This is a genomic window from Streptomyces sp. SA15 (genome assembly GCF_002291145.1).
Classification (GTDB): Bacteria; Actinomycetota; Actinomycetes; order Streptomycetales; family Streptomycetaceae; genus Streptomyces.
On record NZ_NTGE01000126.1, the window covers coordinates 114,768 to 172,438 of the forward strand.

46 protein-coding genes and 2 pseudogenes (1 of these 48 only partly in view) are annotated in these 57,671 nt (G+C 70.3%); 26 read left to right on the forward strand and 22 right to left on the reverse strand.

The window, feature by feature from the left end:
• Positions 1-687, forward strand: partial view of a tripartite tricarboxylate transporter permease gene (locus CLM62_RS29560; protein WP_095752955.1) — the end only. Its footprint begins 930 nt before the window's first position; only the last 687 of its 1,617 coding nucleotides appear in the window; its start codon lies beyond the left edge, outside the window; the stop codon is at positions 685-687.
• A gap of 512 nt (positions 688-1,199) precedes the next feature.
• Here CLM62_RS29560 and CLM62_RS29565 read toward each other — a convergent pair.
• Genes CLM62_RS29565 through CLM62_RS29575 form a run of 4 tightly spaced genes read right to left on the reverse strand, consistent with a single transcriptional unit; the run spans position 1,200 to position 4,589 of the window.
• Positions 1,200-1,883, reverse strand: coding sequence for a hypothetical protein (locus tag CLM62_RS29565; protein ID WP_095752956.1), 684 nt, complete (start codon positions 1,881-1,883; stop codon positions 1,200-1,202).
• A 29-nt stretch (positions 1,884-1,912) separates the two neighbouring features.
• Positions 1,913-3,025 carry an MFS transporter gene (locus CLM62_RS29570; protein WP_179382273.1) on the reverse strand — a complete coding sequence of 371 codons (1,113 nt, stop codon included), beginning with the start codon at positions 3,023-3,025 and terminating at the stop codon, positions 1,913-1,915.
• Positions 3,022-3,192 carry a hypothetical protein gene (locus CLM62_RS50285; RefSeq protein WP_179382274.1) on the reverse strand — a complete coding sequence of 57 codons (171 nt, stop codon included), beginning with the start codon at positions 3,190-3,192 and terminating at the stop codon, positions 3,022-3,024. The genes CLM62_RS29570 and CLM62_RS50285 overlap by 4 nt, the downstream gene beginning before the upstream one ends.
• Complete coding sequence (locus CLM62_RS29575) at positions 3,186-4,589, reverse strand: hypothetical protein (protein WP_095752958.1); 1,404 nt, start codon at positions 4,587-4,589, stop codon at positions 3,186-3,188. The genes CLM62_RS50285 and CLM62_RS29575 overlap by 7 nt, the downstream gene beginning before the upstream one ends.
• 403 nt (positions 4,590-4,992) lie before the next feature.
• On the opposite strand from CLM62_RS29575, the gene CLM62_RS29580 reads away from it, so the two are divergent.
• The 3 genes and pseudogenes from CLM62_RS29580 (at position 4,993) to CLM62_RS29590 (ending at position 10,318) form a co-directional block, all read left to right on the forward strand.
• A complete protein-coding gene (locus CLM62_RS29580) occupies positions 4,993-7,767 on the forward strand; it encodes a non-ribosomal peptide synthetase (RefSeq protein ID WP_095752959.1) in 2,775 nt (924 codons plus the stop codon).
• A gap of 111 nt (positions 7,768-7,878) precedes the next feature.
• The gene (locus CLM62_RS29585) at positions 7,879-8,238 is read left to right on the forward strand and encodes a hypothetical protein (protein ID WP_143659169.1); all 360 of its coding nucleotides are present in this window, start codon (positions 7,879-7,881) and stop codon (positions 8,236-8,238) included.
• An 89-nt stretch (positions 8,239-8,327) separates the two neighbouring features.
• Positions 8,328-10,318 (forward strand): annotated as a pseudogene (locus tag CLM62_RS29590) (prolyl oligopeptidase family serine peptidase).
• A gap of 425 nt (positions 10,319-10,743) precedes the next feature.
• Here CLM62_RS29590 and CLM62_RS29595 read toward each other — a convergent pair.
• On the reverse strand, positions 10,744-13,713 hold the full coding sequence (locus CLM62_RS29595; RefSeq protein WP_095752961.1) for a GH59 galactosidase: 2,970 nt from the start codon (positions 13,711-13,713) through the stop codon (positions 10,744-10,746).
• 278 nt (positions 13,714-13,991) lie between these two features.
• Here CLM62_RS29595 and CLM62_RS29600 point away from each other — a divergent pair, with 278 nt between their 5' ends.
• Both CLM62_RS29600 and CLM62_RS29605 read left to right on the forward strand, forming a co-directional pair.
• Positions 13,992-15,761, forward strand: coding sequence for an ABC transporter ATP-binding protein (locus CLM62_RS29600; protein ID WP_257004159.1), 1,770 nt, complete (start codon positions 13,992-13,994; stop codon positions 15,759-15,761).
• Between the two features lie 379 nt (positions 15,762-16,140).
• Complete coding sequence (locus CLM62_RS29605) at positions 16,141-17,292, forward strand: acyl-CoA dehydrogenase family protein (RefSeq protein ID WP_095752963.1); 1,152 nt, start codon at positions 16,141-16,143, stop codon at positions 17,290-17,292.
• Here CLM62_RS29605 and CLM62_RS29610 read toward each other — a convergent pair.
• From CLM62_RS29610 to CLM62_RS29620, 4 genes are read right to left on the reverse strand one after another with little or no spacing between them, the layout of a single operon-like run.
• A complete protein-coding gene (locus CLM62_RS29610) occupies positions 17,286-17,822 on the reverse strand; it encodes a PaaI family thioesterase (RefSeq protein ID WP_257004160.1) in 537 nt (178 codons plus the stop codon). The two genes, CLM62_RS29605 and CLM62_RS29610, sit on opposite strands and share 7 nt — an antisense overlap.
• A gap of 34 nt (positions 17,823-17,856) precedes the next feature.
• The gene (locus CLM62_RS29615; protein ID WP_257004161.1) at positions 17,857-18,825 is read right to left on the reverse strand and encodes an LLM class flavin-dependent oxidoreductase; all 969 of its coding nucleotides are present in this window, start codon (positions 18,823-18,825) and stop codon (positions 17,857-17,859) included.
• Between the two features lie 2 nt (positions 18,826-18,827).
• Positions 18,828-19,259: an acetate--CoA ligase family protein gene (locus CLM62_RS52000; RefSeq protein ID WP_306457941.1), complete on the reverse strand. Its 432-nt coding sequence runs from the start codon at positions 19,257-19,259 to the stop codon at positions 18,828-18,830.
• 3 nt (positions 19,260-19,262) lie between these two features.
• Positions 19,263-20,591, reverse strand: a complete 1,329-nt coding sequence (locus CLM62_RS29620; protein ID WP_373559200.1) for an acetate--CoA ligase family protein — start codon at positions 20,589-20,591, stop codon at positions 19,263-19,265.
• A gap of 108 nt (positions 20,592-20,699) precedes the next feature.
• Here CLM62_RS29620 and CLM62_RS29625 point away from each other — a divergent pair, with 108 nt between their 5' ends.
• The 5 genes from CLM62_RS29625 to CLM62_RS29645 are packed head-to-tail and all read left to right on the forward strand — an operon-like array spanning position 20,700 to position 25,547.
• Positions 20,700-21,611, forward strand: coding sequence for an SDR family oxidoreductase (locus CLM62_RS29625; RefSeq protein ID WP_095752965.1), 912 nt, complete (start codon positions 20,700-20,702; stop codon positions 21,609-21,611).
• Between the two features lies 1 nt (position 21,612).
• The gene (locus CLM62_RS29630; protein ID WP_095752966.1) at positions 21,613-22,050 is read left to right on the forward strand and encodes a Zn-ribbon domain-containing OB-fold protein; all 438 of its coding nucleotides are present in this window, start codon (positions 21,613-21,615) and stop codon (positions 22,048-22,050) included.
• Entirely contained in the window at positions 22,047-23,195 is a 1,149-nt protein-coding gene (locus tag CLM62_RS29635; protein WP_095753000.1) for a thiolase family protein, read from the forward strand. The genes CLM62_RS29630 and CLM62_RS29635 overlap by 4 nt, the downstream gene beginning before the upstream one ends.
• Positions 23,196-23,211: 16 nt before the next feature.
• The gene (locus CLM62_RS29640) at positions 23,212-24,435 is read left to right on the forward strand and encodes an acyl-CoA dehydrogenase family protein (RefSeq protein ID WP_095752967.1); all 1,224 of its coding nucleotides are present in this window, start codon (positions 23,212-23,214) and stop codon (positions 24,433-24,435) included.
• Positions 24,432-25,547, forward strand: coding sequence for an acyl-CoA dehydrogenase family protein (locus CLM62_RS29645; RefSeq protein WP_095752968.1), 1,116 nt, complete (start codon positions 24,432-24,434; stop codon positions 25,545-25,547). The genes CLM62_RS29640 and CLM62_RS29645 overlap by 4 nt, the downstream gene beginning before the upstream one ends.
• 12 nt (positions 25,548-25,559) lie before the next feature.
• Here CLM62_RS29645 and CLM62_RS29650 read toward each other — a convergent pair whose 3' ends face one another.
• Both CLM62_RS29650 and CLM62_RS29655 read right to left on the reverse strand, forming a co-directional pair.
• Positions 25,560-26,414: a class I SAM-dependent methyltransferase gene (locus tag CLM62_RS29650; protein ID WP_095752969.1), complete on the reverse strand. Its 855-nt coding sequence runs from the start codon at positions 26,412-26,414 to the stop codon at positions 25,560-25,562.
• Positions 26,415-26,454: 40 nt separating this feature from the next.
• Positions 26,455-27,177: an acyl-CoA dehydrogenase gene (locus CLM62_RS29655; RefSeq protein WP_257004164.1), complete on the reverse strand. Its 723-nt coding sequence runs from the start codon at positions 27,175-27,177 to the stop codon at positions 26,455-26,457.
• Positions 27,178-27,218: 41 nt separating this feature from the next.
• Between CLM62_RS29655 and CLM62_RS29660 the strand changes: the two genes are divergently transcribed.
• Positions 27,219-28,118, forward strand: a complete 900-nt coding sequence (locus CLM62_RS29660; protein WP_257004165.1) for a serine hydrolase domain-containing protein — start codon at positions 27,219-27,221, stop codon at positions 28,116-28,118.
• 47 nt (positions 28,119-28,165) lie between these two features.
• Here the strand turns inward: CLM62_RS29660 and CLM62_RS29665 are convergent, their stop codons facing one another.
• On the reverse strand, positions 28,166-29,347 hold the full coding sequence (locus CLM62_RS29665; protein WP_095752970.1) for an amidohydrolase family protein: 1,182 nt from the start codon (positions 29,345-29,347) through the stop codon (positions 28,166-28,168).
• Positions 29,348-29,518: 171 nt separating this feature from the next.
• Positions 29,519-30,322, reverse strand: coding sequence for a FadR/GntR family transcriptional regulator (locus CLM62_RS29670; protein WP_095752971.1), 804 nt, complete (start codon positions 30,320-30,322; stop codon positions 29,519-29,521).
• A 183-nt stretch (positions 30,323-30,505) separates the two neighbouring features.
• Here CLM62_RS29670 and CLM62_RS29675 point away from each other — a divergent pair, with 183 nt between their 5' ends.
• Positions 30,506-31,333 (forward strand): enoyl-CoA hydratase-related protein, encoded by an 828-nt coding sequence (locus CLM62_RS29675; RefSeq protein WP_095753001.1) that lies wholly within the window; start codon positions 30,506-30,508, stop codon positions 31,331-31,333.
• A complete protein-coding gene (locus CLM62_RS29680) occupies positions 31,330-31,953 on the forward strand; it encodes a DUF2889 domain-containing protein (protein ID WP_095752972.1) in 624 nt (207 codons plus the stop codon). Before CLM62_RS29675 ends, CLM62_RS29680 begins: the two co-directional genes overlap by 4 nt.
• Here CLM62_RS29680 and CLM62_RS29685 read toward each other — a convergent pair.
• Together CLM62_RS29685 and CLM62_RS29690 are read right to left on the reverse strand one after the other, a co-directional pair.
• Entirely contained in the window at positions 31,941-33,359 is a 1,419-nt protein-coding gene (locus tag CLM62_RS29685; RefSeq protein ID WP_095752973.1) for a 6-phospho-beta-glucosidase, read from the reverse strand. The genes CLM62_RS29680 and CLM62_RS29685 overlap by 13 nt on opposite strands.
• Positions 33,356-34,108: a DeoR/GlpR family DNA-binding transcription regulator gene (locus CLM62_RS29690; protein WP_095753002.1), complete on the reverse strand. Its 753-nt coding sequence runs from the start codon at positions 34,106-34,108 to the stop codon at positions 33,356-33,358. The genes CLM62_RS29685 and CLM62_RS29690 overlap by 4 nt, the downstream gene beginning before the upstream one ends.
• A 329-nt stretch (positions 34,109-34,437) precedes the next feature.
• Between CLM62_RS29690 and CLM62_RS29695 the strand changes: the two genes are divergently transcribed.
• From CLM62_RS29695 to CLM62_RS29705, 3 genes are all read left to right on the forward strand, one after another.
• Complete coding sequence (locus CLM62_RS29695; RefSeq protein ID WP_095752974.1) at positions 34,438-35,715, forward strand: extracellular solute-binding protein; 1,278 nt, start codon at positions 34,438-34,440, stop codon at positions 35,713-35,715.
• Between the two features lie 166 nt (positions 35,716-35,881).
• Positions 35,882-36,772, forward strand: coding sequence for a carbohydrate ABC transporter permease (locus CLM62_RS29700; RefSeq protein WP_095753003.1), 891 nt, complete (start codon positions 35,882-35,884; stop codon positions 36,770-36,772).
• A 50-nt stretch (positions 36,773-36,822) separates the two neighbouring features.
• The gene (locus CLM62_RS29705; protein WP_095753004.1) at positions 36,823-37,602 is read left to right on the forward strand and encodes a carbohydrate ABC transporter permease; all 780 of its coding nucleotides are present in this window, start codon (positions 36,823-36,825) and stop codon (positions 37,600-37,602) included.
• A gap of 13 nt (positions 37,603-37,615) precedes the next feature.
• Here CLM62_RS29705 and CLM62_RS29710 read toward each other — a convergent pair whose 3' ends face one another.
• Positions 37,616-38,833, reverse strand: a complete 1,218-nt coding sequence (locus CLM62_RS29710) for an acyl-CoA dehydrogenase family protein (protein WP_095752975.1) — start codon at positions 38,831-38,833, stop codon at positions 37,616-37,618.
• 110 nt (positions 38,834-38,943) lie between these two features.
• Between CLM62_RS29710 and fabG the strand changes: the two genes are divergently transcribed.
• From fabG to CLM62_RS29735, 6 genes are read left to right on the forward strand one after another with little or no spacing between them, the layout of a single operon-like run.
• Positions 38,944-39,690: a 3-oxoacyl-ACP reductase FabG gene (fabG, locus tag CLM62_RS29715; protein WP_095752976.1), complete on the forward strand. Its 747-nt coding sequence runs from the start codon at positions 38,944-38,946 to the stop codon at positions 39,688-39,690.
• A gap of 20 nt (positions 39,691-39,710) precedes the next feature.
• Positions 39,711-40,961 (forward strand): acetyl-CoA C-acetyltransferase, encoded by a 1,251-nt coding sequence (locus tag CLM62_RS29720; protein ID WP_218835636.1) that lies wholly within the window; start codon positions 39,711-39,713, stop codon positions 40,959-40,961.
• Positions 40,961-42,400: an OB-fold domain-containing protein gene (locus tag CLM62_RS29725; RefSeq protein ID WP_095752977.1), complete on the forward strand. Its 1,440-nt coding sequence runs from the start codon at positions 40,961-40,963 to the stop codon at positions 42,398-42,400. The genes CLM62_RS29720 and CLM62_RS29725 overlap by 1 nt, the downstream gene beginning before the upstream one ends.
• Complete coding sequence (locus tag CLM62_RS29730; RefSeq protein WP_257004166.1) at positions 42,397-43,401, forward strand: acetyl-CoA acetyltransferase; 1,005 nt, start codon at positions 42,397-42,399, stop codon at positions 43,399-43,401. The genes CLM62_RS29725 and CLM62_RS29730 overlap by 4 nt, the downstream gene beginning before the upstream one ends.
• Complete coding sequence (locus CLM62_RS52005; protein WP_373559201.1) at positions 43,362-43,604, forward strand: hypothetical protein; 243 nt, start codon at positions 43,362-43,364, stop codon at positions 43,602-43,604. The genes CLM62_RS29730 and CLM62_RS52005 overlap by 40 nt, the downstream gene beginning before the upstream one ends.
• A gap of 16 nt (positions 43,605-43,620) precedes the next feature.
• Positions 43,621-44,415 (forward strand): SDR family NAD(P)-dependent oxidoreductase, encoded by a 795-nt coding sequence (locus CLM62_RS29735; RefSeq protein WP_095752978.1) that lies wholly within the window; start codon positions 43,621-43,623, stop codon positions 44,413-44,415.
• A 51-nt stretch (positions 44,416-44,466) separates the two neighbouring features.
• On the opposite strand, the gene CLM62_RS29740 is transcribed toward CLM62_RS29735, so the two are convergent.
• The gene (locus CLM62_RS29740; protein WP_095752979.1) at positions 44,467-47,163 is read right to left on the reverse strand and encodes an ATP-binding cassette domain-containing protein; all 2,697 of its coding nucleotides are present in this window, start codon (positions 47,161-47,163) and stop codon (positions 44,467-44,469) included.
• Positions 47,164-47,495: 332 nt separating this feature from the next.
• Here CLM62_RS29740 and CLM62_RS29745 point away from each other — a divergent pair, with 332 nt between their 5' ends.
• Both CLM62_RS29745 and CLM62_RS29750 read left to right on the forward strand, forming a co-directional pair.
• Positions 47,496-48,533 (forward strand): ABC transporter substrate-binding protein, encoded by a 1,038-nt coding sequence (locus CLM62_RS29745; RefSeq protein ID WP_257004167.1) that lies wholly within the window; start codon positions 47,496-47,498, stop codon positions 48,531-48,533.
• A gap of 17 nt (positions 48,534-48,550) precedes the next feature.
• Positions 48,551-49,300 carry an ABC transporter ATP-binding protein gene (locus CLM62_RS29750; protein ID WP_095752980.1) on the forward strand — a complete coding sequence of 250 codons (750 nt, stop codon included), beginning with the start codon at positions 48,551-48,553 and terminating at the stop codon, positions 49,298-49,300.
• Between the two features lie 164 nt (positions 49,301-49,464).
• Here the strand turns inward: CLM62_RS29750 and CLM62_RS29755 are convergent, their stop codons facing one another.
• Positions 49,465-50,496 (reverse strand): zinc-binding dehydrogenase, encoded by a 1,032-nt coding sequence (locus CLM62_RS29755; protein WP_095752981.1) that lies wholly within the window; start codon positions 50,494-50,496, stop codon positions 49,465-49,467.
• 158 nt (positions 50,497-50,654) lie between these two features.
• Between CLM62_RS29755 and CLM62_RS29760 the strand changes: the two genes are divergently transcribed.
• A complete protein-coding gene (locus CLM62_RS29760) occupies positions 50,655-52,367 on the forward strand; it encodes an IlvD/Edd family dehydratase (RefSeq protein WP_095752982.1) in 1,713 nt (570 codons plus the stop codon).
• 74 nt (positions 52,368-52,441) lie between these two features.
• Here CLM62_RS29760 and CLM62_RS29765 read toward each other — a convergent pair whose 3' ends face one another.
• From CLM62_RS29765 to CLM62_RS29780, 4 genes and pseudogenes are all read right to left on the reverse strand, one after another.
• Positions 52,442-53,998 (reverse strand): carbohydrate-binding protein, encoded by a 1,557-nt coding sequence (locus CLM62_RS29765; RefSeq protein ID WP_095752983.1) that lies wholly within the window; start codon positions 53,996-53,998, stop codon positions 52,442-52,444.
• Between the two features lie 315 nt (positions 53,999-54,313).
• Positions 54,314-54,514: pseudogene (locus tag CLM62_RS29770) on the reverse strand (AbgT family transporter); the annotation flags it as partial.
• Positions 54,515-54,523: 9 nt separating this feature from the next.
• Positions 54,524-56,527: a 2-oxo acid dehydrogenase subunit E2 gene (locus CLM62_RS53215; RefSeq protein WP_095752984.1), complete on the reverse strand. Its 2,004-nt coding sequence runs from the start codon at positions 56,525-56,527 to the stop codon at positions 54,524-54,526.
• 1 nt (position 56,528) lies between these two features.
• The gene (locus CLM62_RS29780) at positions 56,529-57,668 is read right to left on the reverse strand and encodes a thiamine pyrophosphate-dependent enzyme (protein ID WP_373559198.1); all 1,140 of its coding nucleotides are present in this window, start codon (positions 57,666-57,668) and stop codon (positions 56,529-56,531) included.
• Positions 57,669-57,671 lie beyond the last annotated feature (3 nt).

The following is a 57,671-nucleotide window of genomic DNA, read 5'->3' on the forward strand; positions in this document are numbered from 1 at the left end:
GCCACCTCCTCGTTCATTCCACTGCTCACCCTCGGCATCCCGGCCAACGCGACCATGGCCGTCATGTTCGGCGCCCTGCTGCTGGCGGGCGTGACCCCGGGCCCGCAGATGATCGACGAACATCCCGAGGTGTTCTGGGGCGTCATCGACTCCATGTACATCGGGAACCTGTTCCTGATCATCCTCAGCATGCCGCTGATCGGGCTGTTCGTCCGCGTGCTGCGCGTCCGGGCCAGCGTCCTGGCGCCGCTGACCGTGCTCATCACCATGATCGGCGTCTACACGATCCGCTCCAGCATGTTCGACATGCTCGCCGTGGTCGTGCTCGGCGTCGTCGGCTACCTGATGAAGAAGGTCGGATTGCCACCCGGCCCGCTCGTCCTCGCCTTCGTGCTCGGCAACCTGCTGGAGACAGACTTCCGGCGCTCGATGCGGATGTTCGACGGCGACGTGACCGGCTTCCTGGGCCGCCCCGTCTCCGCCACGCTGCTCGCCTTCGTGGTCGTCTTCACGGTCGCCGTGCCCCTCCTCAGCCTCCGCAAGAAACGTCGGCAGCCCGGACCTCCCGACACCCCCGAGCCCGTCCCCCACCCCGACACCAAGACCACCCAGGAGCGAACCCCGGACCACCCCCGTACGGCGGCCGAACCCGGCGGCCCCAGCGAGGAGCCACAGCATCCGGGCTGAGCCCTGGACCGGGCCGTGAGGACGGCGCAGCTCGGCAAGCCAGGCGGGCTGTCACCCAGCCCGGCAGGGGTCCCGGTCATGTGCTGCTCGTGCGCGCCGGGACGTCGGGCGGTCACGCCGACGCGTTCTCAGCGCGGGCCCTGGTCGTCATCCTTCTGGCGGCGGCGGTTCTGCTCGAGTCGTTCCTGTAGTTCGGCGGCGTACGTCAGCGCGGTGTGGTGCCGGTTGACGGATTCGTACCCGCCGGTGCGGCGCCCTCTCAGGTCCTGGCCGAGGTGTGCGGCGAGCGTGCCGGGCCCGAACGGTGAGGAGACGGCCTCGATGTACTCAAGAAGGTGCTCGAGCGCCGCTACCTCGCTGGCGCATCGGCAGGTCGATGACCGGATCGGGGCCCTGGACCGCCAGGGCGCCGAGCACGCGGTCCTGGTAGGTCCGTGCCTGGGCCTGGGTGAATCGCGGACCGGGCGCATGGGCCGGGGAGGTGGTGGGCGGTACGAACGGAGCCAGACGCTTCAGCAGATCCGGGAAGTCGCCGCCCTCCTGGCGGTAGTACGGGCGTTCCGTGCTGCCGGCCTGGGCTGGATCAAGGCGAACTGCGCAGAGGAATACTGCCCTCGGCGGGGTTCGGGGAGCAAACTCCAGACAGCGGACGCGACCGCTCCCGGCGAACCATGAAACGCGACAGACGCCTCTGCCACCGCACGTGCCCGCAACGGGAGTGGCTCGGGTATCCGCGCCGGCGGAAGAAGGGCAGCGGTTGCGGTGGGTCCGAGCAGGTGCTCGCGGTAGAGCCGGTTCAGGGCGGCCACCTGCTCCGGACCGGCGATCGCCGAGTTGATGTTGAACTCGACGACCTTGGGCGTACGACCGCTCAGCACGATGTCCGGGCGCACGGAGTCGAGCGCGAAGCGGTTCTGTCGATGACTGTCGGTCAGCAGCGACTCCCCAGGGCGCTCGTAGTTCAGCAGCTGTTCGAGCTCGAAGGTGCTGCACCCGCGCGCCATGCAGCTTCTGACCAGCAATCGGCGCAGGCGACGGCTGATCCGTGCGAGACCGGTGAGGTCTCGCTGCGGGAGGTAGAGGGGGCGAACCGGGATCGGAGCCGCAGGATGCCGGTAGGGGCCGATCTTCATGGACTCGTCAACGCTCTCGGCTATGTGCCGCCCGGTGGCGGTGCCTTCCTGGCCGTCCAGCACATATGCGTCAAAGGAACCAGGTGTAATCGTCATGTCGTCCTGGGCTGCTGGGCATCGAGCATGACTCGACGGCGGTGGACTGCGGGGAGGAAGAACAGGGCGAGGGCGCTCACCCCGCTCATGGACAGCAGCGCCACCGCGGGGCCCGTGCCCTGGCTGACCAGCCCCGCCACAACCGGCCCCAGCGGCAGCAGCCCCCAGGCGACGGTCCGGTACGAGGCGTTGGCGCGCCCCAGCACGGCGGGTGGCAGGCGGCGCTGCCGGTAGGACACCGTCACCACGTTCCAGATGATGACGGCCATGCTGTATCCCGTGACTGCGACGGCACAGCCCAGGAAGCTGGGAAGGAAGAACGGCAGCGCCAGACTCCCGGCTGCCAGGAAACGGGCTGTGAACACCAGCGTGGTCCTGGAGACCCGGTCGGAGACGATCGGCATGGCAGCGGCCGCGAGTACTCCGCCGAGGGAGCCGATCGTGTAGACGAGGCCGAACTCGAAGCTGTTGAGGTGTACCGGCCCACCGCCCAGCGCGAACAGGCTGAGCATCGCCTGCCAGCCGGCGAACGAGACCGCTCCGAAGCCGGTCATCACGAGGAAGACCCGCAGCAGCGGCTCGGACCAGACGGCGCGGATTCCGCTGAGGAACTCCGTCCGCATCGTCCCGTTGGTGGTCCTCTCGGGGCTCAACCGGGGTAGCCGCAGGCCCAGCAGGCCGGCGCCGAGGTAGCACCCGGCCGCGCCTGCCAGTGCCAGACCGGGGCCGATGCCGGCGACCAGACCGCCCAGAGCTGGACCGGCCATGCCGTGGAGCGTCTCGGCGATCATCGTCTGGCCTGAGTTCGCCTTCTCCAGCTCGTCACTCGCCACCAGCCGAGGCAGAGCTGTCTGCGCCGCGATGTCGTAGTACACCTCGCAGACGCCGACGACAGCAGCCGCGACGACGATCGCCAACAGCGGCAGGAGCCCGGAGACGAACACCACGGCGAGCGCCGCCATCACGACGGAGCGCGTTATGTTGGCCGCGACGAGCAGCGAACGCAGCGCGCTGCGGTCCGCCAGTACGCCGATCGGCGTCGAAAGCAACGACCAGGGCAGAGTGCGGGCCAGCACCACCGCGCTCAGCGCGAGCGCGGACCGGGTCACGACAGTGTGATCACCGGAAAGAGCACGAGGCTCACACCGTCGGCGACGTTCGCGAAGCTGAAGGCGAGGAGCAGCCGGTTCAGCTGCGATCCAAGGCCTGTGGCCGACCCCACCGGTCGGGCGTCCGGACGGCGCCGCGCCGCCCACTTCTCGAGAACATTCACCACCCAGGCTCGACCGTCGGCGTGCCTGCCTGCTCGGCGGTCACGACGCAGCCGAACGACAGGCCGTCACGGCTGCGCATCAGCCTGGCCGGTTCGTTCACGCCGGGTTGCTTCGTGTAGCAGCCGCCGCTCCGCTCGCCCACGCGGAATGGGCCGAGCAGCACCGGCGCCGTGACGTCGGTGAGCTCCTCGCGCTGGCGGTCCCAGTAGACCAGCGGCCAGGGATCGGGGGCGACGGCCTCCTGTACCACGTAGTCATCGCTTCGGACGACTTCCCGCAACAGTTGCTCCCAGTCGCCGGTCGACGTAGCGGAGCCGAGGATCACCCCCCGCGAGCCGAATGCGTTGCACGGCTTCAATACCGCGCTCTCCTGGTGCGTCGTTGCCCACTCGGCTGCGTCGACAACAGCGCCGCCGCGCCGGGCCGGCCCTTCCCGGAGCCGCGCGGTCCACGGGACGAAGTCGAGCAGGCGCTGCTGCGTCGGTGACAGGTCGCCGCGCTGGAACAGGTCGGCCATCAGGGCCTTGCTGGTGAACAACGCCGCGAGCTGGCTGCCGAAGAGCGCCACGTCGCTCTGCTCGAGCGCGGCGAGCCGGTCGGCATAATCATTGATCACGCGCTCGGAGGCCATGAAGTACTTGACCGCCGCCGAGTAAGTGACGCCCTGCCAGTGGAGTCCGCCCGCGTCGATATCGACCTCGTCGAAGGGGACGAAGTCGCAGGGGACACCTTGCGCGCTGTGGTGGGCGGCCTCCAATTCGAAGGCCCGTAGCGAACCTTCGTCCCCGTCACGGGCGAAGCCCAGCAGCGCCACCCTGCCCCCATGCTCGGGGAGTTGGTCCGTCAGCCAGGCCAGTCGCGCCGCGAAGACAGACTGCGTGCTGATCCCGTGGGCACGGCGGACCTCAATGCCGGGACCGGACTCGAACAGAGCGCGGGTCAGTACCGGTGTGGATGTCGCACCGTTGAGGCAGGCGCCGAAGTTGAACTCGAGGAACTTGGGCCGCCCGGTCTGGACCAGCACGTCCGCGCGGGAGCAGCCGAGGACCCGGCCGAGCGGTTGTGCGGCCGGCAGGAACCACCGGGTGTCCTGCGAAACGCCGGTGTGATCCGCGAGCCGCCCGAAGTCCCCTGCCGCGATGTCCAATGCGTGGGAGACCAGCAGCCGCCCGAGCCGCGCGTTGAGCTCGTCGAGTCCGCGACCGCTCGCGGCGTCCACCACGAAGGGCTGCACCGGAAGCAGGTCGGTGTGCTGCCAGATGCCCAATTCGCGGCAGCTGTACTCGATTTCCCGTGCCAGCCGGGCAGCCTCGCCGCTGCCCAGGGCACCGAGCAAGCGCGCCCATTCGCGGTGGGCCGGGCCTGGCCGGAGGTCGACGGCAGACTCGTCGGCGTGCATTAGGTGATCCCCTTCTTCATGCGCGGTCTTCAGTTCTCGGTGGTGTCTTGCCTGGTGACCAGCGTCCAGCGGCCAATGCCCTGATGGTGCGCGTGACGCAGACACGGTGGGCGGGCATCGGCGTGCCGCGCGTCTTGGAGGCCCGGACGGCGACGGTCAGGATGGAGAGCGAGTCCACTCGCCGCGTGAGTACTCCGAACCAGGCGCCTGTGCGAAGGCCGCCTCACTTCTCCTCCACGTCATCCTCTCTCTCTGCGAGGAAGCCACATGACCAACACCTCCAGCCCCCTGCCCAGTTCCGACGACCTTCGGGCCCGCGCCCTGGCCGCGCTCGCACGACTCGACGTCACCGTGCCGGAAGGACCACGCTCCAGGCCGGTGCGAACGAAAGGTACCGCGGCTGATGCAAACCTCCGCTATATCACCTGCAACACTGACCGCTGTGTTCGGCGCTCGGGTCAGCCGACATCCTCAGCGCCTTGCCCTCCGGTCAGCTGACGGGCAGTCCTGGTCCTACTCCGAACTTCGCTCCGAGGCTGTCGCCCTGGCTGCGGACCTGGCCCGACTCGGCGTCCGCCGCGGCGATCGCGTCGCTGTCCTGGGCGGACGCACCGCCGACACCGTTGTCGGGCTGCTCGGTGTTCTCCACGCCGGTGCTGCTTACTGCGTGCTCGATCCGGGTGTTCCCCTGTCCCGCCGTAACCTGATCCTGTCCGATCTCGCCCCGGCTGCGCTGGTGGCCACGGACCCAGACAGCGAAACCTCGGCTCCCGGCTCTCCGCCGCTTGCTCGGCTTCCTCGTGGAGCCGGCCCCGCCGACCCCTCGTGGCAGCCGGTCGACGGCGACGCAAGCGACCTTGCCTACGTCATCTACACTTCCGGGTCCACGGGCGTCCCGAAGGGCATCACGGTCGAGCACGGCAGCGTGCTCAACATGCTGCGTTCGTACGAGGTGTTGGCGCCGGCGCCGCAGGCGTTCGCGGCAAGTCTCCTGGCGCCATCGTCGTTCGATGTGTCGGTGTGGGAGATCTTCTCCACCCTTCTGTACGGCGGCTCACTGTACGTTCCCGGACAGGGGTGCCTCCTGGACGGCGACGCCTTGTGGCGTTTCCTGGACGGCGACGCGATCCGCAGCGCCTATGTGCCCCCGGGGCTGCTCGCCCCCCTTGTCCTCGCCGCGGAACGGGAGGGGACGGGACGGCTGGCTCGGCTCCTGGTAGGAGTGGAGCCGATTCCTCAGGGGCTACTGGCCCGGTTGCAGGCAGCCGTGACCGGGCTACGGATCGTCAACGGATACGGCCCGACCGAGACCACCATCACTGCGACACTGCACCTGGTGGGTCCGGTCGACGACCCTCACCACAGGGTGCCCATCGGCCGCGCTGTCGCTGGTTCCACGGTCGAGGTCGTCGACGAGTTGTTGCGTCCGGTGCCCGAGGGCGAGGTCGGCGAGATCCTGGTCTCCGGTTCATGCCTCGCCCGTGGCTACCTGGACGGGACCAGCCGGGGGTTCGTCGAGGTCGGGGGCAGGCGTGCCTTCCGCACCGGCGACTTCGGGCGGTATCTACCCGGAGGCATCCTGGAGTTCAGCGGCCGCCGGGACGGGCAGGTCAAGCTGAGGGGGTTTCGGGTCGAGGTCGCCGAGATCGAGGCCGTCCTCAACGCAGTGGAGGGCGTCCGCCGTGGCATCGTGCTCGTCACGGGGGAGGCCGGCGCGAAGCGCCTGGTTGCGGCTGTCGAGGCGTCCCCACGGGTGCGGGGCGTCGACGTGCGGTGGCTCCTGGCTGACCAACTGCCCCCGCACGCGATGCCTTCCCGGGTCCTGGTCCTGCGTGCGTTCCCGCTGACAGCCAACGGAAAGGTGGACACCGATGTGCTGCTGGCCATGGACGGCGAACGCCCCGACGACGCAAAGCCGTTCGTGGCTCCACGGACGGAGTGGGAGAGTCAGGTTGCCACCGTGTGGTCTGAGGTGCTGGGCATCAAGCCCATCGGTATCGAGGACGACTTCCACGGGCTAGGCGGCACTTCACTGGACGCGGTACACATCGCCGTGCGCCTTCGGGACTACGAGCGGCCCGTGTCAGCGGCGGCCATCCTGTCTGGTCTCACCATCCGAGCCTTGGCCGATGGAGGCACGACCGACCAGCCTGTGAAGGCGATGCCTGTCGGCTCGGGAACCTACCCCGCCAGCCGGGCTCAGGAAGGGTTGTGGGCGTGGCGTGAGTTGCACGACGATGCCGCGACAACCACGGTCGTCCACGCCATTCGGCTGGAGGGGCGAGTGGACGTGGCGCGGATGCGCCGTGGGTTCGCTGCCGTCGTGGCGCGCCAGGAGGCTTTGCGCACCACGTTCGCTCTGGGTGCTGACGACCGGCTGGAGCAGCGAGTCTCCGTGCCCCCGGCGGCGGTGGACCTCCCCGTTGTCCGTGTGAGATCCGAGGACGAGGTCGACGAACTGCTCCGACGCCGTCTCGACGAGCGTTTCGACGTGGCGGTCCGACCGTGGGCAGCCGAGTTGGTGCTTGGCGATGGGTGCGCGGCGTTCGTCCTCGCCGCCGACCACATGGTGTTCGACGGCGAATCAGCGGAGATCCTCCAACGAGACCTCACCGTGGCGTACGACGATCCGGGGACCGCGCTACGACCGGTGAGCGGACCCGCTGCGCTGCGCCCCCTGTTGACCCCGGGGCCGGAGCGACGCGCTGTTCTACGTGCGCACTGGCGTAAGGCGCTGGCCGACTTCCGCGACCGGCCTGCGTTGCCTCTGCCCGCATCACCGGTCCCGGCAGGCCGGAGGGTGCATGTGCTGAAGCGTGAGGTTTCCGCAGCGACCTGGGAAGCGGTCGTAGAACTGGCGAAGCAAGCAGGAACGACGCCGTTCGTGGTGGTACTCGCCGCGCTGAAGGCATTCCTGCGGCAGCGTGCCGGCGCTTCGTCCCAGACGGTGGCGATCGCCGTCTCGCAGCGTCGGCTGGCGGGCTCCGAAGACGCGATCGGCCACTTCGTCAATCTGGTACCCGTGTGCGACCTGGTCGCCGGGGACACCTCCGCGCGGCTGTCCTTCGCGGACTACCTCGGGAGGGTGGCGGAACTCGCCCGGCAGGCGGTTGAGCACAGTGACCTCGCCTACGAGGACATTTTGGGAGATCTCCCGGGACCACCCACCCCCGGCTAACCGGGCCTGGCCCGGGTGGTCCTGAGCCAGCAGGTTCAGGAGGCTGCGCGACCGGGCGTGGCCGCGGACGGCCTGAGTTTCCGGCCATGGCATGGGGTTCCGGTCAACGCCATGTACGACCTGACGGTCTTCCTCACGGAGGCGGACGGGGCGGGTTCGAGGCGCATCGAGTGGGCGATGGATGTGGCCAAAGCCCTCAAGTGGTCGCCGGAGCGTACGGCCGATGCCTTCGCGGCGTTCCTGGACGCCGCGGTCGCGGCACCGCTGACGGCGATCACGGGCCTGGAGCCGCTCACCTCGCAGGAGCAGGAGATCGGAGGAACACCTTCGGGTGCCGCAGCCGAGTCGTCGTGGGGCGTCGGGCGGCCAATCAGTGGAAGCCACAGATGGCAGAACCTTGAAAGCCACACCCGACGCCCCTGGGTGGGAGAACCATACGAAGGGCTCGCCCTGTCCCGGTCAGCAACGTAGGGAACCTTGAGGGCCGGTTTTGCTGGGGCACGGAGCTTGGCCGGCGCGGATATTACAAGCTCAGGGAACCTCGGAGAAGGAGCACCCGTATGGCCGTCACCGCTCCGTACGGCACGTGGCAGTCACCGATCTCGGCCGCCGACGCCTCAGCGCAGAGCGGACGTCCCGACTGGCTGGGCGCGGTCGGCGCCGAGACGTGGTGGACGGAGCCCGCCCTGCCGAGCTCGGACGCGTCACCCTGGTCCGCCGCCGTGCGGACGGCCGCACCGAGGACGCGCTCCCCGCCCCGTGGAGCGTGCGCACCCGTGTCATGGAGTACGGCGGCACCCCCTGGGCCGGGAAGGTTGACGAGCGCGGGCCGGTCATCGTCTTCGCCCACTTCGCGGACCAGCGTCTGTATCGCTTCGCCCCCGATGCGGCACCGGCCGGACCCGTGCCCCTCACCCCGGCGCCGCCCGAACCCGCCGCGCTCCGCTACGTCGACCCCGCGGTGGTCGGCGACGCCGTGTGGTGCGTCCGCGAGACCCACCACGGGCCGAACCCTGCCGACGTCAGCCGCACCCTGGTGGCCGTCCCGCTCGAAGGCTCCGCCGCGAACGACCCCGCCGCCATCAGAGTGCTCGCCGCCGACCGGCACTTCGTCACCAGCCCTCGGCTCTCGCCGGACGGCCATCGCGCCGCCTGGATCGGCTGGGAGCACCCGGCGATGCCCTGGGACGGCACCGAGCTGCGGGTCGCCGACGTCGGCCCGGACGGATCTTTCGACACTCCGCGCACCGTCGCCGGCGGGCCCGTGGAGTCGATCTGCCAGGTCGAGTGGACCGGCCCGGACGAATTGGTCTTCTCGGGCGACCGCGACGGCTGGTGGAATCTGCGTCGGCTCGACCTCGCCACCGGCGCCACCACCGCCCTCCACCCCGCCGAGGAGGAGTTCGGCGGCCCGCTGTGGCAGGTCGGGTGCCGCTGGTTCGCGCCGCTGCACGACGGCCGGATCGCCGTCGTGCACGGCCGCGCCACCACCCGCCTCGGCTTGCTGGACCCGACGCGCGGCACCCTCGACGACGTCCCGGGCCCCTGGACGGAGTGGGCCGCCACCCTCGCCACCTCCGTCGACGGTCTCCGCATCGTCGCCTGTGGGGCGGGGCCCGACCGCTCCTACGAGGTCGTGGAGATCCGGCCCGGTGCGGGAGACGCCGCACTCGCCGCCGAGGTCGTCGGCCACCCGCACATCGACGATGTCGACTCTGCCTACCTCCCCGAGCCGCGAGCCCGCACCTTCACCGGGCCCGGCGGCCGCGAGGTGCACGCTACCGTCCACGCGCCGCGCAACCCCGACTACGCGGCGCCCGAGAACGAACTGCCGCCCTATGTGGTGTTCGTGCACGGTGGCCCGACTTCCCGCAGCCCTGTAGTGCTCTCGCTGTCCATCGCCTTCTTCACCAGCCGCGGCATCGGCGTACTGGACGTCAACTACGGCGGCTCGACCGGCTTCGGCCGCGCCTACCGGGATCGGCTGCGCAGCCAGTGGGGCGTGGTGGACGTCGAGGACTGCGAGGCCGCCGTGCTGGCCCTGGCTGCCGAGGGCCTCGCGGACCCGGAGCGGCTGGGCATCCGCGGCGGCAGCGCGGGCGGCTGGACCACTGGGGCCTCCCTGGTCTCCGTCGCGACCTATCGCTGCGGCGCCCTCTACTACCCAGTCCTCGACCTGGCCGCCTTCGCCTCCGGAGGCACCCACGACTTCGAGTCCAGGTACCTCGACGGACTCGTCGGCCCCTACCCGCAGGCCGCCGAGCGCTACCGCGACCGCTCCCCGGTCAACCGCGCCGACCGCCTGACGGCGCCGTTCCTGCTGCTGCAGGGGCTCGACGACCGGGTCTGCCCGCCTGAGCAGTGCGAACGCTTCCTCGCGCAGACGGGCGGCCGGGGCGTCCCGCACGCCTACCTCACCTTCGAGGGCGAGGGCCACGGCTTCCGGCGTCTGGAGAACCAGATCGCTGCCCTCGAAGCCGAACTCGCACTCTACGCACGCGCCTTCGGCTTCGATCGCCCCGACCTTACGGCACTTGATTGGCGCAAGTAGCCTGCAGCCCTACTGCGTGGCTTGCAACCCGATAGTTGCGCCATGACAGTGACGGACTGTTGGGGACCAGTTGGGGACCGCACGGTGTCCGCCCAGCTGTACGGCACGCACGGCGCTGCACGCTATGCTTCCTGATTTCTGGCTGTATTTATGGACAAAAGGGATGAACCCTACTCCTGGGGGTCAAGGGGTCGCAGGTTCAAATCCTGTCGTCGCGACCAGCTTTGATGCAGGTCGGAGGCCGTTCTCTCGTTGTGCGGGAGGGCGGCTTTTCGCGTTGCTGGAGGGCTGCTGGTCGCATTGTGGTCGCAGGCCGGATCTGAGGCCCGCATCCAGCTTGCAGCGGGCGCCGCCGGGCCCTTGGAGGCCAGGGCCACTGGGCGCTCTCCCGTGGCCCGGAGAGCGCCCGTGACGGCGAGGGCCTGCTACTGCGCGGTGGCGTCCTTGCTCACCAGCTGGTTGTAGGCCTCGTCGAGCCTGTTCGTGAGCTGTTCGACGCCGATGGCGTCGAGGCCCTTCTGCCCGGCCACGGCAGCCTTCGCGGCCGCGTACGCGGAGTCGAACAGAGCCCAGGAGTCGGGCGTGTAGTCGGCCTGCGCCGGACTGCCGATCCCGTCCAGGCGGTTCTGGAGCGGCGTCGTGTCCACCCTGCCGTCCACGTCACCGGAGAGGGAGTGGAACGCGTCGAGGACGATCTTCCCGGACTTGAGGACGAACTTCGCCGTGTGTGCGCCGTCGGGCAGAGCGCGGAGCGTGTACGTCGCCAGGCGCTTGTCGGTGGCGGCGGTCCTCGCGTTCCTGGCGATCAGCTTGCCGTCGACGTAGACGTCGAGTACCGCGCTGCCGTCGTTGCCGCCGATGACGTCGATGCCCGTGCCGGTGAACGGGACGGTGAACGACGCGCCGGCAGCCGTGCTCGTCGACGTCGACCGGTACCAGTCCATCGCGTCGCCCAGCGCGGCCTTCCTGCTCCAGGCGCCGTCGTACGCGATCGAGCTGTCCATGTTGTCGAGCTGCGCACTCGCGTAGGGCGTGTAGCCGTCGATCTTCTCGACCTTGAGGTTGTCGAACGCCGTCCTGTAGAAGTCGGTGCCGAGCTTGACACGTCCTTCGGTCTCCGGGGTCGGGTCCTGGTACGTGTGGACGGCTTTCCCGTCGATGTACGCCGTGATCGTCGCACCCTTCGCCTCGATGGCGAGGCGGTAGGAGTCGGACGGCGCGACCGTTCCCGTCTTGATCGCCGTGCCGTGTTCGTAGAACGTCCAGGTGCCGTTCGGGCCGATTCGCACGTTGTAGGCGGCGTCGCTGATCGCCATGCCCTTTTGCTGGCGGACGCCCAGCGCGGCGAGTCCGCCGGCCCGGTCCGGGAACGAGACGTCGACCGTGGCCCGGTAGTTCTCCCAGCGGAAGTCGCCGACCGTCGTGTTCGGCGTGTTCCGGTTCCAGGCATGGGTGTCCTTCATGGACTGGTCCATGTACTGGTACAGCACGTTGTCGCCGCTCGCGTCCTTCCCGACCTCCCAGGCGCCTGTCTGGTCGACCATGTAGCGGGGCTGGTTGCCACGCGACTCGAGGTAGGGCTGGGACACCTTGCGCGCGCCGTTGCCCGTCCCGACCTGGACCTTGCCTTCCTCGTCGTACCCGAAGTCGTCGGCGTACAGGACGTCGTCGCGGGTGTTGCGCTTCTTGCCGGTGGCGTCGGTGTCGAGCACGGTGCGGTCCGAGGACTTGGGCAGACGTTCGTTCGTCGCCTTGTCGCGGCTCTTGTCGAGCGTCGTCAGGGTCACGATGGATCTCGGCTTGACCGTGTAGGTGTAGTAGCCGTCGCCGCCGGGCCGGATCTCGTCGGCGAGATGCTTGAAGTTCGCGTCGTAGGCCTGGCCCGCGTCCGCCGCGCGGGTCTCCCAGATCTCCATGGTCGGATCTGATCCGAGTCGCATGTTCTCGGCCTTGATCCGGTAGGTCCTGGACCGGTCGCTGTCATTGACGACGACCGTCGAGAAGTCCTTCTTACGGGGATCTGCCAGCGTCATGTAACTCGGGGCACCGTTCGAGCCGTCGACGTTCTCGGTGCCGCTCACCCCGCTGTAACCGGCCTCCGGCACGGTGCGCCAGATGCCCGCCGTGTTCGTGTCGTTCTCCCAGCCGGTCTTCGCGAACTGGGTGAAGTGCTGCATCACATAGAGGGCCGCGTCGTAGTGGAGGTAGCCCGACCACGGGTCGCGGGCGCTGACGAGTTCCTTGTGGCTGTACTGCGCGCCTTCGTAGAAGGACCCGATCGCCGGCTGGAAGATGTAGTGCGTCCGCTTCGAGTTGGCGTAGCTCTTGACGGAGCGGTTCGCGAGGTCGAGGGCGCTTTGGACGCCGCCGATGCCGGTGCTCGCACCGTTCGGGCCCTCGGTGTTGTTGACGCGGTATTCGGTGAAGCCGAACGAGGCGGTTCCCTCGCTGTACCAGACCTCCTTGTCCGCGTCGTACTTGTTCCTGCCGGTCGCCAGCTTTGTGTACGGCAGGTACGTGTCGCTGTCGACGGCCCCCTCGCGCCGGTCCTCGGTGGTGTAGTGGTAGCCCACCGCGTCGACCATGCCGAAGAGTTCGGCATCGCTGAGCATGGCCGGCCCGATGTTGAGCGTGTTGTTCTCGTCCGAGGCGATGATCTTGATGGTGTGGTAGGCCTTCGCGGCCTTCTCCCGCTTTTCTGCCGGGACGTTGTAGCGCGGATTCGCGAAGTCGGTGTCGTTCAGAATCGCGTTCTTGTACCACTTGACGAAGGCGATGTCCGGATTTCGCGTCTCGTTCTTGTCCGGGTCGACGTAGTCGACCATGTACCCGTACTTCTCGTAGGCGTCGAGGATCGTCTCCTTGTACCACCTGTACATCTCGTCCTTGCCGGTGCCCTTGTCCCATTCCTTCTGGACCCATTCGGGCATTTCCCAGCGGAGAATCGAGACCTTGAGCCCCGGGTTGACCGTCTTGGCGTCGGCGGCCAGCTGAAAGCCCGGGGAGCGGGAGGAGTCCGCGAGTTCGTCCGGTGTGCGCATGGTCGCCGGATCGGAACCGGTCGACGTGTTCGTGTCCGTACCCATCTCGATCTTGACATGGTTGATCAGCGGGTTCTGCCCGCCGAACAGAACCCTGATGAGCTGCCAGTACCGTCCGGGGTGCTCCGCCTTGTAGTCCATCAGCAGGTTGCTCGTGCTGTTGCAGCTGAGCACGCCGAGGCCCTTGTAGGTCAAGCCGTTCACGTTGTCGGCGCGCACGTCGTTCCCGTTGACCACGACCTCTACGGGATCATCCGCGGTGTAGGCGGACGGCGCACTGATCACTCCTGCCGCCAACGCCATGGTGGTCGCCGCGGCAAGTGACAGCCATCCGAGTCTTCGCTGCGTACCCATCGCGCTTCGACTCCTTCTTCTCGTAGAGCGTGCCGGCGCCAATGTGTTCGATATATCGAAATGTGTTCGCATTCCGGAGGGACCGTAGATGGCAAGCGGTTTCTACGTCAATCCCCCTGCACCTCTTGCACATTGGCGGCCATCCGTACCGCCGGCCGCCACCCGCCGGAAAACGCGTGGACGACGTGGGCGCCGTCACGGAACACTGGCCTGGGACAACACGGGGTGGGGATTTGGGAAAGCCTGACTCGCGCACAGTTCGGCCGGGCAAGGGCCCGGTGCTTCTCGCACTTCGTTACTACGGACGGGAGCTGGCCCGCCATCGCTGGCTGACCGTGCCCGCGATGCTGCTGTCGGCGCTGGGCAACATCGGCATCAACTACATCGCACCACTGGTCGTCGCGAAGCTCGTCGGCGACATCGCCGACGACTCCGGCATCACCGTCGGCTCGGCACTGCCGTACGTCCTCGGCTTCGCCGGTGTCCTGCTGCTCTCGGAGACGCTGTGGCGTATCGCCCTGCACTGCCTGAACCGTCTCGACGCCCTCGGCATCGAGCACCTGTACGTGATCGGGATGGACGAGCTGTTCGCCAAGGACGCCGCGTTCTTCCACGACAACTTCGCCGGGTCGCTGACCAAGCGCGTGCTGAGCTTCGCCTCCCGTTTCGAGCAGTTCGTCGACACGCTGACGTTCCAGATCATGGGCAGCGTCGTGCCGCTGGTGTTCGGGTCGGTGGTGCTGTGGCGCTACGAACCGCTGCTCGTCGTGGGGCTCCTGACGATGATCGCGCTGACGGCGGTGTGCGTGGTGCCCCTCATCCGTCGCCGCCAGGCGCTCGTTCGCCGGCGTGAGGAGGCGATCGCCCGGGTGTCTGGCCATGTCGCCGACAGCCTGATGAACATGGACACGGTACGGGCGTTCGCCGCCGAGGAACGCGAGGCCGCCGAACACCGGTCCCGCGTCGCGGAGTCGCGGCGGCGCACCCTGAAGTCGTGGGACTACGGCAACCTGCGCATCGACACCCTCGTCGCGCCGATGTCCGTCCTGACCAACGCCCTGGGCCTGCTGCTCGCGGTCGCCATCGGCGGGTGCGGACACGGCGTGGAGGCCGTTGTGGTCGCCTTCACGTACTACAGCAACGCGACGCGGATCATGTTCGAGTTCAACCAGATCTACCGCCGTCTGGAGAGCTCGATGACGGAGGCGGCGCAGTTCACCGAACTGCTGCTGACGCCGCCGACCGTGCTCGACCCGCCGTCGCCCGAGCCGCTGCTGCCGGAGGCCGCCGACGTCCGCTTCGAGCAGGTGACCTTCGCCCACGCGGGTGGCAGGCCCCTCTTCAAGGGCCTTGATCTGGCCGTGCCCAGCGGCGCGAAGGTCGGCTTCGTCGGCCGGTCCGGCGGCGGCAAGACCACGCTCACCCGGCTGCTGCTGCGGATGACGGACCTCGACGGCGGCCGGATCCTGATCGGCGGGCAGGACATCAGCAGGCTGCGCCAGGCCGACCTGCGCAGCCTGATCGCCTACGTGCCGCAGGACCCGGCGATGTTCCATCGCACGCTCCGGGACAACATCGCGTTCGCCCGGCCGGACGCCACCGACGCCGAGATCCGCCGCGCGGCCGAGGCGGCACATGTCACGGAGTTCGCCGACACGCTGCCGGAGGGCTTCGACACCATGGTGGGCGAACGCGGCGTCAAGCTGTCCGGCGGACAGCGCCAGCGGGTGGCCCTCGCCAGGGCGATCCTGCGCGACGCGCCGATCCTGCTGCTCGACGAGGCGACCAGCGCCCTGGACTCCGAGAGCGAGATTCTGGTCCAGGAGGCGCTGTGGCGGCTGATGGAGGGGCGGACGGCGCTCGTGGTGGCGCACCGGCTGAGCACGGTCGCCGGCATGGACCAGCTCGTCGTCCTGGACCGCGGACGGATCGTCGAGCGGGGCACCCACGAGGAACTTCTCGCCTCGGACGGCGCCTACGCGAAGCTGTGGCAACACCAGTCGGGCGGCTTCCTCGACGACAGCACCGAACGGGCCGAGTTGCCCTGAACGCGGGCCCGCCGCGCGCTCGGCCGTCGACTCGCCGGCGTGCGGCCGTTCGGCGGGCCCGGCCGAGTCGTAATACACGCCTGATCGGCAACTGGCCCGAGGTGCCGTCGCTGCACATCTCCGAGTGCCTGCGCGACCCACATGTGCGGGGCGTGGCCACCCTCCTCTACACGTGGAACGGACGGCGGAGGCGGCTGGTGTCGGTATGACGAAACCCCGTCCTACCGAGCACAGGCCCGCCGCCGACGCCCTGGCGTGCTGGATGCGTTTGTGGCACGCGGCGATCTGCCGTGGATCCGGACTCCCACCAACTACCACCGTATCCGCTAACATAGAATAATTAGATAGATGAATAGCCGAGTGGTGGCGAGGAGTGGCCGTGGACTTCGGGCTGACCGACGAGCAGGACCTGTTGCGCGCGACGGCACGGCAGTTCGTCGCCGACGTGTGCCCGGCCGAGAAGGCCAAGCAGTGGGACGAGGAGGGCGTCGTACCGCCCGAGCTGTTCCGGGGCATGGCCGATCTGGGGTGGTTCTCCCTCCCGTTCGGCGAGCACGAGGGCGGTGACGGCGGCGGGCCGCTCGAGCTCATCCTGATCGCCGAGGAGCTGGGGCGGGCCAGCTTCGACGTCGCCATGTGCTACATCGGGGTGCTCATCCCCGGGATCACGGTGTTCCGGTGGGGCGATGAGGCGCAACGCGACTTCATCCGTGAGCAGGTCATGACGGGCCGCCACCGGCTCGCCGTCGGCCTCAGCGAGCCGGACAGCGGGTCCGACGCGGCCGCCCTCAGGACCACCGCCGAGGACCATGGCGGCCACTTCCTCGTCCGCGGTCAGAAGGCGTGGTGCACGGGGGGCGGACTGCCCGACACGACCATCGCCACGTACGTGCGTACGGGCCCCCGCGAGCCCAAGCACGCCGGCATCAGCCTCCTGCTCGTCGACCCGAAGACGGAAGGCGTCGAAGTGCGCAGGACTCCCACCCTGGCCCGGCACATCCTGGGCACCAACGAGGTCTTCTTCAACGACGCCCTGGTCCCGAAGGAGAACCTCGTCGGTCCGCGCGACGAGGGCTGGAAGGTCATGCTCTCCAACATCGAGCTGGAGAAGGTCATCATCAGCGGGGGCTACCTGGGCGCCGCGCAGGCCACGCTGGACGAGATGCTGGAGTACTCCCGCGACCGGCACGCCTTCGGGCGTCCGATCGGCAACTTCCAGGCGCTCGCCCACGCCATGGCCGACCTGCAGACCGAGATCGACTCCGCCCGGCTGCTCGCCTACCGTGCCGCCTGGCTGCTCGCCCGGGGCAAACCGTGCACGCGGGAGGGCTCGATGGCGAAGCTGAAGGGCTCGGAGACGTACGTGGCGGCCGCCCGGCTCGGCATGCAGGTCTGCGCGGGGCACGGCTTCTCGACCGAGAGCGTGATGAGCTTCCGCTATCGCGAGTCGATCGTCGCCACGATCTCCGGAGGGACGAGCCAGATCCAGCGCAACGGCATCGCCCGCAGCATGGGGCTGCGGTCCTACTGACCTTCACCGCCCCTTTCTTGGCCGGCCAGCCACTCCTCGTGCCGTGCGAAGTGGCCCCGGTCGCGGGTCACCCAGATCCCGGAGGCCCGGGCCAGCACGGCGCGGGTCGGCAGCAGGACCATCTCGCCCGAGATGTACCAGCGCGAGCCCTCCCGCCGCTCGACCCATGCCCGGACCTCGAGCGGCCGCTGAACCGGCACCGGCTTCACGAAGCTCACGGTCAGTTCCGCCGTCACGCTCAACACGCGGTGCAGCAGCGGGAGATGACCGAGACAGTCGTCCAGCACGGCCGCCGTCCAGCCGCCGTGCGCGACATTGGGCCCGCCCTCCTGGTCACGCGGGCAGGCGAGCTCGAACCACGCCACACCGTCCTCGTCGAGCCGCTCGCCCTCCACGCCCAGCCGGCAGGAACCGGCGGCGCGGCACGCCCCGCACAACGCCACTCCGCCCGGCGTGCGGGGCGGCTCCTGGAAGTCGGCCCCCGCCCAGTGCCCGGACGGTGTCGCGGCCTCACCAGCGGTCCTCGCCATGCGGCTCCTCCTCTTGTCAGGCGTCGGCCAGTTCTCAGGCGTCGGCCAGCAGCGGCCGCAGCTTCCCGGCGATCAGCTGGACCTGGCGGGCCACCATGTCCTCGGGCATCCCGGCCAGCGAGGCCCACAGGAACACCCCTTCGACCGGCAACCCTGCCACGTACGCCCTGACGGCCTCGGCGGTCTCCTGCGGTGTGCCGTACAGGAACTGACCGACGCCGGTCGCGCGCAGCCCCGTCTCCCGCCACTTCTCGGGATCGATGGGGCGGGGGACGGGCCGGTCCGTGCCCTCCACCATGTACCGGCGGTAGCTGTCCCACTGGTACGCCAGGTGTTTGCGGACCACCGGCCAGTCGCCCTCCGGGTCTTCGGTGACGAACGTCGTGAACGAGCCCTGCATACGGGCCGTCGACACGTCATACCCGCTCTCTGCCAGACCTTCCCGGTACGGCTCCAGCAGCGCCGGGTTGAGCGACAGCAGCCCCGTGCCGAGCCGTCCGGCCCGCCGGGCGCCCTGCGGGCCCTGGTAGCCGAGCCAGATCGGCAGCGGATCCTGGACCGGGCCGGGGGTGACGAGGGACTCGGCCCACAGGCCGCGGATCTCCCGTACCCGCTGATCGGTCGTGGTGTAGCGCTTGGTGAGGTCGGCTCCGTACAGCCGGTACTCGGGCACCCGGTAGCCGGTGCCGAGTCCGAGGTCCAGGCGGCCGTCGCTCAGGATGTCCACGAGCGCGGCCTGTTCGGCGATCTCGGGGGCCGCGTGCAGCGGTGCGGGGATGACCGCGGTGCCCAGGCGCACCCGTCGGGTGCGGGCGGCGGCCGCGGCGGCCATGGTGAGCGGCTGCGGGAGGTACCCGTCCTCGAAGCCGTGGTGCTCGGAGAACCAGACCGAGTCGAGGCCCAGCCGTTCCGCCTCCTCGCACATCTCCAGGGCGAACCCGTATACCCGCGACCAACTCCGCTGCCACGGCGGCGGGTTGCGCAGGTCTAAGTAGATGCCCACCTTCACGAGGGACCCCCTCCTGCTCCTGTCGGACTGTCGGCGAGCCGGATCGTCGCGTGCGCGACGGCGACGCCGTCGCCGGGCGGCAGCAGCCGTACCGGACGCAGCTCCAGCGCCTCGATCTCCGGGAGGTCCTCGACCATCGCCGAGATCCGCAGCACGATCTCCTCCAGCGCCGCGAGTTCCACACCGCGGCTTTCCAACAGGGGAGTCGCCCGAAGCGAGCGGACCATCTCCCGGGCGTCGCGGTCGCTGAGCGGGGTGACGCGGTGGGCGACGTCCGCCATGAGGTCGGCGTAGTCCCCGGTGAGACCGAAGGCGACCACGGGGCCGAAGACCGGGTCGGCGCTGACGGAGAGGAACGCGTCGGGACCGGGGCCCGGTTCTGTGCCGCGTACGACGATTCCGTATGCGTCCAGCAGCTCGGCGGCGATCGCTTACGGCACCGGGCCGGGGGCGCACCCGGCGATCAGCGACCGCGCCCGGTCCGCGTCGACTCCCGGGAGATCAGGTACGACGCCCGCAGGGGTGGTCCGCCAGGCCTGGTAGGCCGCCGCGTGTCCGAGCGAGGCGGCCGCCGCCTCGGGGAATGTGTACGTCGGGACCACCAGGTCGTCCCGGTGCAGGAGATCGGCGACGCCCGCGCCGCCCAGGAAACTGGCCACCACGGGTTTCGTGGGGCGGCCCGCCGCCGCGTCGAGGATCGCCGACGCCACCTCGTCGGGCTTGTCCGCCAGCGGCGGCATGAACAGGACGACGGCCGCGTCGATGTCGTCGTCGGCGAGGACGGCGTCCAGCGCCTGCCGGTAGTGCGCGGCCGTGGCCATGGGGGTCAGGTCGATCGGGTTGGCGACGTCCGCATGGGGCCCGAGGGCCGAACCGAGCGTCTGCCGGGTGCGCTCACCGAGCGCGGGGACGCGCAGACCGCTCGCCGCGCACGCCCCGACCGTCAGCGCCGCCGGCCCGCCCGCGTTGGTGATCACGGCGACCCGGTTGCCGGGCGGGGGAGGCTGGTGGGCGAGCAGCAGTGCGACGTCGAACAGTTCCTGGAGGCCGCGGGTGCGGATCACCCCCGACTGGGCGAACAGCGAACTCACCGCCGAATCCGCATGACCTGCCGCATCCGCGTGACCGGGGTGGACCGCGACGATCGGCTTGCGCGGCGCGATACGGCGGGCGATGCGGGCGAACCGGCGCGGATTGCCGAAGGTCTCGACGTGCAGCAGGATCACCGAGGTGGCCGGGTCCTCCTCCCACCACTGGAGCAGGTCGTTGGTGGAGACGTCCACGGCGTGGCCCACCGACACGAATCCGGAGAAACCGAGCCGCAGCCGCCGGGCGAAGTCGAGCACCGCGAGACCCAGCGGCCCGGACTGACTGGACATCGCCACCCGGCCGGGCGTCGGCAGGGCGGGCGAGAAGGTCGCCGCCAGCCGCGCCGCGGGCGTCGTGTTGACCACGCCCATGCAGTTCGGGCCCACCAGCCGCATTCCGGAGGCACGGGTGAAACGGGCCAGCTCCAGCTCGGTCGCCCGCCCTTCGACTCCCGTCTCTCCGAAGCCCGTCGAGACGACGACCACCGCCTTGACACCGACCTCCGCGCACTCCCGTACGACATCGGGCACGGCCTCGGCCCGTACGGCCACCAGCGCCAGATCCGGCGGCTCGGGAAGGTCGCGGACGCTGGGGTAGGCCCGCGCCCCGGCGATCCGCTCGGCCTGCGGGTTGACCGGGAACACGCCGCCGCGGAAGCCGCCCCGCAGCAGGTCGGCATCGCGGGCCGCGTCGTCGCCGAACGGTGCGCCTGCGGCAGCGAGGACCCACGGGTAGTGCTCGCCGAGGCCGACTCGCCGTCAATCATCTAGGAGCTGAGGATGTCCGAACCAGTGGTCGACGGCCGGGTCGTGGTCGTCACCGGCGCCGGCAACGGCATCGGCCGGGCGCACGCCCTGGCGTTCGCCGCGCACGGGGCCAAGGTCGTGGTCAACGACCTGGGCGGCGGGCGGGACGGGGCCGGGGCCTCGGCCGGTCCCGCACAGGCCGTGGTGGACGAGATCGTCGCGGCCGGCGGCGAGGCGGTGGCCAACACGGACGACATCTCCGCCTGGGACGGTGCCGGACGCCTCGTCCGGCAGGCCGTCGACACCTACGGCGGTCTGGACGTCCTGGTCAACAACGCCGGGATCCTCCGCGACCGGATGATCGTGTCGATGACCGAACAGGACTGGGACAGCGTGCTCGCCGTCCACCTCAAGGGCAGCTTCGCCACCCTGCACCACGCGGCCGCCTACTGGCGCGAGCGCGCCAAGTCCGGTCAGGACAACGACGCCCGGGTGATCAACACGACCTCCCCGTCCGGCATCTTCGGCAACCCCGGACAGTCCAACTACGGCTCGGCCAAGGCCGGAGTCGCCAGCCTCACCCTCATCGCCGCGGCCGAACTCGCCCGCTACGGCGTGACGGTGAACGCCATCGCACCCACCGCGCTCACCCGGCTGACCGAGGACATCGAGATGATGCGACAGGCCGCCGCGAGCCAGGACCTCACCCCGGAGGCCGTCTCACCGCTGGTGGTCTGGCTCGGCTCGCCCGCATCCCGCGAGGTCACCGGTCGCGTGTTCGGCGTCGTCGGCAACCGCATCACCGTCCTGGAGGGCTGGGCCAACGGCCCCGCGACGAGCGCGGAGTCCCGGTGGACACCGCAGGAGCTGTCCTCCGTCGTCCCGAACCTGGTGGCCAAGGCCGCTCCGAACGCCGACGCCCTGGGCAATCGGAACGGGGCGTGAGATGACGACGACGCAACGCCCGGTCGCCGAGGGCCTGTTCACCTGGCCGCCTTCGACAGACGCACCCCTGCGCCTCATCGGCTCCGAGTGCGCGGTCTGCGGCCTGGTGAGCTTTCCGGCTGCCCCCGACTGCGTCAGGTGCGCGAGCGCCGAGCCGAAGGAGCGGCTCCTGTCCGACCGCGGCACGCTGTGGACGTACACGACGCAGAACTTCCGCCCGCCGTCCCCGCCGTACGACGGCCCGGAGGCGTTCGAGCCCTACGCGGTCGGATACGTGGAGCTCCCCGGCGAACTGCTGGTCGAGGCCCGCCTCAGCGAACCGGACCCGGAGAAGCTGAGGATCGGACAGCCCATGCGGCTCACGCTCGTGCCCTACACCGTGCGGGACGACGGCACCGAGGTCATGACGTTCGCGTTCACCCCGGCCGAGGAGGACTGATGGAAGCCGTCGTCATCGGAGTGGGGCTCCACCCCTTCGGCCGGTTCCCCGGGAAGCCGGCGCTGGACATGGGCGCGGACGCGGTACGGCTGGCGCTCGCCGACGCCGGCGTGACCTGGCCGCAGATCCAGGGCGGCTACATCGGAAGCTACGAGGTCGCCAACCCGGACGCGATCGTCGGGCGCCTCGGCCTGACCGGAGTGCCGCTGCGCGGGGTGTTCAACGGCTGCGCCACGGCCGGTACGGCGGTGGCCCTCGCCGCCCGCGCCATCGAGACCGGCGAGCACGATCTGACCATCGCCATCGGCCTGGACAAGCATCCGCGCGGAGCCTTCGCCGCCGACCCGTCCGTGGCCGGCATCCCCTCCTGGTACGGGCAGACCGGGCTCTTCCTGACCACCCACTTCTTCGGCATGAAGATCAACCGCTATATGCACGACCACGGCATCTCGCACGAGACGCTCGCGCGCGTGGCGTCGAAGAACTTCGGCAACGCCGCCGGCAACGACAAGGCCTGGCGCCGCACACCGCTCACGCCTGAGGAGATCCTCGCCTCGCCGGTCCTCAACCACCCCCTCCGCCAGTACATGTACTGCGGCCCGAACGAGGGCGCCGCCGCCGTCGTGATGTGCCGCGCCGACCAGGCCCACCAGTACACCTCCACACCGGTACGGGTCCGGGCCACCGCCCTGCGCAGCCGCAGGCTCGGCGCCTTCGAGGTGCAGAGCCCGTCGTTCCCGGTGGGGGAGTCGGTGCAGAGCCCGACTGTGGACGCCACCCGGGCGGCGTACGAGACAGCGGGCATCGGCCCCGAGTACGTGGACGTCGCTCAACTCCAGGACACCGACGCCGGGTCGGAGATCATTCACATGGCCGAGACCGGCCTCTGCAAGGACGGCGACCAGGAACGCCTGATCGCCGAGGGCGCCACCGAGATCGGCGGTCGGCTCCCGGTCAACACCGACGGCGGACTGCTCGGCAACGGCGAGCCGATCGGCGCGTCCGGGCTGCGCCAGATCCACGAGATCGTGCTCCAACTGCGCGGTGCGGCGGGAAACCGCCAGGTCCCCGGGACGCCCCGCGTCGGCCTCACCCACCTGTACGGCGCGCCCGGCGTGTCGGCGGTGACGATCCTGACGACCTGACAGCGGAGCGAACGCGATGGAACCGGACGACATGCAGGACTTTGCCGCCGAGGCGCGCCGCTTCCTCGACGCGCATGTGGCGAAGGCCCCCGACCGCACCGCCTTCACCTGGGGCGAGGGCGACGACTCGATGGCGTACTTCAGCAGCCTCCCGCCCGAGGAGGAGCGGGAGCACGTACAGCGGGCGCGGGAGTGGCAGCGGATCCGCTACGAGAACGGCTTCGGCTGGATCACCGGCCCACCCGAGTACGGCGGCCGGGGCCTGACCCCCGTCCACGACCTGCTCTACGACGCCATCGAGTCCGAGTACGACGTCCCCGACACCGGCGTGCTCGGTGTGGTCGGCCTGGGGATGATCGGCCCGACGATCCTCGCCCACGCCCAGCCCCCCATCAAGGACCGCTGGCTGCCCGCGATGTACCGCGGGGACGCCATCGCCTGCCAGCTGTTCAGCGAGCCGGGCGCCGGATCCGACCTGGCGAGCGTGGCGACCCGAGCCGTACGCGAAGGCGACGCCTGGATCCTCAACGGCCAGAAGGTGTGGACCTCGGTCGCCCAGCACAGCCAGATCGGCCTCGCCCTGACCCGCACCGACCCGGACGCGCCCAAGCACCGCGGCATCACGGCCTTCCTGGTCCCCATGGACGCCCCCGGCATCGAGGTGCGGCCGCTGCGGAAGATGACCGGCGGCGCCGACTTCAACGAGGTCTTCCTCACCGACGTACGCATCCCCGACGACCACCGCCTCGGCGAGGTCGACGGCGGCTGGACCGTCGCCCTGACCACCCTGATGAACGAACGCGCCACGGTCGGCAGCGAGGGCGCCGGCCCCGTGGCAGCCGCCCTGTCCCCGGACCGGCTCTCGGCGCTGATGCGCGCCACCTGGACCTGGGACGACCGCGCCCTGCGCGCCCGCCTCGCCGAACTCCTCGTGGACGCCATGGCCACCGAACACCTCAACGCCCGAGCCCTGCGCAAGCTGCGCGCGGGGACTTCGCCCGGCCCCGAGATGTCCGTCTCGAAGCTGATGTACGGTCAGAACCTCACCCGCGCCGCCCACTTCGTCTCGGACGTCCTCGGACCGCGCGCGATCGCCGACACCGGGCAGTGGGGCACGTACGCCTGGTCCGAGCTGCTCCTGGCCACCCCGGCCCTGCGGATCCTCGGCGGTACCGAGGAGATCATGAAGAACATCCTCGCGGAACGCGTCCTCGGCCTGCCCAAGGAGGTACGCGCATGAGCGCCGACGAAAGCGAACTGAGGGAACTGCGTGCTTCCGTAAGGGAGTTCCTGGAAGCCAAGTCGCCCGAGGAAGCCGTGCGCAAACTGATGGAGAGCGAGCCGCGTTTCGACCCGGAGGTGTGGGCCCAGGCCGCCGACCAGCTGCGACTGTCCGCCCTGGCCATCCCGGAGGAGTACGGCGGTGACGGCTTCGGCCCGGTCGAACTCGGCGTCGTACTGGAGGAGATGGGCCGCGCGCTGTTCTGCGCACCCTTCTTCGCCACCGTGGGCCTGGCCGCTCAGGCCCTGCTCGCCTCGGGAGACAAGGAGGCGTGCGCGCGTCACCTGCCGGACATCGCCGCTGGGAGGACCACCGCCACCCTCGCCGTCGCCGAGGACGACGGCTCCTGGGACCCCGCCCTGATCTCCGCGCGTGCCGTGCCGGACGGCGACGGCGGCTGGAGGCTGAACGGCCGCAAGTGCTTCGTCATCGACGGTACGACGGCCGATCTGATCCTCGTCGTCGCCCGCACCGTCGCCGGCCCCACGCTCTTCGCCGTGGACCGGGAAGCCACAGGGATGGCGGCCGAACCGATGGAGACCCTGGACGCCACCCGGGCCATGGCCCGGCTGACGTTCGACGCCGTGCCCGCGACGCTCGTCGGCGCTGACGGGGCGGGCGGGCGCATCAAGGCCAAGGTCCTGGACCTCGCCTCGGTGGGGCTGGCCGCCGAGCAGGCGGGCGGGGCGCGCCGGTGCCTGGAGATGAGCACGGAGTACGCCCGTACCCGTCACCAGTTCGGCCGGCCCATCGGCTCCTTCCAGGCGGTCAAGCACAAGTGCGCCGACATGCTCGTCCAGGTGGAACTGGCCGAGGCCTCCTCCCGGGAGGCGGCGCGGCTGGCCGCCGAGTGCGCCGCGGACTTCGCGGTCGCCGCGGCGGTGGCGCACGCCTGCTGCTCACGGGCCTACATGGTCGCCGCCATGGAGAACATCCAGGTCCACGGCGGCATCGGCTTCACCTGGGAGCACCCGGCCCATCTGTACTTCCGCCGAGCCAAGTCCTCACAACTGCTGTTCGGCGGCCCGGCGGTATATCACGAGCGGTTGCTGGACCGGCTCGGCATCTGAACCGGACAGGGCCTAGGACCGGGCAGGGGCGGGCGACTCCGCGCGGAGCGAGTACAGGATCGGCAGGTGGGAGTCCCCGAAGGGGAGCCGGTACAGGCCGTCCTCGCCCTGGCGGAGGAAGCCGCGGGGGTCGATCTCGGTGGCGAGGTGTTCGCCCAGGTGCTTCGTCGTGAGGCCCGCATCCGCGGCCGCGGTGACGATCTCACCGAGCGAGTACGGGTACTGGACGGTGTCCTGAGCCGGAGTCGTCAGGCCGGGCTCGGCGTAGGTTCCGGTTTCCGTCTCGCGCTGGGGTTCGCCACCGCCGTACGGCCAGTCGACGACCAGCGGATCGAGGGTGGCGACCGTCTGGAACGCCGGATGCATGTCCACCAGTACCAGGCTTCCGCCGGGCTTCAGCGCCATGGCCGCGCCGCGCATCCAGGCCTTGACGTCGGCGATCCAGCACAGCACCCCGTAGGTGGCGACGACCAGGTCGAAGCGGCCCGCCAGATGCGCGGGCAGCCGCTGGGTGTCGGCCTCCACGAAGGTGGCCTCGAGACCGGCTCGTCCGGCCAGCTGCCGCGCCCGCTCGATCGCCACCGGTGAGAAGTCGACACCGGTGACCCGGGCCCCCAGACGAGCCCAGTTCAGCGTGTCCATGCCGAAGTGGCACTGCAGGTGGAGCAGATCCTTCCCGGCCACGTCGCCCGCGAGCTCACGCTCGATGGCATAGAGCGTCTGGCGCCCGGCGAGGAACGACTCGACGTCGTAGAACCTGTCCGTGGGAGTCGAACCGTGGATGCGGGCGCGCTGGTCCCACAGTGCGCGATTCAGGGCGAGGCCGTCTTCGCCGTTCGGCTTCGCTTCGGTCGTGCGTTCGGTCATGCGCCGAGAATGACACAAGCAGGGCCCTGGACGGGCGGGTTCAGCCGCGGGCGGCCTCACCCAGCAGCGCCTTCGCGATGATCACCTGCTGGATCTGGCTGGTGCCCTCGTAGATGCGGAACAGCCGGGCGTCGCGGTAGAAGCGCTCGACGGCGACCCCGCGCATATAGCCCGCGCCGCCGTGGATCTGCACCGCGCGGTCCGCGACCCGCCACACCATCTCGCTGGCGAAGTACTTCGTGCAGGACGGGCCGATCTTCGTGTCCGTGCCGGCGTCGAAGGCGCGGGCGGCCTCCAGGACCGTGGCGCGTCCGGCGTAGTAGTCGGTCATCGAGTCGGCGATCAGGCCCTGGACGAGCTGGAAGGAACCGATCGGCCTGCCGGACTGGCGGCGGGTGCGGGCGTACTCGACCGACTCGTCGACCAGGCGCTCGGCCATGCCCACGCACAGGGACGAGATGTGCACCCGGCCGTGCGCGATGCAGCCCATCGCGGTGGCGAAGCCCCGGTTCAGACCGTCCTCGCCGCCGACCAGGGCGGAGGCCGGTACGCGGACGTCGTCGAAGTACACGTCCGCGGTCCAGGCGCCGAACTGGCCCATCTTGTGGTCCTTGGGCGCCACCGTGAGACCGGGGGTGCCGGCCGGAACCAGGAAGGTGGAGATGCCACGGGTGCGTGGGGCGTCGGGGTCGGTGCGGGCGAAGACCATGAAGACGTCGGCGAGGGGGGCGTTGGTGATGTAGCGCTTGGCACCGTTGATCACCCACGCGTCGCCGTCTCTCGTCGCGCCCGATCGTCGCGGGCGTGGTGTGGAAGCTGATCGGTGAGGGACTCCTGGACGTCGGCGAGCAAGTCGCCGCGATCATCCCGGAGTTCGCCCCGAACGGGAAGGAGGCGGTGACCGTCGAGCAGGTGCTCACGCACACCGCCGGCTTCCCCTTCGCCCCGCTCGGCCTCTCCAAGATGCTGGACCGCGAGCAGCGGCTCGCCGCCTTCGGCCGCTGGCGGCTGGACTACCCGCCGGGCGGCCGCTTCCAGTTCCACCTCACCTCGGCGGCCTGGCTGATCGCCGAGATCGTCGAGCGGCGCACGGGCCTGACCTTCGCCGATTACCTGCACGAGCGGATCGCCCGGCCGCTCGACCTGACGTCGATCGAGCTCGGGGTGCCCGTGGGCCGGCAGCCCGGCACGGTCGCCCCGATGAGCGCCACCGACCGCACCAGTGACGAACAGGAACCCGACCCCTGGGGGCCCTGGTACCTGTCCGACCCGCGCGTCCTGGCGGCCGGGGAACCCGGCCACGCGCTGGTGGCCACCGCCGCCGACGTCGCCCTGTACTTCCAGGCACTGGAGCACTCGGGCCTGTGGAAGCCGGAAGCGGTGGCGGAGGGCACCCGGATCCGGCTGACCGACCACCCGCACGGTGAGCAGATCTACGGCGGCGGAGACAGCCGCCGCACCAGCATGGGGCTGTTCGTCACGGTGGCCGGCCCCGACGCGGGCAGCAACCTGCCGTCCACCGGCTCACCCGCGCTCTTCGGCAGCGCCGGAGCCGCCTACCAACTGGGCTTCATGGACCCGGAGACCGGCCTGTCCTTCGCCTGCCTGAGCAACGGCTACCCGCTCGCGGGCTACGACCACTCCCGGCGCGGCACGGCGCTGCTGACGAACATCGCGAACCTCGCGGCGGATCTCACGGACTGAGCCCGGTAGCGACCTCGGTACCGGGCCCGCCCCCTCACCTGTGTCACTCAGCGGGTGATCAGCTGCTGGGCGTTGTTGTACATGATGTCGTCCTGCGCCGACTCGTCGAGTTCCGCGATGAGCTTGCGGAAGTCGGCCGGCTCGGCGAGGCCCTCCGCGTGGGGGAAGTCGGAGCCCATGACGATGGACTCGTGGTAGCCGAGGCGCTTGACCACGCCGACGATGTCGTCCTCGGGATAGGGCACCACACGGACGTGCTCGCGGAAGATCTGGCTGGGCCGCCGGTCCAACTGGCCGCCGATCCAGGGGCCGTTGCGGCCCATGCCCCGGCTCTTGTCCATGTGGCGCACGAAGTGCGGCACCCACTCGGAGCCGAACTCGGACACCAGGACGTTGATGTCGGGGAAGCGGCCGAAGAGGTTGTCGAAGATCAGCGCGGAGAGCGTCTCCTCGACGGGGCGCTGGCCGTAGGTGTTCTGCCACTGCCAGGCCGACATCCGGAAGTGGATGGGGCTGGGGTCGTAGCCCCAGGCGGGCGCCACCTGCGAGTTGTAGTAGAACTCGCTGATGTGGTAGCAGACGCTGGCCTTGGCCTCGTTGACCAGCTTCCAGAACGGGTCGAAGTGCGGATCGCCCGGCGAGCGGCCGTACACCGGTCCGGTGGGCAGCAGGATGAAGCGGGCGCCCTGTTCCAGGACGTACTCCAACTCCTTGACCGCACTGTCCAGATCGCGCAGGGACAGCAGCGCGGGGGCGTAGATGCGGCCCTGGTGGTTGAAGCCCCACACCTCGTTCATGTACCGGTTGAACGAGTGGTAGTTGGCGTAGAGGGGCTCGACGCCGCTCACGTACTCCTCGGCGACCAGCGCCCAGCCGCCCGGGTACATGATCGTCTGGTCCAGGCCCTGTTCGTCCATGATCCGCAGCCGGGCCTCGCGGTTCTGGTACGCCTCGTGCATCGGCTCGAACTGGTAGGTCTCCTCCGGATTGCCCGAGGCCATCGCCTTGAGCATCTCCTTCAGCGAACCGGGCCGGTACACCTGCCCGAACTCCGGCTCCAGGCATACGACGATCCGGTCGCCGGCGAGGATCACCTCACGCCCGTCCGGCAGGGTCACCGGTGCGACCGCCGCGCCGAGGAACTCCTTCGGCAGGTAACGGGTGAAGGAGTCCCGCTCCTCGTACATGTGCTGGTCGCAGTCGAAGATGGGCTTGCGCTGTTCGGCCATGGCCGTCGCCTCCGGACCCCTGAGCTTGGTCAGTACTGAGCCTATTCAGTACGCCTCCTATAATTATCTAACTGTTTCGAGGAGGTAAGGGGTGATGGCGAGATGGCTCGGCGGATCTTCGCGTCGGCCGGTCGGTCAGTCGGCCGGTCGGTCAGGCAGTCGGTCAGCCGGTCAGTCGAGGAGTTCGAGCACCGTCTTGGGTCCGGCCGCGTTCACGACGTCGTCGGCGGCGGTGAGGTGGCGCTGCCACAGCTTCTCGGCCTCGTCCGCCTTGCCGGACTCGATCAGGCCGACCAGCCGCACATGGGCCCGGTGACCCTTGAGGGCCTGCGCCTTCTGGGTCTCGGAGTCGGTGGCGGCCGCGGTGTACGAGGCGTTGGCCCGGTCGATGATGTTGCGCACCATGCCGCACAGCAGGACCAGTGTCTGGTTGCCGGTGAGTTCCACCAGCAGGGCGTGGAAGGCGTCCTGCGCCTCCACCAGTGCGAGCGGGTCGTCCAGGACGGCCTTCTCGGCGGCCACCGCGTCACGCAGCCGCTTGATGTCGCCCGCCGTGTGCTTGGCGGCGAGCTGGCGCGCGCAGGGCGGCTCGATGAGGGCCGCCGCGCGGTAGAGGTCGCCCAGGGTGGCGCCGCGGTACTCCAGGATCAGACCGGCGAAGCGGGCGGCGACATCGGAGTCGGGCGCGCTCACCCGGGCACCGCCGTGGGCCCCGCGGCGCACCGTGATCAGCGACTCCGACTCCAGGACGCGGAACGCCTCGCGCAGGGTCGGCCGCGAGATGCCGAACTGCTCCATAAGCCCCGACTCCGGAGGCAGTGCGTCACCGGGCTTCAGCTCGCCCCGTACGATCTGGCGGCGCAGGTGTGCGGCGACCAGCTCGGCGGTCTTCGGTACGCGAACCTGGCGGCCGACGCGGCTGCGGGAAGGGGCGGGCACGGTCGCCGTTTCTGCTGCGCGGGCTGCCTCGGCCACGGTGGGCTCTCCTCATATAGCAAAATGAATCGTCTTAGTGCATCGAGGGTACCAGGTCAAGAGGTGAGTGATCTTCCCTTGTGGAGACCTGATCTGGTGTCCGGCTGTTGTTTGATATATAGATGATTCATCTAGCTATAACGCCAACGGGCCCGCGGGAGTGACCTCGTGGGAGTGACCTCGATGACCGAGAACCCGACCCCGGTGATCCTCACCGAGCTCACCGACGACGGGGTCATGCTGCTCACCCTGAACCGGCCCGAGCGGCACAACGCCTGGACGCTGGAGATGGAGCTGCTCTACAACGAGCTGTTCGACCGCGCGGAGACGGATCCACGGGTACGGGCCGTGGTGCTCACCGGTGCCGGACGCAGATTCTGCCCGGGGATGGACATGAGCGTGCTGGACGGTGCGTCGTCCGGCGCCCGCCCGTGGCCGACGGACCAACTGCCTCCGCGTACCCGCCCCATGTCCTTCCCGAAGCCCGTCGTGGCGGCCGTCAACGGCGCCTGCGCGGGCATCGGGTTCAACCAGGCGCTGATGTGCGACGTCCGGTTCGCCGTGCCGCACGCCAAGTTCGCCGCCGCTTTCAGCGCACGCGGACTGGTGGCCGAGGACGGCGTCTCCTGGATCCTGCCGCGGCTGGTCGGCCACGGAAACGCCTGCGATCTGCTGCTGTCCTCCCGCCGGATCACCGGGCCGGAGGCCCTGGCGATGGGTCTGGTCAACCGCCTGGTCGAGCCGGAGGAACTGCTCCCGGCGGCGCTCGCGTACGCGACCGGACTGGCCCGCTCGGCGAGCCCGTACGCGATGTCCCTCATCAAGCGGCAGCTCGCCGACGACCAGGCGAGGACCTTCACCGAGAGCCGCGATCACGCGGCCGCCCTCCTGGCCACGGCGAAGCGTGCCCCGGACTACCGCGAGGGTGTGCTCAGCTTCATCGAGCGTCGGCAGCCGGAGTTCGCGGGGCTGGGGGACACCGCGTCGGAGTCCGCGGAGGCCTCGTCATGACCCGTGCCGAACTCCCGCTGCACCGCCGTACGATCACCGTCACCGCCCACGAGGAGGACGGCGACGAGATCTCGGTCGAGGCGGAACTGCGCGACGAACGCCCTTGGGCCGAGCCGTCGGCCGGTGTCGTCCACCGGATGGTGCTCGCGGTGCGGATCCGTCTCACGGACATGGTGATCGTGGCCGCCGACGCGGACATGCGGGACTTCCCGCACGCCGAGTGCCCGCTGATCACGCCGGTCTTCGACGGGTTGGCCGGGCTCAGTGTCGCCGCCGGATACAACCGGGCGATCCAGGAGCGGTTCCGCGGTGTGTCCGGCTGCACGCACCTCTACGAGCTGGTCCGCGCGCTCGGCCCCGCGGTCGTGCAGGCGGCCATCTCGGCGGGCGCGCGTCGTCGTGACGCCGGAGGGCCGTCCGTCGGCCCGCGCTCCACCGCCGGAGTGCTGAACAGTTGCCACATCTGGGCGCCGGACGGAGTGGGGCTGCGCAAGCTGGACGCGGGCTGGCGGCCCGGCACCGGGCCGCGCCCGGTCCCGCCGCTCGAGACCTTCGAGACCTTCGAGGGGTTCGAGGGGTTCGAGGGATTCGAGGGACGGGAATCGACTCAGCCCAGGTAGCGGAGTTCGGGGAAGTGCCGCTGGTAGGCGTCCAGCAGACGTCTTGCCACGGCGTACGAGTCGATCAGCGGGTGCACGGTCAGCGCCCTGACCGCATGGGCGCGGTCACGGCTGGTCGCGGCCCGGATGACCGCGCGCTCCACCTCCTTGACCGAGCACACCAGGCCCCTGCCGTGGTCGGGCAGCGGGGCCCCGCCGATGGGACGGGCGCCGTTGGCGTCCACGTGGCAGGGGACCTCGATGACGGCGTCGTCGTCGAGGACGGGGATCCGGCCCCGGTTGCGGACGTTGAGGATGAGGGCGGTGCGCTCGTCCAGGGCGATGGCGCGCATGAGGGAGAGGGCCACCTGCTCGTAGCCGCCGGACTCCAGGTCGCATGAGTCGCGCTCCCCCATGCCGACGGCGTCGCGGTTCTCCGCCATGTAGGTGACCTCGCGCTCCAGGCGGGTGGCGTCCCAGGCTTTCCAGGCGGCGCGGGGTGCGGGCAGGCCGCCGACGGCCCCGCTCATGGAGTCCCTGCTCACGGGGTCCGTGCTCACGGGGTCCGTGCTCGCGGGGTCCGTGCTCAGAGCGTCGTAGAAGCGCTGCTGCTGGGAGTGCAGGAAGGCACCCCGGGTCTGTTCGGCGGCCCGCGCGGAACCGACCGACTCGCGGTGGAAGTAGTAGTAGTGCAGGTACTCGTTGGGCAACGCCCCGAGCGTGCGCAGCAGGTCGGCGCCGAAGAGCTTGCCCTCCTCGAAGGAGGTCAGCGCGGCCTCGTCCGCCAGCAGGGACGGCAGCAGGTCCCGGCCGTCGGCGTATAGGCCGCACAGCCAGCCCAGGTGGTTCAGGCCCACGTAGTCCAGGCGGGTGCGGGCCGGGTCGACGCCGAGCGCCCCGGCCACGCGGCGGCCGAGGCCCACGGGGGAGTCGCAGATCCCGATCACGCGGTCGCCGAGATGGGCGGTCATGGCTTCGGTGACCAGGCCGGCGGGGTTGGTGAAGTTGATGACCCAGGCGTCAGGCGCGAGGGCGGCGATGCGGCGGGCGATCTCCAGCGCCACCGGGACGGTGCGCAGCCCGTAGGAGATGCCGCCCGCGCCGACGGTCTCCTGGCCCAGGACGCCCTCCTCCAGGGCGATCCGCTCGTCCGCCGCGCGTCCGGCGAGGCCGCCGACGCGGATGGCGGAGAACACGAAGTCGGCTCCGGTGACCGCCTCGTCCAGGTCGGTGGTGACGGTGACGGAGGGCGGGTCGGCGTGCCCGGCGGTCTGGTCGGCGAGGACCTTGCGGATGGCCGTCAGCCGGGAGGCGTCCAGGTCGTACAGGGTCACCGCGGTGACGCGTCCTTCGCCGCGGTCGCCCAGCAGCGCCCGGTAGACGAGCGGGACGCGGAAGCCGCCGCCGCCCAGGATCGTGAGTCTCATACTTCGACCACCTCAACTCCCGCCTCGCGCAGCCGACCGCACGTCTTTTCGTCTCCCGGGGCGTTGGTCACCACGACGTCGAGGTCCTCCGGCCCGCACACGCGGGCCATTCCGGTGCCGGGGAACTTGCCCGCGTCCGCCAGGAGCACCACCTGGGCGCTGGCGGCGATCATCGCCCGCTTGACGGGCACCTCGACGGCGGTCGTGTCCAGCACCTGGCCGTCGGGGCGGATACCGCTGGTGCCGAGGAACAGCCGGTCGGCGTGGATCTGCCGCAGGTTGTCCTCGGTCAGGAAACCGACCAGCGAGCGGTAGTCGCGCCGGACCACGCCGCCCAGCAGGATCAGCTGGACGTCCTTGTCGTCCTGGAGTTCCTCGTAGACGGCCAGGTTGCTGGTGATCACGGTCAGGGAGCGGCCGTGCAGATGGCGGGCCACCCGGTGGGCCGTGGTGCCGATGTCGAGCAGCACCGTCTCACCGTCCCTGACCAGATCCGCGCACCACGCGGCCAGCGCGTCCTTGGCCTCGACCCGGACCGCGGCCACGTCGGCGAACGGGTCGTCCTCACCGAGGACGGGGGCCGCACCGCCGTAGACCCGCTTGAGCAGTCCCTCGTCCTCGAGCTGCGCGAGGTCGCGCCGGATCGTGGCCTGACTCGCGCCCACCTTCTCGGCCAGGGCGGTCACGCTGGTGGGACCGTCCGCGCGCAGGGCACGGAGGATCAGCTCATGTCTTCGGTCAGGGAGCATGCCGCTGACCATACGACCAGAGTCGAGCAAAGTCACGCATGAATGTCTCGATCTCTGCTTGACTCTTGTCAAACCCGCGCACCCGGTGCACTCTCTTGCGTAATTCGAGCCAGGCCCGGACCCCACTCCGGTCGGCCGAAGCGGAGACGGCGCATGCCGCCGCCAGTGATGCTTCGGCACCGTCCGAGAGGACCAGCTCACACCATTCCGGGCAGCGAGGCGCGTTCGCGGACACCGACGCTCTTCAGCCATCCGGAAGCCCCGCCGCGCCCGCCGTCGCCCACGACTCGCAGGTCCCTTCCGGACACGCCGAACACTAGGAGAAGACCGTGGACCTTTCCCGTAGACGATTCCTCGAGGCAGCCGTGCTCACGGCCGCAACGGCCGGGCTGACCGCCGCGTGCGGCGACGGTTCCGGGTCGAGCGGCGGCAAGGACAGCAAGACCCTGAAGCTCTGGTACTGGGCCGGCGGCATGAGCGACAAGGTCGTCGCCGACGCCAAGAAGCAGTTTTCCGACACCACCCTCAAGACGTCCGTGATCGGTGGCGACTTCAAGACCAAGCTGCTCACGGGTCTGAAGACCGCCCAGACCGCCCCGGACATCACCGGCATCAAGGGCGAGGACATCGCCTCCTTCCTGCCCAACGCCAACCGGTTCCTGGACCTGAACGAGCTCGGCATGGACAAGCTGGCTCCCGAGTACCTGTCGTGGAAGCTGAAGCAGGCCACCACCCAGGACGGCAAGCTCATCGGCTTCCCCATCGACATCGGCCCCTGCGCGGTGTACTACCGCGAGGACCTCTTCGCCAAGGCGGGGCTGCCCACCGACCCGGCTAAGGTCTCCTCCGAACTGTCCACGTGGGACGCCTTCTTCGAAGCCGGCGTCGAACTGCACAAGGCCGTGCCGAAGTCGTTCCTGGTCAACAACATCGGCGCGGTGTTCTCGATGGCCGTCGGTCAGGGCACCAAGCGGTTCATCGACGAGGACAACACGTTCATCGGCGACCAGGACCACATCCGTGCCGCCTGGAGCACCGCCGTGAAGGCGTACACCCTCGGCATCGACGCCAAGATCAACGACAACACCTGGAACGCCGCCGTCAGCAACGGCACCGTGGCCACCGGGCTGGGCGCCGCCTGGTACGCGCTGGACATCCAGAACGCGGCACCGGGCACCAAGGGCAAGTGGCGGGTGGCGAGCCTGCCGAGCGGGCCGTCCAACCTGGGCGGCTCCTTCCTGTGCCTCCCCTCGACCTGCGCCAACCCCGAGAAGGCCTTCGAGATCGTCTCCTGGATGCTCAACCCGGAGAACCAGGCGCGCGGCTTCACCGACGCGGCCCTGTTCCCGACCGCCCCGGCCGCGTACAAGCTGCCCGCGCTGACCGGCGGCGACGCCTTCTTCGGCGGACAGAAGACCATCGAGATCTTCGGCCCGGCCGCCGAGAAGATCCCCGCCGCCTACGAGGCCCCGGCCGACGCGGCGGTCTCGGCGCCCTACTACAGCGAACTCACCAGCATCGAGGCCAAGGGCAAGGACCCCGAGGCCGCCTGGAAGGACGCGGTCAGCCAGGCCAAGCGGATCGCCCAGCGGCAGGGAGTGAAGTGACATGTCGTCAAGCCCGGTAGCCGGCCCGGCCCCCACCGGCCCGCCCTCGGGACCCGCCACCGGACCTTCCGGGCAGCCGGCCCCGGACCGCCGCCGCGGTCCGGGCCGGTACGGCCGCCGGGTCCGTCCGGTGTCGGCCGGGGCCCGGCGCGGGCCGCGACGCGGGATCGCCCGGTACTGGTCGCAGTACCTGGCGGTCTCGCCGTACTACCTGATCTTCTCGGTCTTCATGCTCTTCCCGATGCTCTACACCGTGTATCTGGCGTTCCAGAAGTGGGACGGCATCGGGGAGATGCAGTTCGTCGGGCTCCAGCAGTTCCGCTTCCTGTGGGACGACCCGATCTTCTGGCTGTCCCTGCGCAACACCCTGGTCATCTGGGTGCTGGCCACCGTGCCGATGCTCTTCATGGCGCTGGTGCTGGCGGTGCTGGTGAACTCCGTCCGGCGCTTCACGGCCTTCTACCGGGTCGCCCTGTTCATCCCCAGCATCACCTCGCTGGTGGCCATCGCCATCTTCTTCGGCGCGATCTTCAGCAACAACTTCGGGCTCATCAACGCCGTCCTGAAGGCGATGCATCTGGAGGCCGTGCCGTGGCTCAGCAACGAGTGGACGATCAAACTGGTGATCGCGGCGCTGATGACCTGGCAGTGGACCGGCTACAACGCCATCATCTACCTGGCCGGCCTCCAGGCCATTCCCTCGGAGCTCTACGAGGCCGCCAGGATGGACGGGGCCGGTCCGGTGCGGATCTTCTTCAGCATCACGATCCCCCTGCTGCGGCCCATCATCCTCTTCACCGTGGTCGTCTCCACCGTCACCGGCCTGCAGAGCTTCACCGAACCCCAGGTGCTGTTCGGCAGCGACGCGTCGACCAACCCCAACTCCGGCGGGCCGGGCCAGGCGGGCCTGACCACGCTGCTGTACTTCTACCACCAGGCCTTCGACAACAACGACTTCGGCTACGCCGCCGCGATCGTCTGGGCCTTCTTCCTGCTGATCCTGCTCATCGTCACCATCAACTGGCGCCTGGTGCAGCGTAAGGAGCGACGGCCGTGAACAGCCAGAACCGCCAGCGCCTGCGAGGCCTGAGCGTCCATGTCGTGCTGATGATCTGTGTCCTCATCTCGGTGTTCCCGTTCTACTGGATCATCGTCATGGCGACCAACACCTCCCAGGACATCTACAGTTACCCGCCGAAGCTGTGGTTCGGCGGCAACCTGCTGACCAACATCCAGCACCTGTTCGACAAGATGGACTTCTTCGGGTCGTTGCTCAACACGGTGATCGTCGCGGTCTGTACGACGCTGCTGGTGCTGTTCTTCGACTCGCTGGCGGCCTTCGCCTTCGCCAAGTACGAGTTCCCCGGCAAGAAGTTCCTGTTCGGCCTGCTGCTGGCGATGTACATCCTGCCGACCCAGCTGGCGATCATCCCGCAGTACGAGATCATGGTGCAGCTGGGCTGGCTGGGCACGCTCCAGGCGCTGATCGTGCCGGCCGCCGCCAACGCCTTCGGCATCTTCTGGATGCGCCAGTACACCAAGACCGGAGTCCCGGACGAACTGCTGGACGCCGCGCGGATCGAGGGCGCCGGGTTCTTCCGCCAGTACTGGCACGTGGTGCTGCCGTGTGTCCGCCCGGCCCTGGCGTTCCTCGGCATCTACACCTTCATCGCCGCCTGGAACGACTACATCCTGCCGCTGGTGATGCTGGTCAACCCGGACGAGCTGACCCTCCAGGTGGCGCTGGCTCAGCTGTACGCCGGCCACTCCACCGACTACAGCATGGTGATGTCCGGAGTGCTGCTCGCGGTCATCCCGCTGGTGCTGGTGTTCACCTTCTTCGCGCGCGGGTTCATCGCCGACGCCACCAAGGGGGCCCTGCGCTGAGGCCGCCGGGTAGTCAGACTCTGGGTTCGCGTGGCAGCCCCAGCACCTTCTCCGCGAGGATGTTCCGCTGCACCTGGGACGTCCCCGCGTAGATGGTGCCGGAGCGGGCGATGAGGTACGTCGTCGACCAGGACGCCGAGGAGTTCGCGGCCCCGGGGTCGTCGGTGCGGTACGTCCGCAGGGGCGGGCGGCCCACCGGCACCTGGCCGTGCAGGCCCATGATGTCCATCGCCAGGTCGGTGACCTTGGTGTGGTACTCGCTCCAGTACAGCTTGGCGATCGACGACTCGGGGCCCGGCTCGGCGCCCTTGAGCCAGCCGCTGAGGATGCGGTAGCCGAGATAGCGCATGATCTCGACCTTGGACCAGCACCAGGCGATCCGCTGCCGGATCACCGGGTCCTGGTCCTTGCCATACTGGCGGGCCAGTTCGACCAGGCGCTCCACCTCCGCCCGGAACAGGATGGGGTTGGTCGCCGCCTCCTCCCCGCGCTCCACGCCGAGCAGGCTCTGGGCCACGGTCCAGCCGTTGTCGACGCCGCCGACGACGAGGTCGGCGCGGGTGCGGGCGCCGTTGAAGAAAACCTCGTTGAAGTGCAGCTGGCCGCTCATCATGCGGAACGGGCGTACCTCGACGCCGGGCTGGTCGAGGGGGACGAGGAGGAAGGAGATGCCGCGGTGCCTGGGGGCGTCGCGGTTCGTGCGGGCCAGGACGAAGATCCAGTCGCTGTGGTGGGCGCCGGACGTCCACACCTTCTGGCCGTCGATCACCCACTCCTCGCCCTCGCGCACTGCGCGCGTTGTCAAAGACGCGAGGTCCGAGCCCGCGTCCGGCTCCGAGTAGCCCTGGCACCAGGTGTCCTCACCGCTGAGGATGCGTGGGAGGAAGTGACTCTTCTGCTCCTGAGTGCCCCAGCGCAGCAGCGTGTTGGCCAGCATCTTCACGCCGAAGGTGTCCTGCGGCAGCCCGAACGGCACGCCCGCCAGGGCGAGTTCCTCCATGAGTACGACTTGGTGCAGCTTGGACAGGCCCCGGCCGCCGTACTCCTCGGGCCAGGTGAGGGAGAGGTACCCGCGCTCGGCGAGTCGCCGTCGCCAGTCGCGGGCGAAGGCCCAGGCGGCCTCCTCGTCGAGGGCGCCGATGCCCCTCCAGTCCGCCGGCAGCGCCTCGGACAGGAAGCCCCTGACCTCGCCGCGGAACGCCTCGGTCTGAGGGGGATAGCTGATGTCCACTGTCCTGCCTCCTCTTTCGCAGCTCTGCCGGCACCTTCGTCGTGTTGATACTTTCAGCGTAATAGGTTATCTATTTTAGAGGAATAGCGGCGAGCCAGGGGCGGGCTGACATGGGACTGCTGGACGGCCGGAGCGCGGTGATCACCGGCGGCGCGCAGGGCATCGGCTTCGAGATCGCCGGCGTCCTCGGCGGCGAAGGCGCGTCCGTAGTCATCGGCGACATCAACGAGGACGCCGCGGCCGAAGCCGCCGAACGCCTGGCCAAGAACGGCGTGGCCGCCACCTCGCTGCGCTGCGACGTCACCGACGAGGACGAGGTCGCCGCCCTGGTCGGCCACTGCACCGACACCTTCGGACCGGTCGGCGTCATGGTCAACAACGCCGGGATCACCCGGGACGCGACCCTGCGCAAGATGGCCCTCTCCGACTTCCGCGCGGTCGTCGACGTCCACCTCACCGGCGCCTGGAACGGCACCCGGCTCGCCGCCGAGGCGATGCGCGCGCACGGACAGGGCGGCAGCATCGTCAACATCTCCTCCATCGCCGGCAAGGTCGGCAATTTCGGGCAGACGAACTACAGCGCGGCCAAGGCGGGCCTCGTCGGCCTCACGAAAGCGTCCGCCAAGGAGCTGGCCCGAGCGGGGATCCGCGTCAATGCCGTGCAGCCCGGCCTGATCCGCACCGCCATGACCGAGGCCATGCCCCGGACCGCCTGGGACGCGAAACTCGCCGAGATCCCCCTGGGCCGCACGGGCGAACCCGCCGAGGTCGCCCAGGTCGTCCTCTTCCTCGCCTCCGACATGGCGAGCTACATCACCGGAGCCGTGGTCGAGGTGACCGGCGGCCGGTACATGTGACCTCATGAAAGGCGTGATCGATGCCCGCCCTCCTGCGTGACGCGGTGATCTGCGAACCCGTGCGTACCCCCGTCGGCGGTTACGGCGGTGTCTTCCGCGACGTGACGGCGGCCGAGCTCGCGGCCACGGTCGTACGTGCCGCGCTGGAGCGCACCGGGATACCACCCGCCGCCGTGGACGACGTCCTGCTGGGACAGTGCTACCCCAACGGTGAGGCCCCGGCCATCGGCCGCGTGGCCGCCCTGGACGCCGGCCTGCCGGTGGAGGTGCCGGGACTGCAGATCGACCGCCGCTGCGGTTCCGGACTGCAGGCGGTCATCACCGCGGCGATGCAGGTGCAGACCGGCGCAAGCGATCTCGTACTGGCCGGTGGTGTGGAGTCCATGAGCCAGGCCGAGTTCTACACCACCGACGTGCGCTGGGGCGTGCGCGGGGCGGGCACCACGCTGCACGACCGGCTGGCCCGCGGCCGGGTCACGTCGGGTGGCGTCAACCACCCAGTCCCGGGCGGCATGCTGGAGACGGCCGAGAATCTGCGGCGCGAGTACGGCATCCCGCGGGAGGAGCAGGACCAACTCGCCCTGCGCTCGCATGAGAAGGCCGTGGCGGCCCAGCGGGAGGGCCGGTTCGCCGACGAGATCGTGCCCGTCACCGTGCGCACCAGGAAGGGCGAGACGGTCGTCGACACCGACGAACACCCGTGCCCCGACTCCTCGTTGGAGAAGCTGGCGACGCTGCGGCCCGTGCTCGCCCGCCAGGACCCGCAGGCCACCGTCACGGCGGGCAACGCCAGCGGGCAGAACGACGGGGCCTCCGTCTGCGTCGTGACCCACCCCGAACGCGCCGCCGAACTCGGCCTGCGCCCGCTCGGCCGCCTGGTCTCCTGGGCCGTCGTGGGCGTGCCGCCTCAGACGATGGGCATCGGACCGGTGCCCGCCACGGCCAAGGCCCTGGAGCGAGCCGGACTGAAGCTGGCCGACATGGACCTGATCGAACTCAACGAGGCCTTCGCCGCCCAGGTGCTGGCCTGCACCCGTGAATGGGCCCTGACGGAAGCCGACTTCGAGCGGTTCAACGTCAACGGCTCCGGTATCTCACTCGGCCACCCGGTCGGCGCGACCGGCGGCCGCATCCTCGCCACCCTGCTGCGCGAACTGGACCGCCGCGAGGCGCGCTACGGCCTGGAGACCATGTGCCTCGGCGGAGGCCAGGGCCTGGCCGCGGTCTTCGAACGGCCGACGGACGCACACACCGCTCATGGAGGACGCTGATGCCCGGACTGATCGCATACGGCGCCTATGTGCCGTACCACCGCCTCGCGCGCACGGATGTCGCCGACGCGCTGGGCACCCGCGCGGGCAAGGGCACCCGCGCGGTCGCGGGCTACGACGAGGACACCACGTCCATGGCCGTCGAGGCGGCCCGCGGCGCCCTGGCCCGCGACGGACTGCGCCCCCGCATCGGCCAGCTCTTCCTCGCCACCGCCGCACCCGCCTACCTGGACAAGACGAACGCGACCGCCGTCCACGCCGCGCTCGGTCTCGACGAGCACGTGCTGGCCGCCGACATGGCGGGCTCCGTCCGCTCCGGCCTCGGCGCCCTGGTGACCGCCGCCCGCTCCCCGATCCCGACCCTGACGATCCTCGCCGACCTGCGCACCGGCCTGCCCGGCGGCACCGACGAGGTCGCCGGCGGCGACGGCGCGGCGGCGTTCGTCTTCGGCGGACACCGCAACGGCGCACCCGTCATCGCGGAGCTGCTCGCCCACGACACGGTCAGCGACGAGATCCTCGACCGCTGGCGCCTTCCGGGCGCGCCCACCTCCCGCGTCTGGGAGGAGCGCTTCGCCGAGGAGATCTACGTGACCCTCGCGGACAAGGCGCTCACCGCGGCCCTGGACCGGGCGGCTGTCGACATCGGCTCGATCGACCACTTCGTCGTCTCCGGCCTGCACGCGCGCGCGTGCGCGGCGGTACGGCGTGCGGCAGGCGTCCGGCCCGAGGCCATCACCCCGGACCTCACCGGCGCGATCGGCAACGCCGGCACCGCCCAGCCCGGCCTGCTGCTCGCCGACGTCCTCGACCGCGCCCGGCCCGGCGAGACCATCGCGCTCGTCGTGCTCGGCGACGGCGCCGGCGTCCTGCTGCTGCGCACCACCGACGCACTGCCCGCCCACCGCGCCGCCCGCCCGGTCGCCGCGCAGATCGCCGCGGGCAGCGCCCCGATGCCGTATGCCACGTACCTCTCCTGGCGCGGCCTCCTCGACCGCGAACCACCCCGCCGGCCGGACCCCGAACCGCCCTACGCCCCGCCCGCGCACCGCCGCGCGGGCTGGAAGTACGGCTTCATGGCCTCCCGTTGCGAGAAGTGCGGGACCCGGCATCTGCCGCCGGACCGGGTGTGCGTGTCCTGCCGGAGCGTCGACGCCATGACCGACGAGCCGATGGAGCACGTGCGCGGCACGGTCGCCACCTTCACGGTGGACCGGCTGGCGTACACCCCCAGCCCGCCGATGCTCGTCGTGGTCGTCGACTACGACGGCGGCGGCCGTTTCCGCTGCCAGCTGACCGACGCGACCGAGGCCGACGCCGTCATCGGCGCCCGGGTGGAGATGACCTTCCGCCGCACGGTCACCGCGTCCGGCATCCACAACTACTTCTGGAAGGCCCGGCCGGTGCGCACGGGCGAGACCGAGGAGACACACGGATGAGCTCGCACGGAATTCGGGACCGGGTCGCGATCGTCGGCATGGGCTGCACGCCGTTCGGCGAGCACTGGACCAAGTCGGCGGAGGACCTCCTGGTCGACGCGGTGGGCGCGGCGACGACCTCGGCCGGCCTCACCCTCGACGACATCGACGCCTTCTGGTTCGGCACGCAGGCGTCCGGCGTGTCCGGGCTGACGCTGAGCCAGGCCCTCCGTCTGCCCTGCAAGCCGGTCACCCGGGTGGAGAACATGTGCGCGACCGGCTCCGAGGCCCTGCGCAACGCCTGCTACGCCGTCGCCTCCGGCGCGTACGAGGTGGCCATGGCGGTCGGCGTGGAGAAGCTCAAGGACTCCGGCATGTCCGGCCTGTCCGGCACCGCCATCCCGGGCGCGGGCGACGACAGCCGCGGCGAGATCACCGCCCCGGCGAACTTCTCCCTCCTCGCCCCGGCGTACGCCGCCAAGTACGGCCTGTCGGACGAGGAGATGAAGGACGTCATCACCCGGATCGCCTGGAAGAACCACGTCAACGGGGCCCGCAACCCCCGCGCCCAGTTCCGCAAGGAGGTCCCGCTGGAGCGCATCCGGTCGGCCCCGATCGTCGCGGGCATGCTCGGCGTGTTCGACTGCTCGGGCGTCTCCGACGGTTCGGCCGCCGCGATCGTCGTCCGCGCCGAGGACGCCTACCGGTACACGGACAAGCCGGTCTTCGTGAAGGCGCTGTCGTTCGTCGCCGGCCCGGCGGACGGCCTGTCCGACCCGGAGTACGACTTCACCACCTTCCCCGAGGTCGTCGCCTCCGCGCGGGAGGCCTACCGGCAGGCGGGCGTCACCGACCCGCGTGCGGAGCTCGCGCTGGCCGAGGTCCACGACTGCTTCACGCCCACCGAGCTGGTGCTGATGGAGGACTGGGCTTCTCCGAGCGCGGGCAGGCCTGGAAGGACGTCACCAGCGGGGCGTTCGACCTGGACGGCTCGCTGCCGGTCAACCCCGACGGGGGACTGAAGGCCTTCGGCCACCCCATCGGCGCCTCGGGCCTGCGCATGATGTTCGAGGCGTGGCTCCAACTGCGCGGCGAGACACCGCCCGAGCGGACCGTGCGGACCCTGGCCGAAGGACGCTCGCTCGCCCTCACGCACAACCTCGGTGGCGGGCCCGGCGAATGCGTGTCCTTCGTGTCGGTCGTCGGCAGCGAACTCACCGATTGAGAAAGGCAGTTCGGTCATGGGACGACTCGACGACAAGACAGCCCTCGTGACCGGAGCCGCATCCGGCATCGGCGCCGCCACCGCCCTCCGCGTGGCGGCCGAGGGCGCGCACACGGTGGTCGCCGATCTGAACCTCGACGGCGCCAAGGCGGTGACGGAGGAGATCCGCTCCGCCGGAGGATCCGCGACCGCGGTCCCGGTCGACCTCGGTGACGTCGCGAGCGTACGGGCCATGGTGGACGCGGCGGTCGAGGCGTACGGCGGCCTCGACATCCTGCACAACAACGCGGCGGCCACGCACCTCGCCGCCCGCCAGGACCTCGCCGTCCTGGAGGCCGACCCGGCGGTCTGGGACGACACCATGCGGATCAACCTGCGCGGAACCATGGTCGCCATCCAGGCCGCCGTCCCGCACATGATCACCCGGGGCGGCGGCTGCGTCATCAACACCACGTCCGGCTCAGGGCTCTCCGGCGACCTGCGTAATCCGGCGTACGGGGCCTCGAAGGCCGCGCTGATCAATCTGACCCAGTACGTCGCCACCCAGTACGGCAAGCAGGGCGTGCGCTGCAACGCCATCGCGCCGGGGTTCGTCGTCACGGAGGCGAAGACGGGGCCGGCGTACGAGGCGATCCGCGCGACGATGCTGCGTCATCACCTCACGCCCCGCCTCGGGCGGCCGGAGGACATCGCGGCGGCGGTGGTCTTCCTCGCCTCCGACGAGGCGGCGTTCATCACCGGGCAGACGCTGTGCGTGGACGGCGGTCTGCTGTCCCACCAGCCGTACGTGGCAGACCTGCGGGACGCGTAACCGGTCTCGGAGCCTGTGTCACATCCCCGGCCGGGGATGTGACACAGGCTCTCAGGCCAGCGCCTCCGGCTCGAGGTCGCCCAGGTAGGCCGCCCGCACCGCCGGATCCCCGCGCACCTCCTCCGGCGTACCGACGCAGATCCGGCGTCCGAAGTCGAGCACGACCACCTCGTCGCAGACGCTCATCACCATGTCGACGTCGTGTTCGACGAGCAGCACCCCCATGCCCCAGTCCTCGGCGAGCCGCCGCACCAGGTGGGCCAGCTCCCGCGTCTCGTCGTCCGACAGCCCGGCGGCCGGTTCGTCGAGGAGCAGGACGGACGGCGAGGCCGCCACCGCGCGGGCGATGGCCAGCAGCCGCCGCTCGCCGTACGACAGGTCTCCCACCGGCCGGTCCAGACTGTCCGTCAGGCCGAACTCCCGTACCGCGACGAGAACTTGGGCGGGCAGCGGGCGGCTGCCGGGGCGGATCAGGTCCGTCAGGAACGCCCACCGTCCCGGCCGGTCGCAGGCGGCGTACAGGTTGTCCAGGACGGTCATGTCCTCGAACAGCTCCAGCGACTGGAAGGACCGGCTCAGCCCGGCAGCGGCCCGTCGGTGCACCGGCAGGCGGGTCACGTCCTGCTCGCCGAGGCGCACAGTGCCGGACGCGGCCCGGGTGAAGCCGGTGACGGCGTCGATGGCGGAGGTCTTGCCGGCGCCGTTGGGCCCGATGAGCCCCACGACCCGCCCCGGCTCGACGTCGAACGAGAGCCCGTCGACGGCGACGACACCGCCGTAGCGCACGGTCAGATCCCGCACGTGCAGGGGAAGCGGTGCGGCGCGGTGCACGTCCGGCACGGCCGCTTCGCCGGCCTCCCGCGCGACGGCACCGCTCTTCGGGAACAGCCTGCGCTCGACTCGTACCGCCTGCCTGCCGGCCTCCCGCCCGATGCCGTCCTGATTGCCCACCAGGGTCAGGATCAGGATGACCCCGCCGATCAGCGGCATCCACTCGCTCAGCCCGGGCAGCACCCAGTCCCCGAACCGGGCGCCGACCGTGCCCGCGGCGAACGTGGCGCCGAACAGCGGGCCGACGAGGAAGCCGACACCGCCGATGACCGCGAGTCCGAGTGCGGTGATGGAGTCGAAGCTGGCGAATTCGGAGAGGACCACCGAGGTCGAGCGGAAGCCGGTGAGCACTCCGGCGAGCGCGGCGAGGGCCGCGGACAGTCCGAAGGCGTACAGCTTGGCCGCGCGGACGTCGATGCCGAGGGCCGCCGCGGCGCGTTCGTTCGCCCGTACGGCGACGAGCCGGCGGCCGGTGCGGCTGCGCCGGACGTTGGCGACCACCAGCGTGGCGGCGACGAACATCACCAGCACCACGGCGGCGTACCGCTGCGGATGGTCGACCCCGGAGACGCTGATCCCGAAGAGCGTCTGCTTGCCCACCGCGATGCCGTCGCTGCCCGGCGTCGTGGACAGATCGGTGTTCTGGAAGACCATCGCCTCCAGCGTGGTGCCGAGCCCGAGCGTGATGATGGCGAGGTTGACCCCGCGGGTGCGCACTGCCGGGAGGGCGAACAGCAGGCCGATCGGAACCGTGCCCAACACCCCGGCCAGCAGAGCGAGTTCGAACGGCCATCCCCAGTCGGCCGCCGCGTGCCCGGCGATGAAGGCGCCGGTCCCGGCGAGGGCGTACGCCGCGAGGGAGACCTGTCCCGCGTACCCGGTGACCACGACGATCGACAGGATGATCAGCGAGAACACCAGGGTGGTGGTGATCGCGTCGGCCCACAGCGGCGTGGACAGGTTCACCAGCACCAGCCCGACCACGACGGCGAGGACCAGCGGCACGGGGCGCACCCGTCCGGTGCCCAGCGCCGGCAGCCGGTCGAGGAACGTGCCGCGCAGCGGCAGCGCCCGGCCGCGCGCGACGAGGACCAGGGCGATGAAGAGGAACGGCACCGACGAGGCGAGTCCGGTCACGTCGGAGCCGAAGCGGGTCAGCTCGGACTGCACGACACCGATGACCAGGCCGCCCGCCAGGGTGATGGGGAACGAAGAGAACCTCCCGACCAGGGCGGCGGCCAGCGCGCTCAGCAGGAGGGTGGTCAGCCCGGTCACCGACAGGCCGATGACCGGCACGATCAGGATGCCCGTCAGGCCCGCGAGCGCCGAGCCCAGGGCCCAGTTGGCGGTGGCGATCAGGTCGGGGGACCAGCCGAGCGAGGCGGCGGTGTTCTCGTTCTCGGCGACGGCGGTGGTGCCCAGGCCGAACATGGTGCGCTTGTAGAGGAGATGGAGGGCCACCGTGACGGCTACCGCGATGCCGAGCAGCCACATGCGGTCCTCGGAGACCGTCGCCCCGGCGATCGTCAGCAGCCGGTTCGGCAGCTTGCCGGGCACCAACTGCACGCTGTCGCCGTAGCGTTTGACGGCGACGGCGGTGAGCACGATGAACACCGCCAGGGTGCCGACCAGACGGGCCGGCGAGGACGCCCGGCGCAGCGGGCGGATCACCAGCAGATGGGTCAGCACGCCCAGCACCGCGGAGACGAGCACGCCGCACGCGACGGCCGGCCAGTACGACACGCCGTGGTGGGCGGCGAGTTCCCACTGCACATAGGCGCCGGCCATCCCGATCGCGCCGTGGGCGAGATTCAGGACACCGGAGCCGCGGTAGACCAGCACGATGCCGTGCGCGGTGAGCGCGTAGAGCGCACCGAGCCCCAGGCCGAGCAGCGCGAAGCGCAGGACGTCGTCCATCGGGGAACCTCCCAGAGGTAGGGGCCGACACAGCACATTCATTTAAATAATTGTGCCGAGAGTACTTCACTAACTCCAAAACGCACCCCATGCTGTTCGCCATCTCGACGACGAGCCCCGCGGAGGAACCATGAACGACTCACGACGACGCAGAACCGCCGCGGCGGGCTGTCTCGCGGCGACCGGAGCCCTGCTGGCAGCCGGCTGCGGGGGAGAGGCGTCCAGCAGCACGACGGAAACGACCTCGCTGAAGGGCAGCCCGGTGAAGGTGATGGTCTGGGCCCCGGAGAACACCCAGGGCAGCGCCCAGCCGGGGATCCGGCTCACCGCCCGTGCCCGACGAGAAGTGGATCAACGACAACGGCGGCATCAAGGGCGGCCCGCTGAAGGTGATCACCTGCAACGAGAAGAACGACGCCGCCGAGGCCGAGAAGTGCGCACAGCAGGCGGTCGCCGAGAAGGTGGTCGCGGTCGTCGGCTCCTACAGCCTGGCCGGGGACCGCTTCATGCCGATCCTTCAGAAGGCCGGCATCCCCTACATCGGGGGGACCGGTGTCTCGGCGGCGGAGTTCTCCAATCCGCTGTCGTTCCCGGTCAACGGCGGCACCCCGGTGGTGTTCGCGGCACACGGGCGGCAACTGGTGGAGGAGGGGTGCGAGAAGATCTCCGGCGTGCGGTACGACGTGGCCGCCGCCGCCATCGTCTCGAAGTTCCTCACGCTCGGCGTGACCTCTGCCGGTGGCGCGCCGCCCAAGGACCTCAAGGTGCCGGTCACCGCCACCGACCTCGCCCCGCAGGTCGCCGCCGCCACCAAGGGCAGCGACTGCGTGAGCGTCATCCTCGGCACGCACTCGGACCTGTTCGTGACGTCGTACGTGCAGTCCGGCGCGAAGACGAAGCTGGGCAGCGTCGTCGGCAACCTCACCCCGGAACTGGCCGAGAGCACCGGTGGCGCCGGCAGCCCGCTGGAGGGCTCCGCCATCACCGGCTACTACCCGCCGGTCTCCGACGCCGCCTGGAAGGACTTCGTCGAAGCCACCAAGGGCAAGGACATCGACATCACCAGCGGCGCCAACGCGACCGCCTGGGTGGCGTTCAAGGTCTTCACCGAGGCCGCCAAGAAGCTGCCGACCATCTCGGCCGAGGCGCTGGTGCAGGAGCTGAACACCACCTCGGGTATCGACACCGGGGGCCTCACCCCGGCGCTGAACTGGAAGACGTCGACGGCCCTGCCGATCAAGGGCCTGAACCGTATCCACAACACCACCGCCACCGAACTGACCATCCGCGACGGCAAGATCGAGTGGGCCGAGTCCGGGTCGACCTTCGTCGACGTCCGGAAGGTGCTGACGGCCAAGCCGGCCGGCTGAGTCGAAGGAGAACGTCCGTGCACGACAACGGACATGACCGTCCCGGCGCGGCACTCGCGCCGGACCCGGCACCCCTGATCGAGGCCCGCGCCCTCTGCGCCGGATACGGCACCCAACCCGTCGTACGCGACCTCGACTTGGAGGTCCGGCCCGGCGAGGTCGTCGCCCTGCTCGGCCCCAACGGCGCGGGCAAGACGACCACCCTCAGAGTTCTGGCGGGCGACCTCGCCCCGATGAGCGGCGACGTGCGCTGGCTGGGCGACACCGGCCACGCACCGCTGCACCGCCGCGCGCGCCAGGGCCTGGCGTACGTCGGTGAGCGGGCCGTCTTCACCCGCCTCGACACCGCGGACAACCTCCGGGTCGGCCGGGTGACGACGGAGCGGGCCCTCGCACTCTTCCCCGAACTCGAAAAGCGCCTGAGGACCGGTGCGGGCATGCTGTCCGGCGGCGAGCAGCAGATGCTGTCGCTGGCGCGCGCGTTGTGCCGCACCCCGAAGCTGCTCCTCGCGGACGAACTGTCGCTCGGTCTCGCCCCTCTCGTCGTCGACCGCCTCCTGCGGGCGGTGCGGGAGGCGGCCGACCGCGGCCTGGGCGCGCTGCTGGTCGAACAGCATGTGCGCAAGGTGCTGGACATCGCCGACCGCGTGTACGTCCTGCGCCGCGGGCGCGTCGTCATGACCGGCACGCCGAAGGAGCTGCGCGGAAATCTGGACGCGATCGAGTCGTCGTACCTCGCGAAGAATGAACCCCTTGTAGCTGATTGAGGTGGGTTGTCGTGACAAGCGCACGCGAGCAGATCCGGGCCCTGGCCGGGTCCGGTGACACCTTCGACGGTCCCGCCGAGGAGGTACCGCTCCGGTGGCCGTCGTACACGTGATCCGCGGTGAGGTCGACGAGGGCCCGCACATCGCCCACGGGAACTCGGCCTTCACGGCACCCGCCGCTGGTTCAGGCGCGGGTCGATGTGGATCTTCGGTCCCGGCCCGGCGCCCGGCGGGCGCTCACCGGCGAGGACGGGGCCGACCTGCTCCAGGCCGACGGTCGCGGCGACGAGTGGCCTCGGATCGACGGAGCCGTCTGCGTACGCCCGGATGGTCGCGTCGAGGCCGGGGGAGGCGGACAGGATGCCGACCGCGGTGACGTCCTTGAGGGCGAGCGTGCGGGTGTCGATGCGGCTGGGCTCACCCGCCAGCCCGATGTAGACGACACGGCTGGCTGGTTCCACCAACTCCAGGGCCAGTGCAGGCAGTTGAGGGGAGTTCGAGGCGTCGATGACCGCGTCGAACGGCAGGTCCGGGACGGAGTCCTCCGGCCACGCGTGCTCGAAGCCCACCTCGCGGGCGAAGGCCAGCGAACTGTCGGTACGGCCCATCAGGTGTACCTGAGCACCGGCGGCCCGGGCGAACATCGCGACCAACAGGCCGATGGTGCCCGGGCCGAGGATCAGTGCCCGGTCTCCGGGCTGCAACTCGGCGGCCTGAGCGGCGCGAAGGGCGTTGCCGCCTGGCTCCACCAGTGCGCCGAGTTCGGCGTCGACGGTGTCGGGCAGGGCGTGCAACGAGGAGGCGGGCACCGCGAGTTGCTCCGCCAGGGCGCCGGCCCGCCCGCCGCGTACACCGACTTCCTGCCGCTTCTCACACACGTGCTGGTGGCCCCGCAGACAGCGGCGGCAGGTGCGGCAGCCGAGCATGGTGTCGCCCATGACCCGCCGGCCGAGCCAGGCGGGGTCGACGCCGTCGCCGACGGCGGCCACGCGCCCGGCCCACTCGTGGCCCAGCCGCATCGGGTAGGTGGAGTGCCCTTGGTGGAGGTAGGCCATCTCGCCGGTGAAGAACTCCACGTCGGTGCCGCACACGCCGACCCGCTCGACGTCGACGACGACTTCGCCGGGGGTCGCCACCGGCGCCGGGACCTCCTGGACTTCGTACTGGCCGGGGCAGGTCAGGACGAAGGCGCGCATGAGACGGGTGGCTCCTTCAGCCCCACACCGTCGGGGTAGCGGGCCGGCTCCCCCGGGGTCTGTTGATCCGTCGTACGTCTGCGTATGCTCCACGGCGTTCCGGAGAATAGACCACCGTACCGATTACTGGAAAGCCTCGGACATGAGGGAGTCGGGCCGTGAAGCTCCGCAGCGCGCAGTGGTACGAGGGTCAGGACCGCAACGCCTACATCCACCGGGCGTGGATGCGCCGCGGCGTCCCGGGCGACGCCTTCAGCGGCCGTCCGCAGATCGCCATCGCCAACACCGCCTCGGACCTGACCCCGTGCAACGCACACCTGACCGAGGTGGCCTCCTCCGTCCGCGACGGCGTGTACGAGGCGGGCGGGATTCCGCTGGACCTGCCCGTGGTGTCGCTGGGGGAGACGCAGTTGCGGCCCACCGCCATGCTCTGGCGCAACATGGCGGCGATGGCAACGGAGGAGATGCTGCGGGCCAACCCCATCGACGGCGTCGTCCTGCTCGGAGGCTGCGACAAGACCATCCCGTCCCTGCTGATGGCCGCCGCCTCGGTGGATCTGCCCGCCGTCGTCGTGCCCGGCGGCCCGATGCTGACCGGGACCTTCCGCGGTGAGCCGCTGGGCTGCGGCACCGACGTATGGCGGCTGTCGGAGGAGGTGCGGGCCGGAAAGCTCTCCCAGGAGCAGTTCACCCGCTCCGAGTCGGCGATGATCCGCAGCCGCGGCCACTGCAACACCATGGGCACCGCCTCGACGATGGCACTGGTGGCGGAGGCGCTGGGCACGGTCGTCCCGGGAGTCGCCGGCACCCCCGCGCCGGACAGCCGTCTGCTGGAGGCCGCCCACGGCACCGGCCGGCTGGCCGTCGACATGGTGGCCGCCGACCGCAGGCCGGGCACCTTCCTGACCGAGGCGTCCTTCCACAACGCGATCGTGGCGCTGGCCGCCATCGGCGGGTCGACCAACGCGGTCGTCCACCTGCTGGCCATCGCCGGCCGGCTCGGCATCGACCTGACGCTCGACGACTTCGACCGCATCGGCTCCCGCGTGCCGGTCCTGGTGGACCTGCTGCCGGCCGGCCGCTTCCTCATGGAGGACTTCCACCGCGCCGGAGGGCTGCTCGCCGTCCTGCGCGAGGTCCGCGACCTGCTCGACCCCGACGCGCTGACCGTCACCGGAAAGCCGCTGGTGGACTACCTCGACGACGCTCCGATCTGGGACTCCGAGGTCATCCGTACGCGCTCACAGCCGCTCGTCGCCGAGGGCGGCATCGCCGTCCTGCGCGGCAACCTCGCCCCCGACGGGGCGCTCATCAAGCCGGCCGCCGCGTCCGCGCACCTGCTGCGGCATCGCGGCCGGGCGGTCGTCTTCGACTCGATCGAGGACTTCCACGCCCGTATCGACGACCCGGACCTCGATGTCGACGCCGACTCCGTCCTCGTCCTGCGCGGTTGCGGCCCCAAGGGCTACCCGGGCATGCCCGAGGTGTCGAACATGCCGCTGCCGAAGAAGCTGCTCGAACAGGGCGTGCGCGACATGGTCCGCGTCTGCGACGGCCGGATGAGCGGCACCGCCTATGGCACCGTCGTCCTGCACGTGGCACCGGAGGCGGCAGCGGGCGGCCCCCTCGCCCTCGTACGCACCGCAGACGTCATCAGCCTCGACGTCGAAGCCCGGCGCATCGACGTCGAGGTCCCGGCGGACGAACTCGCCCGCAGGACCCCGAACCAGGCCACCGTCACCGGCTTCGCCGACCCCCGGCGCGGCTGGGAGCGCCTCTACGTCGACCACGTCCTCCAGGCCGACACCGGCGCCGACCTGGACTTCCTCGTCGGCTCCAGCGGTTCGGAGGTCAGCCGTGAGTCGCACTGACCACTCCGGCCGGCTCGTCCGGAGGAACCGGATGAGCCGGCCGGGGCCGTAGCCGTCGGTCGCTTACTCGGCTGTCAGCCGAACGTCACCACGAGGCGGCCGTCCGAGGCGAAGGACCACTTCAGGGCGCCGGCGTAGGAGGAGCACCGGGACCCGTTCGAACCGGACCAGAACTGGTTCGAGCCGTCGGCGTTGCCGACGATCCGGTCGTTCGTCCCGCTGCCGCTGCGGCACGAGGTGTTGTTGCGGAACACCGAAGTGCCGGCGTCGAACGAGTAGTTGCGCTCCTCGTTGTCGATGCTGACGTTGTCCGACACCGTCATCGTGCCGGGGTTCCTGTTGTACGTGAACCCGTGCTTGCCGTTGTTGTAGGCGATGTTGCGCCGGATGACGTGGTTGACCCCGATGTCCTCGCCGCCCAGCTTGTAGCCGTTGCGGTCGCCGTTGCCGGCCTGGGAGCCGTCGCTGAGGGTGCCGTTGTCGTAGGCGAGGGAGTCCTCGATGGTCACCGCGCCGATGGCTCCCGTGTCGCTCTTGGTGTAGAGGTCCCAGCCGTCGTCGATGTTGTTGTGGGCCACGGCGTAGCGGAAGACGTTCCCGGGACCGGAGGTCAGCTTCGCGGCGAAGCCGTCGGCGTCCTCGCCGTCGGAGTCGGCGTTGTCGTGCGACTGAGCGCTCAGGATGAGGTTGTTGGACGGCCACTGGTCCTTGGGGGTGCTGGAGAGCATCCGCGAGAGCTGGAGCCCGGTGTCACGGTTGAAGCGGGTCACCGTGCGCTCGAAGACGTTGTTGCTGCCGCCGACGAAGATCCCGTTGTCGCCGGCCCGCTCGACGACGATGCCCTTGACGTGCCAGTACGACCCGTTCACGGCGAGCCCTCGGTTCGAGGTGGCCTCGCTCTGGGCCGAGAAGTTCAGTACGGGCGTCTCACCCGGGTAGGCGGTCAGCTCGGTGCGGTCGCTCGCGGTGCCGTTGTTGCCCGCCGGGATGGTGACCGTCTGCGAGTAGCGGTAGGTACCGCCGCGCATGTAGATCGTCCCGCCGGGCGTGATGCGGGAGATCGCCGAGGTGAGCGTCGTCGGGGCCGACTCCGTTCCGGCCGCCCCGTCGGTGCCGTTCGGCGCCACGTACAGCGCGGGGCCCGTCGGCGCCGGGGTGCCGCCGCTCGTCTCGACCTCGAGGTAGTCGACATTGGGCAGGCCGGCGGCGGCGGTGGGGCTGAGCCGGATGGTGTTGCTGCCCGAACTCAACGGCACCGTGAGCGTCTTCGTCGCCCACGTTCCCCACGCGCCGGTGCCTTCGAACGACACGGACGTGGCCGAGGAGCCGTTCACCGTGAGGCTCGCGGGCCGTGCGGTGGTGGTGCCGTTGGCGAAGCGGATCCTCAGGGTGGCCGTGCCCGCGGCGGGGGCGTTCACGGTGAACTGGGCGTAGGCGCCGACCGTGTTGTCGGCGTTGCAGAATCCGGTGCCGGAGAAGCCGGCCCAGTCGGAGTCGATGGTGCCGGTACAGACCGCCGGAGAGGTCTCGGCCTCATAGCGGGTGGAGGCGGCCTGTGCCGTGGTGCCGGACAGCGCGACGAGGGTGCCGGCCAGCAGGCCGACGCACGCGATGACGGGTCTCAGTTGCATCGTTCGTCTCCAGGTAGGTGGGCTCGTCTGACCAGGCGTTCGGTGGAACGGTGTCGAGCTGACCCTTCCTCTGCGGGTTCCGGGGCGCGATGATGCGACTGGTTCGAGAACGTGAACGGGGTGAACCGGCCGGGCATCGCATCCGGAGGGAGAAAGCGCTTTCCCGGGACGCTAGATGCTTGCTGTGAACGCGTCAATAGACGTGTACTTGATTCCTATTCATGAACATGAACGACTGAGGGGGGTCGGCAACGGAAAGGCCGTCATCGCCATGACGGCCACAGCGGCCCCTCCCCGCAGCGGTCCCGGCGCCCGTCATTTCACGCCGATGTGGGCGCCGGGGCCGAGCGGCAGGTCGAAGCCGTAGAAGATGCCCAGGATCACGAGCCACACCGCGAGGAACGGCACCGTGAAGATCGACAGCCGGGCGATGAGCGTGCCCAGGCGGGCCTCGGGTTCGTACCGGCGCAGCAGCGCCAGCAGCAGGAAGACGTAAGGGCTCATCGGCGTGATGATGCCGAGACGTCATCGGTCAGCCGCGGCCCCTTCCGGAGCGGTGATGCCCTCGACGACGTGGCGGAGGAAACCGGCCGCGGTGCCGCCGTCGCAGACACGGTGGTCGAAGGTCAGCGACAGGTGGACGACCTCGCGTACCTCCACGCGGCCGTCCACCGCCCAGGGGCGGTCGGTGATACGGCCCACGCCGAGCATGGCGGCCTGGGGGTGGTTGAGGATCGGGGTGGCGCCGTCGACGCCGAAGACGCCATAGTTGTTGAGAGTGAAGGTGCCGCCTGTGCGGTGCTCCACCGGGAGCGCGTCCCGCCGGGCCAGGTCGGTCAGGCGCCTCAGCTCGGCGGCGAGGTCCTCGGGCGACAGCCGGCCGGCGTCCCGGACGACGGGCACGACCAGACCGTGCGCGGTCTGCGCGGCGAAGCCGAGGTGCACGTCGGGCAGGCGGACCAGCTCCCCGCGGTCGGTGTCGACGCGGGCGTTGAGCGCGGGGAAGGCGGCGAGGGCGGCGAGGCAGGCCCGGGCCAGCAGGGGCATCAGGCCTGTGCCGTGGTCGGCGCGTGCGGTGAGCAGGGCGGTGGCGTCGGTGTCGGCCCAGATGGTCACGGCGGGAGTGTCGCGGTGACCTCGGACGAACTTCTCGGCGGCGGGGCCCAACGGGGAGCGCTGCTCGCCGGGCTGCCCGCTCCGCGAGCGGCTGCGCCACGTCGGCGCCAGGGCCGTCCCGTACCCGGTGAGCACGGCCCCCGAGCCCGTCTCCGTCACCGTCAGCAACGGCGCCCCCACTCCGACGACCTCACCGGCCCGGCAGTGCAGGGCGGTCACCGTCCCGGCGTACGGACTCGGCAGTGTCACCGCGGACTTGGCCGTCTCGACCTCGGCGACGACCTGGTCGTGCTCGACGGTGTCGCCCACGGCGACCTTCCACTCCAGCACCTCGGCCTCGGTCAGGCCCTCACCCAGGTCCGGCAGGTCGAAGGTCCGTTCCGCGGGGGCTCTTGGAGAGGCGACGGGAGCCGCTCGCCGTACGTGCCCTGTGCTGCTGTCGGGCATCAGCCGGCGCAGACCCGCGAGCACCCGCCCGGCCCCCGGCAGATGCGCGCCCTCCAACAGCGGCGGCGGATACGGGATGTCGAGCCCCGTCACCCTCAACACCGGCGCGCGCAGCGCGTCGAAGCACCGCTCCTGCACCCGCGCCGCGATCTCCGCGCCGACTCCGGCGAAGCCCTGTGCCTCGTGCACCACCAGGCAGCGGCCGGTCCGCCGTACCGACTCGGTGAGCGTACGGTCGTCCAGCGGGACGAGGGTGCGCAGGTCGAGCACCTCGACGTCCATGCCGTCGGCCGCCGCAGCTGCGGCGGCCTCCAGGGCCACCGCGACCGACGGGCCGTACGCCACCAGCGTCGCGTCGCGGCCGGGGCGGCGTATCGCGGCGGTGCCGAACGGCTCGGTGCGGACCGGGAGTTCGAGGTTCTCCTTCGTCCAGTAGTGGCGCTTGGGTTCCAGGAAGACCACCGGGTCCGGGTCGTCGATCGCCTCGCGCAGCAGCGAGTACGCGTCCGCCGCCGTCGCCGGGGTCACCACCTTCAGGCCCGCCGTGTGCGCGTAGTACGCCTCGCTGGAGTCACTGTGGTGCTCGACGCCGCCGATGCCGCCGCCGTACGGGATCCGGACGACCAGCGGCAGCGCCAGGGCGCCCCGGGTGCGGTTGCGCGTCTTGGCGATGTGGGAGGCGATCTGCTCGAACGCCGGGTACGCGAACGCGTCGAACTGCATCTCCACCACCGGCCGGAACCCGGCCATCGCCATGCCGACGGCGAGGCCCGCGATGCCGGCCTCGGACACCGGGGTGTCGAAGCAGCGCCGGTCGCCGAACGTGTCGGCGAGCCCGTCGGTGACCCGGAAGACGCCGCCGAGGCGGCCGACGTCCTCGCCGAGGACGACGACGCGTTCGTCCGCGCCGAGGGCGTCCCGCAGCGCGGTGTTGAGCGCCTGTGCCAGTGCCGTGCCGGCCGCCATGTCAGCGTCCCTCCAACTCGGCCAGCAGGGCGGCCCGTTGCTCTCTCAGGTGAGGCGTCGGTGAGCTGAACACGTGGTCGAGGAGGGTTGACGGGGCCAAGTCGGGGTCGGTGGCGAGTCGTTCGCGGACATCGGCGGCGTACGCCTCCGCCTCGGCGGCCGTGGCCTTCACATCGGTGTCGGTGAGCAGGCCGCGTTCGCGCAGCGCGGCCTCCAGCCGGGCGATGGGGTCGTGGCCCTGCCAGTGCTCGGCCTCCGTGGCCGGGCGGTAGCGGGACGGGTCGTCGGCGCTGGTGTGCGGGGCCATGCGGTAGGTGTGCGCCTCGACGAGCCAAGGCCCGCCGCCCGCCCGGGCGTCCTCGACGGCCGTGGTCAGTACGGCCAGCACGGCGGCGGTGTCATTGCCGTCCACCTGCTCGGAGCGGACGCCGTAACCGACCCCCTTGTACGCCAGGGCCGGTGCCGCGCACTGGGCGGCGAGCGGCACCGAGATGGCGTACCCGTTGTTCTGCACCAGGAAGACCACCGGAGCCTTCAGCACCCCGGCCAGATTGACCGCCTCGTGGAAGTCGCCCTCGCTGGTGGCGCCGTCGCCGACGAGCGCGAGGGCGACCGTGTCCGCGCCCTTGAGCCGCTCGCCGTGGGCCAGACCGGTGGCGTGTGCCGCGTGGGTCGCCAGCGGGGTGCACTGCGGCGCGGTGCGGTGGCGCAGCGGGTCGTAGCCGCAGTGGGCGTCGCCGCGCAGCAGCGTCAGCGCCTCGACGGGGTCGATGCCGCGGCTGACCAGGGCGACGCAGTCGCGGTAGGTGGGGAACAGCCAGTCCGTGGCGCGCAGCGCGAGCGCGGCGCCCACCTGGCAGGCCTCCTGGCCGAGGCTGGAGGGATGGACGGCGAGCCGGCCCTGCCGGGCGAGCGCCGTCGCCTGCTCGTCGAAGCGCCGCCCGACGACCATCTTCCGGTACGCCGTCAGCAGCGACTCGGGCGTCGGCTCGGGGTATGCCCGGTGTTCCGTCTTTTCCACCGAGTTAAATTTCCGCGTTTTGCGATTCGTTGGTAGAAAGGAAACCGGAACATGGGACGGGAGCAAGGGAGAAACTTGTGCCCACTCCTCCCCATCCGTATGCATCGGATTGACACCCATATT

Coding starts and splice junctions, on each gene's coding strand:
- CLM62_RS29575 (WP_095752958.1), bottom strand. CDS start 4,589: ATGCACGCCGACGAGTCTGCCGTCGACCTCCGGCCAGGCCCGGCCCAC.
- CLM62_RS29580 (WP_095752959.1), top strand. CDS start 4,993: ATGCAAACCTCCGCTATATCACCTGCAACACTGACCGCTGTGTTCGGC.
- CLM62_RS29585 (WP_143659169.1), top strand. CDS start 7,879: ATGTACGACCTGACGGTCTTCCTCACGGAGGCGGACGGGGCGGGTTCG.
- CLM62_RS29595 (WP_095752961.1), bottom strand. CDS start 13,713: ATGGGTACGCAGCGAAGACTCGGATGGCTGTCACTTGCCGCGGCGACC.
- CLM62_RS29610 (WP_257004160.1), bottom strand. CDS start 17,822: ATGGCGAGGACCGCTGGTGAGGCCGCGACACCGTCCGGGCACTGGGCG.
- CLM62_RS29625 (WP_095752965.1), top strand. CDS start 20,700: ATGTCCGAACCAGTGGTCGACGGCCGGGTCGTGGTCGTCACCGGCGCC.
- CLM62_RS29630 (WP_095752966.1), top strand. CDS start 21,613: ATGACGACGACGCAACGCCCGGTCGCCGAGGGCCTGTTCACCTGGCCG.
- CLM62_RS29640 (WP_095752967.1), top strand. CDS start 23,212: ATGGAACCGGACGACATGCAGGACTTTGCCGCCGAGGCGCGCCGCTTC.
- CLM62_RS29645 (WP_095752968.1), top strand. CDS start 24,432: ATGAGCGCCGACGAAAGCGAACTGAGGGAACTGCGTGCTTCCGTAAGG.
- CLM62_RS29650 (WP_095752969.1), bottom strand. CDS start 26,414: ATGACCGAACGCACGACCGAAGCGAAGCCGAACGGCGAAGACGGCCTC.
- CLM62_RS29665 (WP_095752970.1), bottom strand. CDS start 29,347: ATGGCCGAACAGCGCAAGCCCATCTTCGACTGCGACCAGCACATGTAC.
- CLM62_RS29675 (WP_095753001.1), top strand. CDS start 30,506: ATGACCGAGAACCCGACCCCGGTGATCCTCACCGAGCTCACCGACGAC.
- CLM62_RS29680 (WP_095752972.1), top strand. CDS start 31,330: ATGACCCGTGCCGAACTCCCGCTGCACCGCCGTACGATCACCGTCACC.
- CLM62_RS29685 (WP_095752973.1), bottom strand. CDS start 33,359: ATGAGACTCACGATCCTGGGCGGCGGCGGCTTCCGCGTCCCGCTCGTC.
- CLM62_RS29690 (WP_095753002.1), bottom strand. CDS start 34,108: ATGCTCCCTGACCGAAGACATGAGCTGATCCTCCGTGCCCTGCGCGCG.
- CLM62_RS29705 (WP_095753004.1), top strand. CDS start 36,823: ATGATCTGTGTCCTCATCTCGGTGTTCCCGTTCTACTGGATCATCGTC.
- fabG (WP_095752976.1), top strand. CDS start 38,944: ATGGGACTGCTGGACGGCCGGAGCGCGGTGATCACCGGCGGCGCGCAG.
- CLM62_RS29720 (WP_218835636.1), top strand. CDS start 39,711: ATGCCCGCCCTCCTGCGTGACGCGGTGATCTGCGAACCCGTGCGTACC.
- CLM62_RS29725 (WP_095752977.1), top strand. CDS start 40,961: ATGCCCGGACTGATCGCATACGGCGCCTATGTGCCGTACCACCGCCTC.
- CLM62_RS29730 (WP_257004166.1), top strand. CDS start 42,397: ATGAGCTCGCACGGAATTCGGGACCGGGTCGCGATCGTCGGCATGGGC.
- CLM62_RS29735 (WP_095752978.1), top strand. CDS start 43,621: ATGGGACGACTCGACGACAAGACAGCCCTCGTGACCGGAGCCGCATCC.
- CLM62_RS29740 (WP_095752979.1), bottom strand. CDS start 47,163: ATGGACGACGTCCTGCGCTTCGCGCTGCTCGGCCTGGGGCTCGGTGCG.
- CLM62_RS29755 (WP_095752981.1), bottom strand. CDS start 50,496: ATGCGCGCCTTCGTCCTGACCTGCCCCGGCCAGTACGAAGTCCAGGAG.
- CLM62_RS29765 (WP_095752983.1), bottom strand. CDS start 53,998: ATGCAACTGAGACCCGTCATCGCGTGCGTCGGCCTGCTGGCCGGCACC.
- CLM62_RS53215 (WP_095752984.1), bottom strand. CDS start 56,527: ATGGCGGCCGGCACGGCACTGGCACAGGCGCTCAACACCGCGCTGCGG.
- CLM62_RS29780 (WP_373559198.1), bottom strand. CDS start 57,668: ATGGGTGTCAATCCGATGCATACGGATGGGGAGGAGTGGGCACAAGTT.